At 60.3% G+C, this 57,671-nt stretch carries 46 protein-coding genes (2 of these 46 only partly in view); 32 read left to right on the forward strand and 14 right to left on the reverse strand.

From position 1 onward, the window contains the following. Positions 1-1,273: the 5' portion of an electron transfer flavoprotein-ubiquinone oxidoreductase gene (locus ACYYKW_RS06200; RefSeq protein WP_090285139.1), read on the reverse strand. It extends 392 nt beyond the left edge of the window; the window shows 1,273 of its 1,665 coding nt (coding positions 1-1,273); its start codon is at positions 1,271-1,273; its stop codon lies off the left edge, out of view. Between the two features lie 546 nt (positions 1,274-1,819). On the opposite strand from ACYYKW_RS06200, the gene ACYYKW_RS06205 reads away from it, so the two are divergent. The 10 genes from ACYYKW_RS06205 to ACYYKW_RS06250 all read left to right on the forward strand — a co-directional run bounded on the left by ACYYKW_RS06205 (position 1,820) and on the right by ACYYKW_RS06250 (position 11,772). Beyond that, positions 1,820-2,569, forward strand: coding sequence for an electron transfer flavoprotein subunit beta/FixA family protein (locus ACYYKW_RS06205; protein WP_090285137.1), 750 nt, complete (start codon positions 1,820-1,822; stop codon positions 2,567-2,569). A gap of 2 nt (positions 2,570-2,571) precedes the next feature. Beyond that, the gene (locus tag ACYYKW_RS06210; RefSeq protein WP_090285135.1) at positions 2,572-3,516 is read left to right on the forward strand and encodes an electron transfer flavoprotein subunit alpha/FixB family protein; all 945 of its coding nucleotides are present in this window, start codon (positions 2,572-2,574) and stop codon (positions 3,514-3,516) included. A gap of 79 nt (positions 3,517-3,595) precedes the next feature. Next, positions 3,596-4,417: a substrate-binding periplasmic protein gene (locus tag ACYYKW_RS06215; RefSeq protein ID WP_464989668.1), complete on the forward strand. Its 822-nt coding sequence runs from the start codon at positions 3,596-3,598 to the stop codon at positions 4,415-4,417. Positions 4,418-4,426: 9 nt separating this feature from the next. Then, the gene (locus tag ACYYKW_RS06220) at positions 4,427-4,783 is read left to right on the forward strand and encodes a DUF4398 domain-containing protein (RefSeq protein ID WP_464989669.1); all 357 of its coding nucleotides are present in this window, start codon (positions 4,427-4,429) and stop codon (positions 4,781-4,783) included. Beyond that, complete coding sequence (locus tag ACYYKW_RS06225; protein ID WP_203418963.1) at positions 4,780-5,592, forward strand: OmpA family protein; 813 nt, start codon at positions 4,780-4,782, stop codon at positions 5,590-5,592. The genes ACYYKW_RS06220 and ACYYKW_RS06225 overlap by 4 nt, the downstream gene beginning before the upstream one ends. A gap of 724 nt (positions 5,593-6,316) precedes the next feature. Further along, positions 6,317-7,756 (forward strand): aminotransferase-like domain-containing protein, encoded by a 1,440-nt coding sequence (locus ACYYKW_RS06230; RefSeq protein ID WP_090285127.1) that lies wholly within the window; start codon positions 6,317-6,319, stop codon positions 7,754-7,756. A 77-nt stretch (positions 7,757-7,833) separates the two neighbouring features. Continuing rightward, positions 7,834-8,307 (forward strand): translation initiation factor 2, encoded by a 474-nt coding sequence (locus ACYYKW_RS06235; RefSeq protein WP_093099469.1) that lies wholly within the window; start codon positions 7,834-7,836, stop codon positions 8,305-8,307. A 163-nt stretch (positions 8,308-8,470) separates the two neighbouring features. After that, positions 8,471-8,725, forward strand: a complete 255-nt coding sequence (locus tag ACYYKW_RS06240; RefSeq protein ID WP_090285123.1) for a YkgJ family cysteine cluster protein — start codon at positions 8,471-8,473, stop codon at positions 8,723-8,725. 40 nt (positions 8,726-8,765) lie between these two features. Then, positions 8,766-9,371: an START domain-containing protein gene (locus tag ACYYKW_RS06245; RefSeq protein ID WP_464989670.1), complete on the forward strand. Its 606-nt coding sequence runs from the start codon at positions 8,766-8,768 to the stop codon at positions 9,369-9,371. A gap of 307 nt (positions 9,372-9,678) precedes the next feature. After that, positions 9,679-11,772 carry an LTA synthase family protein gene (locus ACYYKW_RS06250; RefSeq protein WP_093099475.1) on the forward strand — a complete coding sequence of 698 codons (2,094 nt, stop codon included), beginning with the start codon at positions 9,679-9,681 and terminating at the stop codon, positions 11,770-11,772. Positions 11,773-11,842: 70 nt separating this feature from the next. Here the strand turns inward: ACYYKW_RS06250 and ACYYKW_RS06255 are convergent, their stop codons facing one another. Beyond that, positions 11,843-12,001: a DUF3309 family protein gene (locus ACYYKW_RS06255; protein ID WP_172833327.1), complete on the reverse strand. Its 159-nt coding sequence runs from the start codon at positions 11,999-12,001 to the stop codon at positions 11,843-11,845. Between the two features lie 299 nt (positions 12,002-12,300). Here ACYYKW_RS06255 and ACYYKW_RS06260 point away from each other — a divergent pair, with 299 nt between their 5' ends. From ACYYKW_RS06260 to csrA, 3 genes are all read left to right on the forward strand, one after another. Continuing rightward, positions 12,301-13,116 carry an SDR family oxidoreductase gene (locus ACYYKW_RS06260; protein ID WP_090285117.1) on the forward strand — a complete coding sequence of 272 codons (816 nt, stop codon included), beginning with the start codon at positions 12,301-12,303 and terminating at the stop codon, positions 13,114-13,116. Positions 13,117-13,179: 63 nt separating this feature from the next. After that, positions 13,180-13,512 carry a YnfA family protein gene (locus tag ACYYKW_RS06265; protein ID WP_090285115.1) on the forward strand — a complete coding sequence of 111 codons (333 nt, stop codon included), beginning with the start codon at positions 13,180-13,182 and terminating at the stop codon, positions 13,510-13,512. Between the two features lie 135 nt (positions 13,513-13,647). Then, positions 13,648-13,833 carry a carbon storage regulator CsrA gene (csrA, locus tag ACYYKW_RS06270; protein ID WP_090285114.1) on the forward strand — a complete coding sequence of 62 codons (186 nt, stop codon included), beginning with the start codon at positions 13,648-13,650 and terminating at the stop codon, positions 13,831-13,833. A 3-nt stretch (positions 13,834-13,836) separates the two neighbouring features. On the opposite strand, the gene ACYYKW_RS06275 is transcribed toward csrA, so the two are convergent. From ACYYKW_RS06275 to ACYYKW_RS06290, 4 genes are all read right to left on the reverse strand, one after another. Beyond that, positions 13,837-14,064, reverse strand: coding sequence for a YheU family protein (locus ACYYKW_RS06275; protein ID WP_090285112.1), 228 nt, complete (start codon positions 14,062-14,064; stop codon positions 13,837-13,839). Positions 14,065-14,235: 171 nt separating this feature from the next. Next, entirely contained in the window at positions 14,236-15,426 is a 1,191-nt protein-coding gene (locus ACYYKW_RS06280; RefSeq protein WP_090285110.1) for an osmoprotectant NAGGN system M42 family peptidase, read from the reverse strand. Positions 15,427-15,592: 166 nt separating this feature from the next. Next, entirely contained in the window at positions 15,593-17,341 is a 1,749-nt protein-coding gene (ngg, locus tag ACYYKW_RS06285; protein ID WP_093099480.1) for an N-acetylglutaminylglutamine synthetase, read from the reverse strand. A gap of 3 nt (positions 17,342-17,344) precedes the next feature. Further along, positions 17,345-19,117, reverse strand: coding sequence for an N-acetylglutaminylglutamine amidotransferase (locus tag ACYYKW_RS06290; RefSeq protein WP_093099483.1), 1,773 nt, complete (start codon positions 19,115-19,117; stop codon positions 17,345-17,347). 242 nt (positions 19,118-19,359) lie between these two features. On the opposite strand from ACYYKW_RS06290, the gene ACYYKW_RS06295 reads away from it, so the two are divergent. Further along, positions 19,360-24,189 (forward strand): NEL-type E3 ubiquitin ligase domain-containing protein, encoded by a 4,830-nt coding sequence (locus tag ACYYKW_RS06295; RefSeq protein WP_464989671.1) that lies wholly within the window; start codon positions 19,360-19,362, stop codon positions 24,187-24,189. A 3-nt stretch (positions 24,190-24,192) separates the two neighbouring features. Here the strand turns inward: ACYYKW_RS06295 and mnmC are convergent, their stop codons facing one another. Next, positions 24,193-26,172, reverse strand: a complete 1,980-nt coding sequence (gene mnmC / locus ACYYKW_RS06300) for a bifunctional tRNA (5-methylaminomethyl-2-thiouridine)(34)-methyltransferase MnmC2/FAD-dependent 5-carboxymethylaminomethyl-2-thiouridine(34) oxidoreductase MnmC1 (protein ID WP_464989672.1) — start codon at positions 26,170-26,172, stop codon at positions 24,193-24,195. Between the two features lie 173 nt (positions 26,173-26,345). Here mnmC and pap point away from each other — a divergent pair, with 173 nt between their 5' ends. Together pap and ACYYKW_RS06310 are read left to right on the forward strand one after the other, a co-directional pair. After that, positions 26,346-27,860 (forward strand): polyphosphate:AMP phosphotransferase, encoded by a 1,515-nt coding sequence (pap, locus tag ACYYKW_RS06305; RefSeq protein WP_093099489.1) that lies wholly within the window; start codon positions 26,346-26,348, stop codon positions 27,858-27,860. 103 nt (positions 27,861-27,963) lie between these two features. Beyond that, positions 27,964-29,148, forward strand: coding sequence for a thiolase family protein (locus ACYYKW_RS06310; protein ID WP_464989673.1), 1,185 nt, complete (start codon positions 27,964-27,966; stop codon positions 29,146-29,148). 135 nt (positions 29,149-29,283) lie between these two features. On the opposite strand, the gene ACYYKW_RS06315 is transcribed toward ACYYKW_RS06310, so the two are convergent. Beyond that, positions 29,284-29,478 carry a DUF6316 family protein gene (locus tag ACYYKW_RS06315; RefSeq protein ID WP_093099493.1) on the reverse strand — a complete coding sequence of 65 codons (195 nt, stop codon included), beginning with the start codon at positions 29,476-29,478 and terminating at the stop codon, positions 29,284-29,286. Positions 29,479-29,686: 208 nt separating this feature from the next. Between ACYYKW_RS06315 and ACYYKW_RS06320 the strand changes: the two genes are divergently transcribed. After that, on the forward strand, positions 29,687-30,646 hold the full coding sequence (locus ACYYKW_RS06320) for a DMT family transporter (protein WP_093099495.1): 960 nt from the start codon (positions 29,687-29,689) through the stop codon (positions 30,644-30,646). A 104-nt stretch (positions 30,647-30,750) separates the two neighbouring features. Here the strand turns inward: ACYYKW_RS06320 and ACYYKW_RS06325 are convergent, their stop codons facing one another. Further along, positions 30,751-32,145: a class II fumarate hydratase gene (locus ACYYKW_RS06325; RefSeq protein WP_093099498.1), complete on the reverse strand. Its 1,395-nt coding sequence runs from the start codon at positions 32,143-32,145 to the stop codon at positions 30,751-30,753. A 192-nt stretch (positions 32,146-32,337) separates the two neighbouring features. Between ACYYKW_RS06325 and ACYYKW_RS06330 the strand changes: the two genes are divergently transcribed. The 7 genes from ACYYKW_RS06330 to ACYYKW_RS06360 all read left to right on the forward strand — a co-directional run bounded on the left by ACYYKW_RS06330 (position 32,338) and on the right by ACYYKW_RS06360 (position 40,228). After that, entirely contained in the window at positions 32,338-32,853 is a 516-nt protein-coding gene (locus ACYYKW_RS06330; RefSeq protein WP_090285089.1) for a DUF2059 domain-containing protein, read from the forward strand. A 12-nt stretch (positions 32,854-32,865) separates the two neighbouring features. Further along, the gene (locus ACYYKW_RS06335) at positions 32,866-33,165 is read left to right on the forward strand and encodes a BolA family protein (RefSeq protein ID WP_464989674.1); all 300 of its coding nucleotides are present in this window, start codon (positions 32,866-32,868) and stop codon (positions 33,163-33,165) included. Positions 33,166-33,326: 161 nt separating this feature from the next. Beyond that, positions 33,327-34,268, forward strand: coding sequence for an oxygen-dependent tRNA uridine(34) hydroxylase TrhO (gene trhO, locus ACYYKW_RS06340; RefSeq protein ID WP_090285086.1), 942 nt, complete (start codon positions 33,327-33,329; stop codon positions 34,266-34,268). A gap of 35 nt (positions 34,269-34,303) precedes the next feature. After that, on the forward strand, positions 34,304-34,906 hold the full coding sequence (locus tag ACYYKW_RS06345; protein WP_464989685.1) for a DsbA family protein: 603 nt from the start codon (positions 34,304-34,306) through the stop codon (positions 34,904-34,906). Continuing rightward, positions 34,899-36,725 (forward strand): ABC transporter ATP-binding protein, encoded by a 1,827-nt coding sequence (locus tag ACYYKW_RS06350; RefSeq protein WP_464989675.1) that lies wholly within the window; start codon positions 34,899-34,901, stop codon positions 36,723-36,725. Before ACYYKW_RS06345 ends, ACYYKW_RS06350 begins: the two co-directional genes overlap by 8 nt. Before the next feature lie 202 nt (positions 36,726-36,927). Further along, positions 36,928-39,387 carry an EAL domain-containing protein gene (locus ACYYKW_RS06355; protein ID WP_464989676.1) on the forward strand — a complete coding sequence of 820 codons (2,460 nt, stop codon included), beginning with the start codon at positions 36,928-36,930 and terminating at the stop codon, positions 39,385-39,387. A 79-nt stretch (positions 39,388-39,466) separates the two neighbouring features. Next, positions 39,467-40,228 carry a TenA family transcriptional regulator gene (locus tag ACYYKW_RS06360; protein ID WP_418951641.1) on the forward strand — a complete coding sequence of 254 codons (762 nt, stop codon included), beginning with the start codon at positions 39,467-39,469 and terminating at the stop codon, positions 40,226-40,228. Positions 40,229-40,496: 268 nt separating this feature from the next. Here ACYYKW_RS06360 and ACYYKW_RS06365 read toward each other — a convergent pair whose 3' ends face one another. The 5 genes from ACYYKW_RS06365 to ACYYKW_RS06385 all read right to left on the reverse strand — a co-directional run bounded on the left by ACYYKW_RS06365 (position 40,497) and on the right by ACYYKW_RS06385 (position 45,364). Beyond that, complete coding sequence (locus tag ACYYKW_RS06365; RefSeq protein WP_464989677.1) at positions 40,497-41,423, reverse strand: GGDEF domain-containing protein; 927 nt, start codon at positions 41,421-41,423, stop codon at positions 40,497-40,499. Positions 41,424-41,785: 362 nt separating this feature from the next. Continuing rightward, positions 41,786-42,526, reverse strand: a complete 741-nt coding sequence (locus ACYYKW_RS06370) for a YciK family oxidoreductase (RefSeq protein ID WP_090285074.1) — start codon at positions 42,524-42,526, stop codon at positions 41,786-41,788. Between the two features lie 72 nt (positions 42,527-42,598). Next, positions 42,599-43,270 (reverse strand): N-acetylmuramic acid 6-phosphate phosphatase MupP, encoded by a 672-nt coding sequence (mupP, locus tag ACYYKW_RS06375; RefSeq protein WP_093099513.1) that lies wholly within the window; start codon positions 43,268-43,270, stop codon positions 42,599-42,601. Between the two features lie 2 nt (positions 43,271-43,272). Further along, positions 43,273-43,971, reverse strand: coding sequence for a bifunctional 2-polyprenyl-6-hydroxyphenol methylase/3-demethylubiquinol 3-O-methyltransferase UbiG (ubiG, locus tag ACYYKW_RS06380; protein WP_090285070.1), 699 nt, complete (start codon positions 43,969-43,971; stop codon positions 43,273-43,275). A gap of 58 nt (positions 43,972-44,029) precedes the next feature. Next, a complete protein-coding gene (locus tag ACYYKW_RS06385) occupies positions 44,030-45,364 on the reverse strand; it encodes a TRZ/ATZ family hydrolase (protein ID WP_464989678.1) in 1,335 nt (444 codons plus the stop codon). A 108-nt stretch (positions 45,365-45,472) separates the two neighbouring features. Between ACYYKW_RS06385 and mtnA the strand changes: the two genes are divergently transcribed. From mtnA to rpsA, 8 genes are all read left to right on the forward strand, one after another. Then, positions 45,473-46,549, forward strand: coding sequence for an S-methyl-5-thioribose-1-phosphate isomerase (gene mtnA, locus ACYYKW_RS06390; protein WP_206415881.1), 1,077 nt, complete (start codon positions 45,473-45,475; stop codon positions 46,547-46,549). A 425-nt stretch (positions 46,550-46,974) separates the two neighbouring features. Further along, positions 46,975-49,749, forward strand: a complete 2,775-nt coding sequence (gene gyrA / locus ACYYKW_RS06395) for a DNA gyrase subunit A (RefSeq protein WP_464989679.1) — start codon at positions 46,975-46,977, stop codon at positions 49,747-49,749. Between the two features lie 250 nt (positions 49,750-49,999). Beyond that, positions 50,000-51,085, forward strand: a complete 1,086-nt coding sequence (gene serC, locus ACYYKW_RS06400; RefSeq protein WP_090288602.1) for a 3-phosphoserine/phosphohydroxythreonine transaminase — start codon at positions 50,000-50,002, stop codon at positions 51,083-51,085. Beyond that, positions 51,085-52,179 carry a prephenate dehydratase gene (gene pheA / locus ACYYKW_RS06405; RefSeq protein WP_093099529.1) on the forward strand — a complete coding sequence of 365 codons (1,095 nt, stop codon included), beginning with the start codon at positions 51,085-51,087 and terminating at the stop codon, positions 52,177-52,179. The genes serC and pheA overlap by 1 nt, the downstream gene beginning before the upstream one ends. Positions 52,180-52,191: 12 nt before the next feature. Beyond that, positions 52,192-53,304 carry a histidinol-phosphate transaminase gene (hisC, locus tag ACYYKW_RS06410; RefSeq protein ID WP_336356384.1) on the forward strand — a complete coding sequence of 371 codons (1,113 nt, stop codon included), beginning with the start codon at positions 52,192-52,194 and terminating at the stop codon, positions 53,302-53,304. Between the two features lie 28 nt (positions 53,305-53,332). Continuing rightward, positions 53,333-55,540: a bifunctional prephenate dehydrogenase/3-phosphoshikimate 1-carboxyvinyltransferase gene (locus tag ACYYKW_RS06415; RefSeq protein WP_464989680.1), complete on the forward strand. Its 2,208-nt coding sequence runs from the start codon at positions 53,333-53,335 to the stop codon at positions 55,538-55,540. After that, positions 55,537-56,226, forward strand: coding sequence for a (d)CMP kinase (cmk, locus tag ACYYKW_RS06420; RefSeq protein ID WP_024013869.1), 690 nt, complete (start codon positions 55,537-55,539; stop codon positions 56,224-56,226). The genes ACYYKW_RS06415 and cmk overlap by 4 nt, the downstream gene beginning before the upstream one ends. A gap of 119 nt (positions 56,227-56,345) precedes the next feature. After that, positions 56,346-57,671: the 5' portion of a 30S ribosomal protein S1 gene (rpsA, locus tag ACYYKW_RS06425; protein ID WP_093099539.1), read on the forward strand. 357 nt of this gene lie beyond the right edge of the window; 1,326 of the gene's 1,683 nt are visible here — the first part of the coding sequence; its start codon is at positions 56,346-56,348; its stop codon lies off the right edge, out of view.

Here is a 57,671-nt window from a genome sequence, read left to right on the forward strand (position 1 = left end):
GCAGGGTGAATGGCAGTTTGCCGCCGAAGATGTTCTGGTCCAGCCAGTTGAAACCACCGCCGATGATCGCGCCGTATTTGTGAATCGCCGCGCCGAAGTTACGGCTGGCGAAGAGTTCTTCGTAGAGCCAGCTTTTCTTGAAGGCATCGACGTAAGTGGTCAGCTCTTCGGTGCCGTCCTTTTCCGCAAACAGCGCGTCAGCCACCGCTTCGGCCGCTAGCATGCCGGACTTCATCGCGGTGTGGCTGCCCTTGATCTTGGCAAAGTTGAGAGTGCCGAGATCGCAACCGATCAGCGCGCCGCCCTTGAAGACCATTTTCGGCAGCGAGTTCAGGCCACCCTTGGCGATGGCGCGGGCGCCATAGCTGATGCGCTTGCCACCTTCCAGGTACTGCGCCAGCACCGGGTGATGCTTGAGGCGCTGGAACTCGTCGAACGGCGACAGGAACGTGTTGCTGTAGGAAAGATCAACGATCAGACCGACCACCACCTGATTGTTTTCCAGGTGATAGAGGAACGAGCCGCCGGTGTTCTCGGTGCCCATGATGTCCAGCGGCCAGCCGGCGGTGTGCACCACCAGGCCGGGCTGATGTTTGGCCGGGTCGATTTCCCAGATTTCCTTCAGGCCGATGCCGTAATGCTGAACGTCAGCCTCGCTGTCGAGGTTGTAGCGTTTGATCAGTTGCTTGCCGATGTGGCCACGGCAGCCTTCGGCGAACAGCGTGTATTTGCCACGCAGTTCCATGCCCGGGGTGTACAGGCCTTCTTTCGGCTGGCCTTCGCGGTCGACGCCAAGATCACCGGTGATGATCCCGCGCACCACGCCTTGTTCGTCGATCAGCGCTTCCTGGGCAGCGAAGCCAGGATAGATTTCGACGCCGAGGTTTTCCGCCTGCTGGGCCAGCCAGCGGCACAGGTTGCCGAGGGAAATAATGTAGTTGCCTTCGTTGTGCATGGTCTTGGGCACAAAGAAGTCAGGGATTTTCTGCGCGCTTTCGGCGTTTTTCAGCACGAAAATGTCATCGCGGGCCACCGGCGTGTTCAGCGGGGCGCCAAGTTCTTTCCAGTCCGGGAACAGCTCGTTCAGTGCGCGGGGTTCAAACACCGCACCGGAGAGGATGTGTGCGCCGACTTCGGAGCCTTTTTCGACCACGCAGACACTGATTTCCTTACCGGCATCAGCGGCCTTCTGCTTCAGACGGCAGGCGGCGGACAGACCCGCGGGGCCGGCACCGACGATGACCACGTCGAATTCCATGTATTCGCGTTCCACAGGCTATCTCCTACTCAAGGCTCAACAGTTTTTTTCTGATTTGGAGGTTTGATGTCGCATCCCGCCAGCCTTTACGTTAACGTCAAGGGGAATAACGGAAAACCCACCTTTCTCTCTAGGCGGCGCATTATATCTACACCACTCTCAGCGTCCAATACAAACGTTTGTTTGAATTGCCTCCAGCCCAGAGAAATCAAAGAAGCGCGGCTTATGAGTGGTCATTTTGCTGTATTGACCGGAATAGGCGTTCCGGTCAAGATACGGGCGGTTTTGCGCTGGTCGTAAGCAGACTGGCGCTTTCAGGAGCACGTCTAAAGACAGGGCGCGGGCAGTAAAGGGTGAAGCGCAGCGCAATTTTTCGCGCCGCTCGCACGGTTTGGAAATCCACGACTGGTCGGTCACCGCTGACGAACGGTCAGCGGCATTCACAACCCAAGCCAATTGCAGCCACGTCGGCGTTTTTAGAGGTGCCCTTTAGCCTGATGAGCATCAACCGCCAGGTTCGCCTAGGCGACTTTCTTTTCACCGGAGAGTAACGAGGAATCCATGAAGGTTCTTGTAGCTGTCAAACGCGTTGTGGATTACAACGTCAAGGTCCGCGTCAAGGCGGACAATTCCGGCGTCGATCTCGCCAACGTCAAGATGTCGATGAACCCGTTCTGCGAAATCGCAGTGGAAGAAGCCGTACGCCTGAAAGAGAAGGGCGTTGCGACTGAAATCGTCGTCGTCTCCATCGGCCCGACCACTGCTCAGGAACAGCTGCGTACCGCACTGGCTCTGGGTGCCGACCGTGCCATCCTCGTCGAATCCGCTGAAGATCTGACTTCCCTCGCTGTGGCCAAGCTGCTCAAGGCTGTGGTCGACAAGGAACAGCCGCAACTGGTGATCCTCGGCAAACAGGCGATCGACAGCGACAACAACCAGACCGGCCAGATGCTCGCTGCACTGAGCGGCTACGGTCAGGGTACGTTCGCCTCGAAAGTCGAAGTCTCCGGCGACACGGTTGCCGTGACCCGCGAAATCGACGGCGGCGCGCAGACCGTTTCGCTGAAACTGCCGGCCATCGTCACCACCGACCTGCGTTTGAACGAGCCGCGCTACGCGTCCCTGCCAAACATCATGAAAGCCAAGAAGAAGCCTCTCGAGACGCTGACTCCGGACGCTTTGGGCGTTTCCACCGCCTCCACCAACAAGACCCTTAAAGTCGAAGCGCCGGCTGCACGCAGCGCGGGCATCAAGGTCAAGTCGGTGGCTGAACTGGTCGAGAAACTGAAAAACGAAGCGAAGGTAATCTAATCATGACTATCTTGGTAATCGCCGAACACGACAACAAAGTGCTGGCTCCGGCCACGCTGAACACCGTGGCTGCCGCTGCCAAAATCGGCGGCGACATCCACGTCCTGGTGGCCGGTCAGGGCGCAGGCCCGGTGGCCGAAGCCGCTGCGAAGATCGCTGGCGTGAGCAAAGTCCTCAACGCTGACAATGCCGCTTACGCGCATCAGCTGCCGGAAAACGTTGCTCCGCTGGTTGCAGCTCTTGCCCATGAAGGCGGGGGCGCTGGTTACAGCCACATCCTGGCTGCCGCCACCTCCAACGGCAAAAACATCCTGCCGCGCGTTGCTGCTGCGCTGGACGTTGACCAGATCTCCGAGATCATCTCGGTCGAAAGCGCTGACACCTTCAAGCGCCCGATCTACGCCGGTAACGCCATCGCTACCGTGCAATCGACCGCCGCGATCAAAGTGATCACCGTGCGTGCCACCGGTTTCGACCCGGTTGCTGCTGAAGGCGGTTCGGCGGCTGTTGAAGCCGTTGGCGCTGCGCACGATGCGGGCATTTCGAGCTTCGTTGGCGAAGAGCTGGCCAAGTCCGATCGTCCAGAGCTGACTGCTGCCAAGATCGTCGTTTCCGGCGGCCGCGGCATGCAGAACGGCGACAACTTCAAGCACCTGTACGCTCTGGCCGACAAGCTAGGCGCTGCCGTTGGTGCTTCGCGCGCCGCGGTCGACGCAGGTTTCGTACCCAACGACATGCAGGTCGGTCAGACCGGCAAGATCGTTGCGCCACAGCTGTACATCGCCGTCGGTATCTCCGGCGCGATCCAGCACCTGGCCGGCATGAAAGACTCCAAAGTGATCGTTGCGATCAACAAGGACGAAGAAGCGCCGATCTTCCAGGTGGCCGATTACGGCCTCGTGGCTGACCTGTTCGAAGCGGTACCCGAGCTGGAGAAGCTGGTCTAATCCAGCCGCTTCACTTATAAAGAGCCCGACCGTTTGGTCGGGTTTTTTTTGTCTTGAATTTGAGTGGGGGCGTGTTGCCATGGATCTGCGCTGCGGATGGTTGTTGGGTCTGGCCCTGTTGCCCGTGGTGGCATCAGCGGCGGGCAAGTGCGAGCGCCTCGTCGTCACCGGTAGCCCCGATGCGCCACCGTACCTGTGGCAGGACCCGCAAAACCCGAAACGGCTGATCGGTGCCAGTGCCGACCTGTTGCAGCAAGTCGGCAAAGACCTCGGCATCAAAATCGATCTGCTGTATGCCGGCAAACGCGCGCAAGCCCTTGATGAGGTGCGCAGCGGGCGCATGGACCTGCTGGCCGACGCGCCGCTGACCCTCAACGAGCTGGAAACCCTCGATTACATTCATCCACCGCTGCTGGAAAACGACTATCTGGTCTGGACCCGCAAAGGCTCTACGCTGGTTTACAGCGACGCCAGAGATCTGCACGGGCATGCCGGCGCGCTGTCGGAAAAGTCGCGGATGACCCAGGCATTCGGTATTTTCGCTGAGCAGAATCTGACCCTGACCAAGACAGCCAACCTCACTCAGGCCCTGCAGAAATTGCTCCTCGGTGAGGTGGAATATGTACTCGCCGGCCGCTATTCGGGCATGGCGGCCGCGCAGGCGCTGGGTATGACCAACGATCTGCTGGCGTTCGAGCAACCCATTGATCGCCCCGGTCTGTTCCTTGCGGTTTCCCATAATTCGGCATGCAACGATCCGTGGTTGCGCGGACAGCTAGCCAAAAAGATGACAGAATTGCCCGCGTCCGGACTGACGGAAGCCGCGCTGCAACGCAATATCGAGCGCTGGAAGGCGCAGCAGCAACAGCCGCCACAACCCGTCAGTGCCCCCAAACAGTAGGGATTCTTAGTGAGTATTCGACCTCTTTTCGCGGCCGTGGCCGTTCTGGCTCTGGCCGGTTGCGCGACCGATCCGGCACCCATCGAACAAATGCGTCTGACCGAGCAGGCCATCACTCAGGCCAAGGCCGTTGGCGCCACGGCCGACGAAGTGCCGGATATGAAACTGGCAGAAACCAAGTACACCCGCGCCAGAGGCAACATGGCTGACCAGTCTTACCGCAACGCGCGGATGCGCGCCGAGCAGGCTGAACTGGACGCCCGGCTGGCCGAAGCCAAGGTGCTGACCCAGAAAAGTGAAGAGCAATTGAATGTACTGAACACCCGCATCACCCGACTGCGCAAGCAACTGGGGAATGCCCAATGAACCTGTCAGTGAAAATCCTCGGCGGCCTGATCCTTGTCGGTTGCGCCAGCCTTTCTGGCTGCGCCGGACAGCACAGTGAAACGGCGTTGCAGCAGGCTGGCAGCGACTTTCAGAAGGTCAAGGAAGATTCGAACGTGTTGCGTATCGCGCCGAAAGACGTGATTCGTGCCGGTGAGTCTTTGGCCCGCGCCGATCGCCTGTCGACCTATTGGGGCAGCGGTTCGGACGTTGTGCATTACGCTTATCTGAGCCAGCGTTACAGCGAAATTGCTCGTGAGCATACCAATCAGGTGCTCAACGAAGAGCGCGCAGCCAAGCTGGAGCTGGAGCGCCAACGTCTGCAACTGGCCTTGCGCGAATCGAAGTTGTTGAGTGTGCAACAGCAGGGCAAATGGCTTGAGGAGCAGATCGTTGCGTTGGCGACTACGCAGACTGATCGGGGTCTGGTGATGACGCTGGGCGATGTGCTGTTCGATACCGGTGAGGCGGAGCTGAAGAATTCGGCCAATCGTGTGGTGCTGAAGATTGTGCAGTTTCTGCAGTTGAATCCCAAGCGTGTGGTGCGGATCGAGGGTTATACCGACAGTACCGGGGGCAAGCAGGAGAATCTCAAGTTGTCGCGTGACCGGGCGCAGTCCGTGGCGGATGTGTTGATTGACCTGGGCATTGATGACAAGCGGATTCAGGTTGAGGGGTATGGGGATGAGTACCCTGTAGACGCCAACGCTTCCGAGCGTGGGCGGGCGCAGAATCGTCGGGTTGAGATTGTTTTTTCTGATGAAAAGGGGCAGCTCGGGGCGGCTCGTTAGGTTGGCCTTGGCGGCCTCTGGGCCGACCAGGCTCTTGGGTTTTTGAGTGAATATCCGTTTTTTGGGGATGCGGCTGGCGGTTTCGCCCTTACGGCGAGGCACTTTTTCCAGACGCCGAAAAAGTGCCCAAAAAGGCTTGCTCCTGCGTTCGGCCCTCGCAGGCTCGGGTTCCTTCGCTCCGGGACCGATCCGGGCGCAGCGGCTACGGTTTGCTTCGCTGCACCTACTTCCGCTGTGTACGACTGCGTCGTACGGTCGCTGCGCTCCCACGCCCGGATCGATCCCTGCGCTCAGCCTTCCGATGTCGCTGGTTAGGCAAAATCAAGATCAAGAGCACTCGAGCTGGCGCTCATTGTAATGAGTGGTTAGAAGCGGGTGGTTGGCTTGGGGGTTGTGGTGGATTCGCCCCTCACCCCAGCCCTCTCCCGAGGAAGAGGGAGCCGATCTTGGTTGGTTTCGAATATTGCATTCGACTCGGTATCGCATGTTGGCGTATGCCTTCCAATCACCACGATCAGTCCCCTCTCCCTCCGGGAGAGGGCTAGGGTGAGGGGCTTTTGATCTTGAGCCACATTCCTCGACCACTTCTCAAAAAAACAGCACAGTCCCGCAGACACCGCACTGTATCGTCGACTAAAGTGACAACTGTCCCAGTACACTTCTAAACTGTTCCGGTATTGTTTCGCACAAGAATAAAATCGCCCGTGAAATCGAGTGCTGCGTCATGACCAATCTCTTGCTCTACCAACGTATTGCTCAGCAGCTGGCCGAGGATATTCGGCGTGGCGTTTATCAGCCGGGGGAGCGGGTGCCTTCGGTGCGCAAGATGAGTTCGCAGCTCAATGTCAGTCATGCAACGGTGTTGCAGGCTTACGCCAATCTTGAGGATCAGGGCTTGATCCGGGCGCGGCCGCAGTCGGGTTATTACGTGCACCAGACGCCGGCGCTGACGGCGCCGACGCCGGACATTGCGCGGGTTGAGCGGCCGGGGCTGGTGACGCGCAGCAGTATCATTCAGCAGGTTTTGGTTGAGTCGCGTCGTGAAGGGGTGTTTCCGCTGGGTGCGGCGGTGCCGAGTGTCGATTACTTGCCGGTGCGTGCGTTGCACCAGCAATTGGCCAAGGTCACGCGTTTCCATAGTCCGCGCGCTTTCAGTTACATGTTCAGTCCTGGTTTTGAACCGCTGCGTCGGCAGGTGGCGATTCGCATGCGCGACGCTGGGGTGGTGGTCGATCCGTCTGAAGTGGTGATCACTCACGGTTGTGTCGATGCCCTGCAAATGTCGTTGCGGGTGTTGACCCGGCCGGGGGATCTGATCGCTGCTGAATCCCCGACGTATTACGGTCTGCTGCAACTGGCCGATCTGCTCGGTCTCAAAGTCATCGAAATCCCCAGCGATCCCGCCACCGGCATGAGCCTGGAAGCGTTGCAACTGGCGGCCAACCAATGGTCGATCAAGGCATTGGTGCTGACCACTCGCCTGAGCAATCCGCTGGGCGGCACCATGCCCGAAGAGCGGCAGAAACAACTGCTGCGGCTGGCCTCGGATTTCGATATTCAGATTGTCGAGGACGATATCTACGGCGAGCTGATGTTCGAGCAGGGCAAGACCAAAGCGCTCAAGGCCTATGACCGCCTCGATCGGGTGATTTACTGTTCGAGCTTTTCCAAGACCCTGTCGCCGGGTGTGCGCATCGGCTGGATGATCGCTGGCAAGTATCAGCAGGAAATCCAGCGTTTGCAGACCTTCAGCACGCATTCGGCCTGCAGTGTCACGCAGATGGCGATTGCCGCTTATCTGGAAAACGGTGGCTATGACCGGCATTTACGGTACATCCGCCAGGAATACCGGAAAAACCTCAGCGCCTTCCAGTTGGCGGTGCAGCAGCACTTTCCCGAAGGCACGCAAATGACCCGGCCCACGGGCGGTTTCATCCTTTGGGTGAGTTTGCCGGGACGGGTCAACACGCAAGAATTGCATGTGCGTGCGTTGCAGCAGGGCATCAGTATTGCGCCGGGGCTGATCTTCAGTAACACCGAGCAGTTCAACCACTGTATCCGCTTGAACTGCGGCATTCCGTGGAACCGCGAGGCGGAACGGGCGTTGATGACGCTAGGACTGTTGGCGACCCAGCTGTGTCAGGAAACCGCTGGCGGATTCTGAACGAGCGGCAGGTCAGGCTTGTCTTGTCGCGCACAACGAGCGAGCATGTGGCCCTCTGCCGTTAGTTCGTTGGGTCCATGAAAGCGATTGTTCCTGCCGCGTGGGTTTTGCTGGGTTTGTTGATGATCGGTCAGGTGCCGAGTGTCATGGCGGCTGCCACCCAGGAAAAACCGGCCGCGACCAGTACGAGCAAGAAAACCGCGAAAACCGCGGCACCCGCCAAGAAAGCCCAGTCGAAAAAAGCCGCCACGGTGAAGAAGCGCCGCCCGGTAGCCTCGAAATCGAAACCCGCCAGCGAAGTCGCGAAAACCCGATTGCCGAAGGCGAAGCTCGACCTCAGCCTCCCCAGGGATATGGTTGAAGAGTTGAAGCCCAAGGGCACGGTGGAACTGCCCAAACGCGAGGCGATTCTGCCGCAGATGTTTGGCGAAAAAGACAGCGGCTTCCAGCTCAACGGGCGTCTGCTCAGCAACGAAATGCAGCTGCAACTGCGCAATGACGAACGCCGTGAAGTCGAAGGCGCGGCGCTGGACTTTGAATTCAAACAGTAAATGACGCTTGGCTGTGACCCGCAGAACAGACGCTTTGTCGGAGACTGGTCAGTCACTTTCACTTATCGCTGAAAACCCGCCGCAGACAATTTGAAACAGCCGTTCTAGCGGTTACTCTGTTTCCCGTCTCTTTACACATCGCCCGTCGCGAGGATTGTTCGTCATGAAATGCCGTGAAGGCTGTGGCGCTTGCTGCATTGCCCCGTCCATCAGTTCGCCGATTCCCGGCATGCCCGATGGCAAACCTGCCGGCGAACGTTGCGTGCAGCTGTCGGTCGATAACCTGTGCAGCATTTTCGGCCGCCCGGAGCGTCCGCCAGTCTGCGCAGGCTTCGCTGCAGACGTTGAAGTCTGTGGCAGCAGCGCCGAAGAAGCGATCAGGCTGATCGGTTGGTGGGAAGCCATGACCGCGGCGTGATGTGTCAAGGCAACGGAACTTCAACAATAAGGAAAAGACTATGGGTTCGCTGCATCGTATTGCTCTCTTGTGTGGTTTGACCGCTGTGCTGGCCACCTCGGTTGCTCAGGCTGAAGACTGGAAGGTCGCCAAGAACGAGGACGGCATCAAGGTCTCGCTGAGCGAGATACCCGGCTCGGACTACAAGTCCTACCAGGGCGTCGCGCTGATGAAGACCACCATCGCCAAATTGCGCGCGCTGCAGGAAGACGTCGCCGGTGCCTGCACCTGGATTCACGAATGCAAGACCCAGAAACTGCTCAAGCACGAGGGCGACCAGAGCTGGACCTACACCCAGTTCAACACGCCGTGGCCGGTCACTCCGCGTGATTCGGTGTTGCGCATCACCACCGTCGAAGGCGCCGATGGCAGCCTGACCCGCAATCTTGAAGGCGTGCCAACTTATCTCCCGGAAGAAAAAGGCTTCGTCCGGGTTCAGCAAGTCAAGGGGTTCTGGAAGTTCGTGCCCAAAGGCGATCAGGTCGAAGTGACCTATCAAGTGCACACCGAACCGGGCGGCAGCGTGCCGGCCATGGTTGCCAACAAGTTCGTGGTCGATGCGCCATTCAATACCCTCAAAGCCTTGAAACAGCGCGCCGAGAAATAATCCGCGCACTTTGAAATAAACGCCCCGATTGATTCGGGGCGTTTCGTTTCCGGCTTTATTGTGTTTCCAGATATGCGTTGGACGAAATTTTCACAAAGTCTTCCCGACAATTCGCCCGCCCTGTTGCCTCGCTGTCAGGGCTCTAGATGAAAGCATCTGGCAGCGCAGCAGTAATCAATGGCAATGGTGCGGGTGATCGTGCAACATTTGCGCACCGCGCACGCCCCGGGGTCTGGAATGACCAATAGAGGGCTTGGCGCCGCTTTATTCTTTGCAACTTCAACTTTCCAATGGGTCCTAAAACGACATGGCAAACCCGGACGCCCTGAATCAGCAGCGATCTTCCAGTCGCCTGCTGCAACCGACCGTCAAATCGCATCTGGCCTACACGCTGCTTTGTGCGCTGGTCATGATGGTGATGTTTTCCGTGCTGCGCCTCGCGCTGCTGGTCTACAACCGCGAGATGATCCTCGACACCCCGGCCGCGACCTTTCTGGAAGCGTTCGTCAACGGTCTGCGCTTTGATCTGCGTCTGGTGGTGTATCTGTGCATTCCGCTGGTGCTGGCGCTGTTCAGCGCCCGGGCCATGGCCGCGCGCGGCTTCTTCCGTCTGTGGCTGACCATCGCCTCGAGCATCGCGCTGTTCCTCGGCCTGATGGAGATGGACTTCTACCGCGAGTTCCACCAGCGCCTCAACGGTTTGGTTTTCCAGTACGTGAAAGAAGACCCGAAAACCGTGATGAGCATGCTCTGGTACGGTTTCCCGGTGGTTCGCTACCTGCTGGCGTGGGTCATCGGCACAGTCATTCTGACCCTGGCGTTCAAGGGCGCCGACCGCGCCACCCGCCCGCGCGGGCCGTTCAGTGGCGGCAGTGTCAGCTCGCGTCAGGTCGCGCCGTGGTACACCCGTCTGGCGGTGTTCGTGGTCTGCCTGCTGATCTGCGTAGTCGCCGCTCGTGGCACCTTGCGTCAGGGCCCGCCAATGCGTTGGGGCGATGTGTACACCACCGATTCCAACTTCGCCAACCAGCTCGGCCTCAACGGCACGCTGTCGTTGATCGCTGCCGCCAAGGCGCGCATGGGCGAAGACCGCGACAACATCTGGAAAGCCACTCTGCCGCAGGAACAGGCGCAAAAAGTGGTGCGCGACATGTTGCTGATGCCGGACGATAAACTGGTCGACGCCGACATCGCTGCGGTGCGCCGTGACTACATGCCGCCGGCCGACAAGACCCTGCCGATCAAGAACGTCGTCGTGATCCTGATGGAAAGCATGGCCGGCCACTCGGTCGGTGCGCTGGGCGCGCCGGGCAATATCACGCCGTATCTGGACAAACTGTCGAAGGAAGGCCTGCTGTTTGACCGCTTCTTCTCCAACGGCACGCACACCCACCAGGGCATGTTCGCGACCATGGCCTGTTTCCCCAACCTGCCGGGTTTCGAGTACCTGATGCAGACCCCGGAAGGCAGCCACAAGCTGTCCGGCCTGCCGCAGTTGCTCAGTGCGCGTGACTACGACGACGTGTACGTCTACAACGGCGATTTTGCCTGGGACAACCAGTCGGGCTTCTTCAGCAACCAGGGCATGACCAACTTCGTCGGCCGCAACGACTTCGTCAATCCGGTGTTCTCCGACCCGACGTGGGGCGTGTCCGACCAGGACATGTTCGACCGTGGCCTGCAGGAGCTGAAGGCGCGGGAAAACGGCAAGCCGTTCTACGCGCTGCTGCAAACCCTGTCCAACCACACGCCATACGCCTTGCCGACGCCATTGCCGGTCGAGCGCGTGACTGACCGTGGCAGCCTCAACGAACACCTGACTGCCATGCGCTACTCCGACTGGGCGCTGGGCCAGTTCTTCGAGAAGGCGCGCAAGGAGAAGTACTTCAACGAAACCCTGTTCGTCATCGTCGGCGACCACGGCTTTGGCAACGAGCGTCAGATCACCGAAATGGACCTGGGCCGCTTCAACGTGCCAATGTTGATGATCGCCCCGGGCATCCAGCAGAAGTTCGGTACGCGTGACCACACCGTCGGCACGCAGATCGACATCGTGCCGACCATCATGGGCCGTCTCGGTGGGGAAGTGCGCCACCAGTGCTGGGGCCGCGACCTGCTCAATCTGCCGCAGGGCGATACCGGTTTCGGTGTGATCAAGCCATCGGGCAGCGAGCAGACCACGGCGATTGTCACCGCCGACCAGATTCTGGTGTTGCCGCGCGACAAGGACATGGGGCCGAAAATCTGGCAATACCAACTCGGTGCCAATCCGCATGCCGAAGTAGTGCCGAATGCACCGCGTACCGCCGAACTGAAACTCAAGCTGGAAGCGTTCCTGCAAACCGCGACCAAGAGCCTGCTGGATAACACCGCCGGTGTGATTCACGGCAAGCCGGACTGATTGCTGTTAAAAAACGCGCAATAAAAAAGAGGCCCTGAACAGGGCCTCTTTTTTTTTCAGCTTTAAATCGTCATATCTTGCCGAGTAACAACAACACCAACAGCACGACCAGTACGACACCGATGATGCCCGACGGACCATAACCCCAACTTCTGGAGTGCGGGAAGACCGGCAGACCACCGATCAGCAACAGGATCAGGATGATGATAAGAATTGTGCCCATGTCGATTTCCTTGTTGGTAATGTCGAGAAGTCTTGATGTTCAAGGGCGACTGGATACCAAGTAATTCCAGCCGGCTTACAAGTTCCGACTTGTGCCAAGTGGAAAAAATTCCATGTTTTTTTAATGTATTTGGATTGCAGGCTTATTTCTTTTTTTCGCCCGGCTAGTTCAGAACTTACTCGCCCTCATTGAATCCAACGCGCCCCGGTTTGCACTCACCATTCAGCAATCTGATGGAGCGTGGGTGGTGGCCGAACGTTCGCTACACTCGGCGCATCTTTCCCGGAACAACAAGGCTGTCTGCTATGCAAAATCGCATGATGATCACTGGCGCGGGCTCCGGTCTGGGCCGCGAAATCGCACTGCGCTGGGCGCGTGAGGGCTGGCAACTGGCGCTGTCCGACGTCAGCGAACCGGGCCTGCAGGAAACCCTCAAACTAGTCCGCGAGGCCGGCGGTGACGGTTTTGTGCAGCGCTGCGATGTGCGCGATTACAGCCAGCTCACAGCGTTCGCCCAAGCGTGTGAAGAGAAACTCGGCGGCATCGACATCATCGTCAATAATGCCGGCGTGGCCTCTGGCGGTTTCTTCAGCGAGTTGTCGCTGGAAGACTGGGACTGGCAGATCGCAATCAATCTGATGGGCGTGGTCAAGGGCTGCAAGGCGTTCCTGCCGCTGCTCGAACAGAGCAAAGGCAAGATCATCAACATCGCTTCCATGGCGGCGCTGATGCAGGGGCCGGCGATGAGCAACTACAACGTGGCCAAGGCCGGTGTGGTGGCGCTTTCGGAAAGTCTGTTGATTGAGCTGGCGCAACAGGAAGTCGGTGTGCACGTGGTTTGTCCGTCGTTCTTTCAGACCAACCTGCTCGATTCGTTCCGCGGGCCGACTCCGGCGATGAAGGCCCAGGTGGGCAAGTTGCTGGAAAGTTCGCCGATCACCGCCGCGGATATCGCCGACTACATCTACCGGCAAGTGGCCGCCGGTGAATTCATGATCCTGCCCCACGAACAAGGGCGCATGGCCTGGGCGATCAAGCAGAAGAACCCGCAGTTGCTCTATAACGAAATGACCAGCATGGCCGAAAAAATGCGCGCCAAGGCCAAACAGAACAACGGCTGAACTTGCCCGCAGCAGACGGCGTCGTTAGGGTGGCCGCAATGGTCACCCTGTCGAGACGCATCGATGCTCAATTACTTGTGGTTCTTCCTCGCGGCGCTGTTCGAGATCGCCGGTTGTTTCGCCTTCTTCATGTGGCTGCGCCAGGGCAAAAGTGCGCTGTGGGTGATTCCGGCACTGTTGAGTCTGACGCTGTTCGCACTCCTGCTGACCCGCGTCGAAGCCAACTACGCCGGGCGCGCGTATGCCGCTTACGGCGGAATCTACATCGTCGCTTCGATTGGCTGGCTGATGGTGGTCGAGCGAGCGCGCCCGTTGGGCTCTGACTGGATCGGCGTGGCGTTATGCGTGATCGGCGCCAGCGTGATCCTGTTCGGGCCGCGTTTTTCAGCGGCTTGAGGTTGTTTTGCGGGAAACGTCTGACGGCTCTGAGCGCGCAAGGCTGTAAGGCAAAACTGATTTGCCTGCTGCGCATTGTGTAGCCGCCGCAAGCCGCGCATCTTCTGGGTTCGCTAACCCTGAAGGACCTATATCATGCTTGTACTCAGCCGTGTCGTTGGTGAGTTGATTTCAATCGGTGACGACATCTCTTTGCGTGTTCTGTCGGTGAATGGCTCCAGCGTGCGCTTTGGCGTCGAAGCCCCGCAAAACGTGCACGTGCACCGCTCCGAAGTCTACGACCGGATCAAGCGCAAGGAAGGTGTGCAGAAGGTTCGCTGAGCGTCAGTCGAACAAATGCCTGGGCACATCATGCTTGAGCATCAACTGGCACTGTTCGCTTTCCGGATCGAACACGATCAAGGCCTGGCCCTTGGTCAGCGCCTGGCGTACGCGCAGCACGCGGGTTTCCAGCGGCGTGTCATCGCCGTTGTCGGTACCGTCGCGGGTGACAAAATCCTCGATCAGGCGGGTGAGGGTGTCGACTTCAAGCGCGTCGTGGGGAATCAGCATGGGCACCTCGGCTAAATCAATGGCGCGATGCTACGGCGATTGGGGTTGGCCTGCCAGTTTTTGTAGTGCCTCGACCGGCGCCATCGCGAGCAGGCTCACTCCTACAATTGGAATGCGTTCTCCTGTAGGAGTGAGCCTGATCGCGATAGCGGTATCTCAGACAACAATGATCTAACTGTCGGAACGCTGCCCCACCAGACTGTCCACCGGCGGCACGCGGGTTTCGCTCTCCATCTGCGTGTCGTGTTCGATCTGATGACTGAAGCGGTCCAGCGAGGCATTGGCCGGCGCCGCGTCGCTGGCGAACACCGGCGGGCTCAGAATGTAAGCACCGAGCAACCGGCTCAACGCCGCCAGACTGTCGATGTGCGTACGTTCATAACCGTGAGTCGCATCGCAGCCAAAGGCGAGCAGGGCGGTGCGGATGTCGTGCCCGGCAGTCACCGCCGAATGGGCGTCGCTGAAGTAATAGCGAAACATGTCGCGGCGCACCGGCAATTCGTGTTCACCGGCCAGGCGCAACAAGTGCCGCGACAGGTGATAGTCATACGGACCGCCGGAATCCTGCATCGCCACGCTGACAGCATGCTCGCTGGAATGCTGGCCGGGTGCGACCGGGGCGATGTCGATGCCAACGAACTCACTGACGTCCCACGGCAAAGCCGCCGCCGCGCCACTGCCGGTTTCTTCGGTAATGGTGAACAGCGGATGGCAGTCGATCATCAATTCCTGGCCGCTGTCGATGATGGCTTTAAGTGCGGCAAGCAGCGCCGCGACACCGGCCTTGTCATCCAGGTGGCGGGCGCTGATATGGCCGCTTTCGGTGAATTCCGGCAGCGGATCGAACGCCACCACGTCGCCGACGTTGATGCCCAGCGATTCACAATCGGCCTTGGTCGTGCAGTAGGCGTCGAGGCGCAGCTCGACGTGATCCCAACTGATCGGCATTTCATCGACCTGCGTATTGAACGCATGCCCGGACGCCATCAGCGGCAACACACTGCCACGAATCACGCCGCTGTCGGTGAACAGGCTGACGCGGCTGCCCTCGGCGAAGCGGCTCGACCAGCAGCCGACCGGGGCGAGGGTCAGGCGGCCGTTGTCCTTGACCGCGCGGACCGCGGCGCCAATGGTATCCAGGTGCGCCGAGACTGCGCGGTCGGGGCTGTTCTTCTTGCCTTTGAGCGTGGCGCGAATGGTTCCGCGTCGGGTCATTTCGAACGGGATGCCGAGTTCTTCCAGACGCTCGGCGACGTAGCGCACGATGGTGTCGGTGAAGCCGGTGGGGCTGGGAATGGCGAGCATTTCCAGGAGGACTTTTTGCAGGTAGTTCAGATCCGGTTCGGGGATTTGCAGGGTCATGGAAACTCCTGATGGGTTGAGCACATCGATGGTTTCGATGAGAGAGGGATTTGTGGCGCCTGATCGGTCCTCATCGCTGGCAAGCCAGCTCCCACAGTGTTGTGTATACCGCCGGAACTGTGGGAGCTGGCTTGCCAGCGATGGCGTCAGTGCAGCCACCAAGTAATCAAGAGATCGCCGACTGACTATGCGGAAACAGCAGATCGACAAAGCGTTCCGCCGTCGGTTGCGGCTCGTGGTTGGCCAGGCCGGCGCGTTCGTTGGCTTCGATAAAAACGTACTCCGGCTGATCCGCCGCCGGCACCATCAGGTCGAGGCCGACCATCGGAATATCCAGCGCGCGTGCCGCACGCACCGCTGCATCGACCAGCGTCGGATGCAGAATGGCGGTGACGTCTTCCAGGGTGCCGCCGGTGTGCAGATTGGCGGTGCGGCGCACGAACAGATGTTCACCGGCCGGCAGAATGCTGTCGTAGTCGTACCCGGCCGCGTGCAAGGTGCGTTCGGTTTCGTGGTCGACAGGGATCTTGCTTTCGCCACCGGTAGCAGCTTGCCGACGCCGGCTCTGCGCCTCGATCAGCTCGCCGATCGAATGCTGACCGTCACCGACCACTTCGGCAGGTTTGCGGATCGCCGCTGCAACCACTTCGAAACCGATCACCACGATGCGCAGATCGAGACCTTCATGGAAGCTCTCGAGCAGCACGCGACTGTCGAATTGCCGCGCGGCTTCGATAGCCTGCTGCACGTCCTCGATGGTCTGCAGATCGACCGCCACGCCTTGGCCCTGTTCGCCGTCGAGCGGCTTGACCACCACCCGCTGATGCTCGTCGAGAAAGGCCAGATTGTCGTCGGCATTGCCGGCCAGTTGTTGTGCCGGCAGATTCAGCCCGGCCGCCTTCAGCACCTTGTGGGTCAGGCTTTTGTCCTGGCACAGGGTCATGCTGATCGCGCTGGTCAGGTCGCTCAACGATTCACGGCAGCGCACCCGGCGCGCGCCATGAATGAGGGTGAACAGACCGGCGTCGGCGTCATCGACCTGCACGTCGATGCCGCGGCGATGAGCTTCCTCGACAATGATTCGCGCGTACGGGTTGAACTGCGCTTCTGGCCCCGGGCCAAGAAACAGCGGCTGGTTGATGCCGTTCTTGCGCTTGATCGCGAAAGTCGGCAGGTTGCGGAAACCGAGCTTGGCGTAGAGGTTTTTTGCCTGACGGTTATCGTGCAGCACCGACAGGTCCAGATAGCTCAGCCCGCGGCTCATGAAATGCTCGATCAGATGCCGCACCAGCACCTCGCCCACACCCGGACGCGAACACTGCGGGTCCACCGCCAGGCACCACAGGCTGCTGCCGTTTTCCGGATCGTTGAACGCGTTGTGATGATTGAGGCCCATGACGCTGCCGATCACCGCGCCGCTGTCTTCATCCTCGGCCAGCCAGTACACCGGGCCGCCCTGAGGATGCGGGGTGAGCAACTCGGGATCGATCGGCAACATGCCGCGCGCCTGATACAAGCGGTTGATGCCTTGCCAGTCCGCCTCGCTCTGCGCACGTCGAATGCGGAAGCCGCGAAACACGCGAGTGGCCTGGCGGTAATCGCTGAACCACAGGCGCAAGGTGTCGGACGGATCGAGGAACAGCTGCGTCGGTTCCAGACCAAGAATTTGCTGCGGCGCTGCGACGTACAAGGCAATGTCGCGCTCGCCGGGTTGTTCGTTGAGCAGTTCCTGCGCCAGCGATGCCGGGTCGGGGAAGGTATGGCCGATCAGCAACCGGCCCCAGCCGCAATGCACGGCAATCGGGGCGCAGGGCAGGGTGCTGCCGTCTTCGGCCAGACGCGCTTGCAGACGTTCGTACGACGGCGCCTGACCACGCAGCAGGCGTTGGTTGATGGACGTGGCATGGGGTTTCATCAATCAGATTCCTTGTTCACTGAGCCACAGGTTCAGCGCCGCCAGTTGCCACAGTTTCGAACCGCGCAACGGGGTCAGTTGGCCTTGAGGGTCAGTCAGAAGCTTGTCGAGCATGCTCGGGTTGAACAGGCCGCGATCCTGGCTTGGATCAAGCAGCAGTTCGCGCACCCAGTTGAGCGTGTCACCCTGCAAATGTTTGAGGCCAGGCACCGGGAAGTAGCCTTTCTTGCGGTCGATCACTTCACTTGGAATGACCCGACGCGCGGCTTCCTTGAGCACCTGTTTGCCGCCATCGGGCAGCTTGAACTGGCCAGGCACACGGGCCGACAGTTCGACCAGTCGATAGTCGAGAAACGGCGTGCGCGCCTCCAGGCCCCAGGCCATGGTCATGTTGTCGACACGCTTGACCGGGTCGTCGACCAGCATCACCGTGCTGTCCAGGCGCAAGGCCTTGTCCACTGCCGCATCAGCGCCGGGCTGGGCGAAATGTTCCTTGACGAAGTCACCGGCGGCGTCGTTGGCCGTGAGCCATTTCGGTTGCACGGTAGCGGCGTAGTCTTCGTAGCTGCGGTCGAAAAACGCTGCGCGATAAGCTGCGTACGGATCGGCTGCACCGTCGACCTGCGGATACCAGTGGTAGCCGGCAAACAATTCGTCGGCACCCTGACCGCTCTGCACCACTTTGCAATGCTTGGCCACTTCCCGCGACAGCAGATAGAAAGCGATGCAGTCGTGGCTGACCATTGGCTCGCTCATCGCGCGAAACGCCGCGGGCAGCTGCTCGATGATTTCTTTTTCGTCGATACGCAGTTGGTGATGCTGAGTGCCGTAGTGTTTGGCTATCAGGTCGGAATACTGGAACTCGTCACCGCGTTCGCCGCCGGCATCCTGGAAACCGATGGAAAAGGTCGACAGGTTCTCGACGCCGACTTCACGCAACAGGCCGACGAGCATGCTCGAATCGACACCGCCGGAGAGCAACACACCGACGTCCACTGCGGCACGTTGCCGAATTGCCACGGCTTCGCGGGTGCTGTCGAGTACACGGTCGACCCAGTCTTCCAGCTTGAGGTTTTTCTCGTCCTCGTTCGGGCCGTAGGGCAGGGTCCACCAGGTTTTCTGCTCGGTGCTCCCATCGGCTTCGACGCGCATCCAGCTCGCTGGCGGCAGCTTTTCGATACCCGCCAGCAACGTGCGCGGCGCCGGCACTACGGCATGGAAATTCAGATAGTGGTTGAGCGCCACCGGATCGAGAATCGGGTTGATGTCGCCGCCCTTGAGCAGCGCCGGCAGGGCCGATGCGAAACGCAGGCGCTGACCGGTGCGCGACAGGTACAGCGGCTTGACGCCGAGACGGTCGCGGGCGATGAACAGGCGCTGCGCGTCGCGCTCCCAAATGGCGAAGGCGAACATGCCGTTGAGCTTGGGCAGCAGCGCTTCACCCCAGGCGTGATAGCCCTTGAGCAGGACTTCAGTGTCACCGCCGGAATAGAACGCATAACCCAACGCTTCCAGCTCGGCGCGCAGTTCCGGGAAGTTGTAAATGGCGCCGTTGAAGGCCAGCGACAGGCCCAGTTGGCTGTCGATCATCGGCTGCGCCGAGCCGTCCGACAGGTCCATGATTTTCAGGCGCCGATGGCCCAGGGCAATCGGCCCTTGGGCATGGAAGCCCCACGCGTCAGGGCCGCGCGGGGCCAGGTGATGGGTGATGCGCTCGATGGCTGCAAGGTCTGCAGGTTGTTGATCAAAACGTAACTCGCCAGCTAATCCACACATAAAATCCTTACCGGTTTTTCCGTTGGGGAGGGGTCAAACGGGACCTCGCCAAAAGGGCGGGTACTCAGAAACTGACCCGCCACGGTAGGTGGAGTTTTAGAACGATAAGTTATAAGTGGGTGTTCGGGTCGTTCATCAACCGTTGAGTTTCCGGGTTTTATGGCGGCGATAGGTAGATACCACCTGCCATTCCCGCCGTTCGCTATGTTCATCGGTCCGACCCGCAATAAAGGACTATTGCCATGCCCGCCACAGTGAACAAAACCTCGCCATCCGACGACGCCATCCTGGGTACGCTGCTTGAGGCCACCGCCGATCTCGACACCGCGCAAACGCTGCAGAAAACCTTGCCTGCGCACCTGCTCAAAGCCAGCCCCGAAGCATTGTCGGCACTCGATCAGACCGTACGTGACCTGCACGACACGCAAGTGCTGGTCGACAAGGACCTGCTCGCGCTGAAACCTCTGAATAGCTTCTGCATCGACGAATTGCACGCGGCCCTGAGCGGTAAATGGCCGGCAGATACGTTTGATGTCGAGAAAGACTTTCTCAGCCTGCCCGGCGTCGACTGCGGTTGCCCGGCAACTTCCACCGATGAAAACGGCATCCAGACCTTCCCCAACGCGACGCCGACGCTGCTGCAAGCGGCCATGCAGAATTTCAGCGAAGACGAGGCGGCTGATACGTTCCCGAAGGGTAGTTTCATTCGCATCAACAGTGCGGCGCAGGCCGTGAGCGATCTGACGCCGGCCGCTTTCGCCAAACTGTGCCGCGAGCTCGATCTGGGCAAACGCTACCAGGAGCATTTCCAGAAGGTGTTCGGCCTGCTGGACCGTGATGGCAAAGTCGTCGCCACCAGCGCCATGACCCGGGATATCGCCAAGCTGAAAAAACTGCTGTTGCAACTGGACCTGCAGCAGGCCGCCCTCAAGGGGCATATCAGTGCGGCCACCCGGCAGGTGTTGCAGAAACTGATCGACGCCGATGGCGTGCTATCGAGTGGAATCAAGCTCTATGGCAAGCAAGCGATGATCATGCAAGGCGTGAAGATTCTCGACAGTTGTGTCTGGGGCGCGGTGGTGTTTTCCAGCCGATCGGTGGAGTTGTACCCCAGTGAACGGTGTGTGGTGTACATGGCCGGCGAACCGCAACGACCATTGTATGAATACCCGAGCTTCACCGTGTTCAAGCAATACCTGACACAGCAGATGCAAAAGAAAGACTACCGTGAGTATTTCGCCGACAGCCTCGATGAAGACAACAAGGCCGACTTCTTCAAAACCTTCACCGACAGCGTCGAACTCGGGCATATCCAACAGTGGCCGATGACCGTGCCGCTCTTCGAATTCATGGTGCAGAGCCATGTCGGCAAGCTGCAGCTCGACGCGCGCAAGCTGGCTGTGCCGACCGACGATATCGATGAAGAGGTGCGGCAAAAGCGCCTGCTCGATTTTATTCAACGGGGTGTGACCGTCCTCTCGGTCGCCGGGCTGGTAGTACCGGTGCTCGGGCAGTTGATGATGGGCGTTGCGGTCGGGCAAATGCTCGCTGAAGTCTATGAAGGCGTCGAGGACTGGCGTCGTGGCGATCATCAGCAAGCGCTGTCACATCTGCTCAGCGTGGTGGAAAACATTGCCGTGATGGGCGGGTTTGCCGTCGGGCAGAAAGCCGTAGCAACGCTCGGCAAAAAACTCCTGCAAGCGCACCCGCAGTTCTTTGCGCAATTCAGCGTCATCGTTAACGGCGCAGGGCAGCCACGCTTGTGGAAGCCCGATCTGGCGCCCTATGAACATTCCCTGCCGACCGGGTTTACCATCGCTCCGGGCTCGAAGGAGTTTTATCAGATTGGCGACAAGACCCTGAGCCGTATCGATCATCGAATCTTCGCCGGTGATTACGATCCCGCCAGCAAAGTCTGGCGCCTGCAACATGCCCGGCGTGCGTCAGCCTATGTTCCGCAGATTACCCGGCACGTCGAGGGCGGCTGGCGCCTTCCTGCCGAACAGCCTGAGGAGTGGAGCAGCGTCGCCTACGCGCTCAAACGTGTCGATCCGTCGTTGAGCGAGTTCGACGATAGCGATCTGGACATGCTGCGCCGCCTCTGTGATGTCACGCCCGAGGAACTGCATGAGGCTTTTCGCGACAACGTCAGCCTCTCGGTACGCTTGCGTGAAACCATTGAGCGCGTTCGCCTCGCGCGACAGTTGCGCACCTTGAGCAACGAACTGCAACGCGGTGAAGTCCATTCTGGCCAGGCCGTCGAAGACCAACTGCATGCATTGCCAAAGATGCGCGGCTGGCCGACTGACCGCTATATCGAAGTCACCGATCCCGAGGGCACCGTCACGGCGACCTATCCCAGGACCACAGTGTTTGACGAATCCCTGGGGGTGGTGGTCGACACGGACCAATTGGCTCGAGGACAGTTGCTGCAAACCATCATCGATGGCTTGTATCAAAGCGAGGTCGAAGCCCTGCTGGGCAGCAAGGTCGCCGCTAGCGCTCAGCATTCGACGTTGGCTAAAAAACTCGGTGCAGCGCTGAAGACCGATTATCGCGAGGCGTTCGAGCATATGTATCAACGCTACGATCAAGGCGACGTCGATGAGGTTTTGAAATTGCGCAAGGTCTTCGCCGATATCCCGGCACGCCACGTCCAAAGCCTCATCGAGCAGGCGCCAAGCGTGCAGCGCCTGCACCTGCGCACCACCGGGCGAGTGCCGCTGCAATTGGGGCAGCGGGTCAGAATAACGAGCAGTCAGGTGCGCCTGGATCGTTCGCTGGCCGGGTTTCACTGGCCACGGCTGGCCAATGCCGACACTGACAAACTGGCGATTCAACTGCTACCGCGCCTCAGGGGCTGGGATTCGCAGGTGCGTCTGGAAATTCGCGATAAAAAGCTGACCGGACCGATTCTGCAAGCGATAGGCGAGGAGTCGGCGACCGTCAGCAAAAGATGTTCGCTGGTAAAATCCGCCACGGGCTATGAAGCGTTTGACGGCAGTGGTAAATCCCAAGGCAAAGTTGCCGCCGGCCCCAACGCGTTGTTTGACGCCATCCTCAAGGCTGTCCCGACGAAGCCGTCCAAGGACGTGGCCGCTGCTGCCGACACGCTGCCAACCGACGCCGCAGGCTTGCGTAGCCAGTTACTCGAGAAGGCACTGGGCGAGCGCGAGGCCACGGCGCGCCTGCTGAGCGGTGACGAATCCGCACCGCTGGATGCCGAGCCAGCCTGCGTGCAAGGCGATCAGCCAGCCGTGAAGAAGCATCCCTCGGCATTGCTGCGCAAAGTCCGCAAACTCTTTCCGCGCATGACCGAGGCGCAGGCCAGTGAGTTCATCGACGGCCTGGGCGACGATGCGCTGAGCCGGGCAATGCGAGTCAAAGTCTTGCGCGGGGATCTCGACAGTCTGCGTGACGCGCTGTTTACCTGGGGCGAAGACATTGACGCGATGAACACCGCAGGCGGTGATCTGGCTGAGGTTCGACACAGTCGCCGTACCTTCGCCGAGCTGATCGAAAAGGGTTTTCGGCGCTTTCACCAGGTGAACAACGAGAACGGCAAAGCAGTGGGCGTACTGAACCTTGACGGCATGCGCGTCGGCAAGCTGCCGACGTTGCCGCCGGGGATCAGCTTTGACCACATCCAGCAACTGTCCATGCGCGATATGGCACTGGACGACGATGTCGCGTACTTCCTCAAATCATTCAAGCAGCTTGAGTCGCTGGAACTCGATGACAATGCCATCACGCGTCTGCCAGAGGTGCTGTCGCACATGCCCAATCTGAAAGTCCTGAGTCTGGCGGGAAACAAGCTCCAGTTGACTGAGCAGACCCTGAAAAAGCTCAACGGTTTGCACACGTTGAGGCATTTGAATCTCAACAAAAACCCGCTGGGTGCGACGCCGGATGTCTCTCGAATGTTCAATCTGCGTCGGCTGTTGCTGGAAAGCACCGGCATTACCGAAATGCCCAAGGGACTTTCTCGCCTGTTGAATCTGGAATGGGCGGACCTGAGGAAAAACCAGATCAAGCAGCTGCCGGACTGGCTGTTCAAAACCTCCAGGCGCTTCAGTCAAGCGCTCGACCTGGCGGATAATCCGTTGATCGACCCGAGCAAAACCCACCTTCAGACATACCGTAACAATTACGGCGTCGGCATGGGATTCATTGAAAATGACATCGCCCGGCTCGACGAGCAACGTGCCCGTACGCTGTGGTTTCCCGAAAAGGCCGGTGAGACATTTGGCAAACGTGAACGAATCTGGAACGCCTTCAAGGACGATGCGCGTGCCGAGGGGCTGTTTCACTTGCTTGCGGAACTGGGCAATACCGCCGACTCGAAGAAAATCAACAAGGAGCTGCAGCGGCGGGTCTGGGCAGTGCTTGAGGCCGCAGAGAACGACGCCGCGCTGTGTGACCATCTGCTGGGACTGGCTGCCAGCCCGATCAATTGCACTGACACCGCAGCAGTGACATTCAGTCGTCTGGAAGTGGCGGTGCAGGTCAACCGCTTGACCAGACTCGCCGGCAGCAATGGCGTCAGCGCCAGGTCTTTGTTGAAACTGGGGCGTGGCCTGTTCAGGCTTGAACAACTAGACGACATCGCGGCCGAGCACGCGGTCAAGTTTCCCAAGCTTGATCCATTGGAAGTGGGCCTTGCCTATCGTATCGGTCTTGCCGAAACGCTGGAGTTGCCTGGCCAGGCGCGGCACATGCTTTTTAGGGAACAGGCCGGCGTTACCGAGGCCGATCTGGAAGTGGCGCAGAACAGGATCAGCGTCGCCGAGCTTTCGCCCAAGTGGCTGAAATTCATGAGTGAGCGCACGTTCTGGCAAGTCTGGCTGCAACGGACGTTTCCCCGCCGCTTCGTGCCTGTCGAAGAGGAGTATGCGCCGCGAATGACCGCACTGGACGAGAAGGCGAAAACCATGCGCGACGCCGACTATAGGAGCCAGGCAGACATCATCAAGGCCGAACGTGAAGAGGCGTTCAAAGTTGTCTGGACGGAGCTGACCGAGGAGGCATTGCGCATCGAAGAACTGGGCCTGTGCGCCAGGCCCGACGACTGAGCATCACTTGCCGCGAATCAGTTTGCGCAGGGCGAACCGGTTCGGGTGACAGGCTTCGGCGACGCTGCGCGGCAGTGGCAGCGGCTCGTTGTCCAGCCACGCCGCGAGCAGTTCACCGGACAGCGGCGCGGTAATCAGCCCGCGCGAGCCGTGGCCGCTGTTGACGTACAGACCGCCGTGCCACGGGCAGGCGCCATCCGGCACTTGCCGGGCGTCTTTGCTCAGCGCTGCATAGGTTTGATTGAACGCTGGCAGGTCGGCGAGCGGGCCTACAATCGGCAGGTAATCGGGACTGGTGCAGCGAAACGCGGCCCGTCCCTCAAGGCCTTCGACGGGCTGCTGATCGATGTGCAAACGGTCGACCAGATCGCTGGAGATCTCCTCGAGCATGGCAAGATTACCCTGGTGTTCGGCAGCGGTCGGGGTCAGGTCATCGCTGTGAAAATCGAAACTGGCGCCGAGGGTGTGCTCGCCCAGACGCGCCGGCGCGACGTAGCCTTCAGCGCACACCACCGTGTTCAGCGCGGCACTTTGCGCGGTTTGCGCCAGACGCGTGATCTGCCCGCGAATGCGCTTGAGCGGCAACTCGGCGCTCTGCGCAAAGCGTTTGATCTCGGCGGCGCCGGCCAGCACCACCACCGCAGCACTGGCGAGCAGGCGCTCGCCGTCCCACGCTTGCCACTGATCACCGACCTTGCGCAGTTGCAGCACGTCATGGTGGCCGAGCAGTTCGATGTTCGGTTGCGCCGCTTGCGCCTGACACAGCGCGGGCGGATGCACCCAGCCGCCTTCTGGATAGAACAGACCGCCATGGGCTACACCGACCCCGGCACGGGCCTGCGCCGCCGGTTGCTCCAGCCACTGCAACAGATCTGCCGGGAAGGCCTCGGCCAGTTGCGCATGCCGCTCGGCTTCCTTGGCATTGAAGGCCAGTTGCAGCACGCCGCAGTTATCCCAGTCGGTGCCGCGTTGCAGGTTTTCCAGCAGGCGGCGGGTGTAGCCGAAACCGCTGACGATCAGTTGCGACAGCGCCGTGCCGTGAGCGGACAGCTTCAGGTAGAGCACGCCTTGCGGGTTGCCCGAGGCTTCCTGCGCCACGCCAGCGTGGCGCTCAAGCAAGCTGACCTGCCAGCCCCGTGCAGCGAGGCTGAACGCGGTAGCGCAACCGGCCAGTCCGGCGCCGATCACCAGCGCGCTGCGTTCGCCGGTCAACGGGGCAGGGCGGGCGAACCACGGTTTGTACAGCAAGGGTGGCGCCACGTCTGCCGGCCAGCCGAGAAACTCGCCACGCAGGATCTCCCATTTGTGGCCGATACCCGGCGTACGTTTCATCTTGAACCCGGCGGCGTTGAGCAAACGCCGCACCCAACCAGTGCTGGTGAACGTGCTGATGGTCGAGCCCGGCGCCGCCAGTCGGGCCAGTTCGACGAACAGTTCGGCGGTCCACATGTCGGGGTTTTTCGCCGGAGCGAAGCCGTCGAGAAACCACGCGTCGATCTGTGCATCGAGCTGCGGCAGTTGTTCCAGTGCATCGCCGATCAACAGCGTCAGGGTCACCCGACCGTTGTCCAGGGTGATGCGCTGAAAACCTTCGTGGATCGCCACGTACTGCCGCAGCAATTGATCGGCCAGTGGCTTGAGCTGCGGCCACAGCGCCAGGGCGCGTTGCAGATCGGCCGGGCTCAGCGGGTATTTTTCCACGCTGACAAAATGCAACCGCGCACCGGCCACGGCGTGTTGCTCGAACAATTGCCAGGCGCAAAGAAAATTCAGCCCGGTGCCAAACCCGGTTTCGCCGATTACCAGCCGCCCGCTCGCCGGCAGGGCGGCAAAACGCTCGGCCAGACGGTTTTGTTCAAGGAACACATAGCGGGTTTCGTCGAGCCCCGACTGGTCGGAGAAATACACGTCATCGAACACTCGCGAACGCGGGCGTCCGTGGTCATCCCAGTCGAGCTGGGCGTGGGGCAATACAGGTTTCATGGCAGGCTCGGCAACGGCAAGGCCGCCATTCTAGCCGATCGCACCGGCCCTGCTTGATCCATGGCAAGGCATGCGGTCGGCCGCTCACTGACAATCCGCGGCCCGCGGGAATTTCTGCGCCGCGGTTGTGCCCAATCCGCTAGTCTTGCTGAATCCTGGAAGGAGCCGTCCCTATGTTTGAATCCGCTGAAATCGGTCACGCCATCGACGATGACACCTTTGATGCCGCTGTCCCGGCCTTGCGCGAAGCCTTGCTTGAAGCCCAGTTCGAATTGCAGCAGCAGAAGCGCTTCCCGGTGATCATCCTGATCAACGGCATCGAAGGCGCGGGCAAGGGCGAGACGGTCAAGTTGCTCAACGAGTGGATGGACCCGCGCCTGATCGAAGTGCGCACCTTCGATCAGCAGACCGATGAAGAACTGGCGCGGCCGCCGGCGTGGCGCTACTGGCGGATGCTCCCGGCCAAGGGCCGCATGGGGATTTTTTTCGGCAACTGGTACAGCCAGATGTTGCAGGGGCGGGTGCACGGGTTGTTCAAGGATCCGCGTCTGGATCAGGCGATTGCCGGCGCCGAACGCCTGGAAAAAATGCTCTGCGATGAAGGCGCACTGATTTTCAAATTCTGGTTCCACCTCTCGAAGAAACAGATGAAGGCACGGCTCAAGGCGCTGGCCGACGATCCGCTGCACAGCTGGCGGATCAGCCCGCTGGACTGGCAGCAATCGCAAACCTACGACAAGTTCGTCAAATACGGTGAGCGCGTGCTGCGCCGCACCAGCCGCGATTACGCGCCGTGGCACGTGATCGAAGGCGCCGATGCCAACTACCGCAGCCTGGCGGTGGGCAAGATTCTGCTGGAAGGTTTGCAGAGCGCGCTCAAACGCGCCGAGGTCAATCCGCAGGAGGTCAGCGCAGCGCCGTTGGGTACGCCGGTCGATCAGTTGAACCTGCTCGACAGCCTCGACCTCAGCCAGCGGCTGGACAAGAAAGACTACGAAGAACAACTGATAACCGAACAGGCGCGGCTGTCCGGGCTGATGCGCGACAAACGCATGCGCCGCCATGCGCTGATCGCGGTGTTCGAAGGCAACGACGCCGCCGGCAAGGGCGGGGCGATCCGCCGGGTTGCGGCGGCGCTCGATCCGCGTCAGTACAACATCGTGCCGATTGCCGCACCGACTGAAGAGGAGCGGGCGCAACCGTACCTGTGGCGCTTCTGGCGGCACATCCCGGCACGTGGCAAGTTCACCGTGTTCGACCGTTCCTGGTACGGCCGCGTGCTGGTCGAGCGGATCGAGGGTTTCTGCAAGCCGGCCGACTGGTTGCGCGCCTACGGCGAGATCAACGATTTCGAGGAGCAACTGGCCGACTCCGGGGTGATCGTCGTCAAGTTCTGGCTGGCCATCGACAAGGACACGCAAATGGCGCGGTTTCAGGAGCGCGAAGAGATTCCGTTCAAGCGCTTCAAGATCACCGAAGACGACTGGCGCAATCGCGACAAGTGGGATGCCTATCGTGCCGCCGTCGGCGATATGGTCGATCGCACCAGCACCGAAATCGCCCCGTGGACCCTGGTGGAGGCCAACGACAAGCGCTGGGCGCGGGTCAAGGTGCTGCGCACGATCAACCGCGCCCTGGAAGAGGCGTTCGAAAAATCCGACAAGCAGGCCAAAAAACGCAAAGACTGAAGCGATGGCCGCGCATACGCCGGGTGAATGATCCTCGCGGTCGGCAAGAAGGTGGACTTATGCTCAGGTCCACTTTCAACCGACAACAACAATGAGGTATGCCATGCGTGAAGTGGTGATCGTCGACAGCGTGCGGACCGGCCTGGCCAAATCCTTTCGCGGCAAGTTCAACCAGACCCGCCCCGATGACATGGCGGCCCATTGCGTCAACGCCCTGTTGACGCGCAACGACATCGACCCGGCCAGCGTCGAGGATTGCATCGTCGGCGCCGGCTCCAACGAAGGTGCGCAGGGCTATAACATTGGTCGCAACGTGGCGGTGCTGTCGCGCCTCGGCACGGGCACGGCGGGCATGACCCTCAACCGCTTCTGCTCGTCGGGCTTGCAGGCGATTGCGATCGCCGCCAACCAGATCGCTTCCGGTTGCAGCGATATCATTGTTGCCGGCGGCGTCGAATCGATCAGCCTGACCCTGAAAAGCGTCAACACCGATCACCTGATCAACCCGCTGCTGAAAGAGCAGACGCCCGGCATCTATTACACGATGGGCCAGACTGCCGAGGTGGTGGCGCGGCGTTATGGCGTGAGCCGCGAAGCGCAGGATCATTACGCACTGCAAAGCCAGATCCGCACCGCGCAGGCTCAGGCCGCCGGGCTGTTCGATGATGAGATCGTGCCGATGTCGGTCAAGTATCGGGTCGAGGACAAGAACAGCGGCGAGGTGAAGATTGTGGACGGCGTGGTCGATCACGACGATTGCAATCGCCCCGACACCACTTATGAAAGCCTCGCCGGGCTGAAACCGGTGTTCGCTGATGACGGCTCGGTCACCGCCGGCAACTCCTCGCAACTGTCCGACGGCGCGTCGATGACATTGGTGATGAGTCTGGAGAAGGCGCTTGAGCTGGGGCTCAAACCGAAGGCGTTCTTCCGCGGCTTTACCGTCGCTGGCTGTGAGCCGGACGAAATGGGCATCGGCCCGGTGTTCTCGGTGCCGAAACTGCTCAAGGCCAAGGGCTTGCAGGTGGCGGATATCGATCTGTGGGAATTGAACGAGGCGTTTGCGTCGCAGTGCCTGTACAGCCGTGATCGGCTGGAGATCGATAATGAGAAATACAACGTCAACGGCGGCTCGATTTCCATCGGCCACCCGTTCGGCATGACCGGCTCACGCCAGGTCGGGCATCTGGTGCGCGAGTTGCAGCGGCGTGATCTGCGTTACGGCATCGTGACCATGTGCGTCGGTGGCGGGATGGGGGCCAGTGGGTTGTTTGAGGCAGTTCGCTAAGCCATAGCATTTTTGTTGCCTGTTCGATTGCTATCGCTGGCAAGCCAGCTCCCACAGGTCTCGTAGCGTTTGCAAAATCTGTGTACGCCACCAATCCTGTGGGAGCTGGCTTGCCAGCGATGGGATCACCACCGCTCAGCGGTTGGAATCCAGAAGCTGCATCCGCGCGATATAAGCGCGGATTTCCTGCTCTGCCTTCTCATGACTGTCAAACGGCCCCTCAAGGGTATTTTCCCGGGTGCTGAAAAACAGTTGGCCATTGATCCGGCACACCCGGTCGCTGCGAAAACGGGTGGCGGGGGCGCTGTCCTCGGCGCGCATGGCTAACATGATCGGTCTCCCCAGCGGTTGATTTGAATGTCAACTGAGCTTATCCCTGAAGCACTTGGCCTGCGCGGCGAGTCGATCAACGGCAACGCGTCAACATAATGCTGCGACCTGCACAGTTGCATTCGCGGCCTGAGTGCAACTGTCCCTGTGTCACAACGCAATGCGCGCCTAGAATGGCGATTCTTGTCAGCAGGCTTTTGGGGTTCGCATGCACATTTCGTCCGGTCGCTGGGTCTATGGATTGTTCCTCGCGCTGCTGACCGCGTTGCTCTGGGGCATTCTGCCGATCAAACTGAAACAGGTGCTGCTGGTGATGGACCCGGTCACCGTGACCTGGTTTCGCCTGCTGGTGTCCGGCGGCTGTCTGTTCCTTTATCTGGCGTCGGTCAAACGTCTACCCAGTCGCAAAGTGCTCGGGCCCAAGGGCGGCTGGCTAGTGCTGATGGCCGTGCTCGGATTGGTCGGCAACTACGTGCTGTACCTGATGGGTCTGAACCTGCTCAGCCCCGGCACCGCGCAACTGGTGGTACAGATGGGCCCGATCATGCTGCTGATCGCCAGTCTGTTTGTGTTCAAGGAGCGCTTCAGCATTGGCCAGGGCATCGGTTTGCTGGTGTTGCTGATCGGCTTCGGGCTGTTTTTCAATCAGCGTCTGGCAGAGCTGTTGACCTCGCTGTCGGATTACACCGCGGGGGTCTTGCTGGTGCTGCTGGCGTCGACGGTGTGGACCTTTTACGCGCTGGGCCAGAAGCAATTGCTGACGGTGTGGAATTCGCTGCAAGTGATGATGGTGATCTATCTGTTCTGTGCCTTGTTACTGACGCCGTGGGTGCATCCGCTCGAAGCGCTGAACCTGAGCCCGCTGCAAGGCTGGTTGCTGCTGGCCTGCTGCCTGAACACGCTGATCGCCTACGGCGCGTTCGCTGAAGCGCTGGCGCATTGGGAAGCGTCGCGGGTCAGTGCAACCCTGGCGATCACACCGCTGGTGACGTTCGCGGCGGTGGCGATGGCCGCGCGGGTCTGGCCGGAGTATGTGCACGCCGAGCAGATCAATGCGCTGGGCTATGGCGGGGCAGTGCTGGTGGTGTTGGGGTCGGCGCTGGTGGCGTTGGGGCCTTCGTTGATTGCCGGGCTCAAGGCGCGGCGGATCAAGATGGCAGCCAGTTAGACCGAGTCGGGGCCATCGCGAGCAGGCTCACTCCTACAGGGGACCGCATTCGCCCTGTAGGAGTGAGCCTGCTCGCGATGACTGACTAAGAAACGCTACAAATCTCAGCCCTTGGCCCCGGCCTCGATCATGTTCTCCGGCCGCACCCACGCATCAAACTCTTCATCGGTCAGATACCCCAATTGCAACGCCGCTTCGCGCAAGGTCAGCCCTTCGCTGTAGGCCTTCTTGGCGATCTCCGCCGATTTGTCATAACCGATGTGCGGGTTCAGCGCCGTCACCAGCATCAGCCCACGCTCCAGGTGGCGGGCCATGGCCTCGGCGTCAGGTTCCAGCCCGGCGATGCAATGCTGCTGGAAGTTGCTGCAGCCATCGGCGAGTAGACGGATCGATTGCAGCAGGTTGTGGATGATCACCGGTTTGTACACGTTCAACTGCAAGTGACCTTGACTGGCGGCAATGCCGATCGTCACGTCGTTGCCCAAGACCTGACAGGCGAGCATCGACAGCGCTTCGCACTGAGTCGGGTTGACCTTGCCGGGCATGATCGAACTACCCGGCTCGTTGGCCGGTAGTTTCACCTCGGCAAACCCCGCGCGGGGACCGGAGCCGAGCAGACGCAGGTCGTTGGCGATTTTCATCAGCGCCACGGCGAGGGTTTTCAGCGCGCCGGAGAGGCTCGTCAGCGGTTCGTGGCCGGCGAGGGCGGCGAACTTGTTCGGTGCGGTCACGAACGGCAGGCCGGACAACGCTGCCAGTTCTGCAGCAATCGCCTCACCAAAACCATGCGGCGAGTTCAACCCGGTGCCGACTGCGGTGCCGCCCTGGGCCAGTTCACACACCGCCGGCAATGCGGCGCGAATTGCCCGTTCGGCGTAATCCAGTTGCGCTATGAAGCCCGACAACTCTTGCCCGAAGGTGATCGGCGTCGCGTCCATCATGTGCGTGCGCCCGGTTTTCACCAGTTTCATGTGGCGCGCCGCGAGTTCGGCGAGGCCACCGGACAGTTCGCTGATGGCTGGCAGCAATTGCTCCTGCACGGCTTGTGCAGTGGCGATGCTCATCGCGGTGGGGAAGCAGTCGTTGGAGCTTTGCGAGCGGTTGACGTGATCGTTCGGGTGCACCGGCGTCTTGCCGCCGCGCGGGTTGCCGGCCAGTTCGTTGGCGCGACCGGCGATCACTTCGTTGACGTTCATGTTGCTCTGGGTGCCGCTGCCGGTCTGCCAGACCACCAGCGGGAACTGGTCGTCGTGCTGGCCGTCGAGCACTTCGTCGGCGGCCTGTTCGATCAGCCGGGCGATGTCGGCAGGCAAATCGCCGTTGCGGTCATTGACCCGTGCGGCGGCTTTCTTGATCAGGGCCAGGGCGTGCAATACCGGTAGCGGCATGCGTTCCTGACCAATGGCGAAGTTGATCAGCGAGCGTTGCGTCTGAGCACCCCAGTAAGCGTCGTCCGGGACTTCGATCTGGCCCAGGCTGTCGGTTTCGATACGGCTCATCGTGCACACTCCTGTTGGTCTGTTTGCGCAGTTTAGGCCGGCATCGGCCGTGGTGGTTCCATCGACTCGATTGTTGACCGGCCGACCCGGTCAATCAAGCGCGGCAAGGCTTGGGGGTTGAGCCGCGGCAATCGTTAGGCGCAGAATGGTCGCCCTTGGGGTTTGACCTCGCTTTGCTTAAAAGGAAACTCGATGACTCGTCTTCGTGCCATCTGTACCGCGGTTGCACTGGTTTGCGCCAGCGGCCAGGTGCTTGCCGATACCGCCAGCCACAACGCCAGTGCCGAAGCCTTCCTGACCCTGGCTCACGCTGACAAACTGGGCACTCCGGTGTACATGCAAGTGCAGCAAATGTTTGCCCAGCGTTTTGAGCAGACCAAAGCCCCCGAGGCCAAGAAAGCCGTCCTCGAAACCTACCAGGCCAAGGCCAACGCCGCGCTGGACCAGGCCATTGGCTGGAACAAGCTCAAGCCCGACATGGTCAAGCTCTATACCAGCAACTTCAGCGAATCCGAGCTCAAGGACCTGGTCGCGTTCTACCAGTCGCCACTGGGTAAAAAGGTCCTGGAAAAAATGCCGCAGCTGACCCAGCAATCGGCGCAGATGACCCAGGGCAAGCTGGAAAGCGCTGTGCCAGTGGTCAACAAGCTGCTCGACGACATGACCAAAGAGCTGACCCCGGCCGCTGCACCGGCCAAGAAGAAGTAAGCGGAGTTCGTGATGACCATGCAACAACGCATCGAATCGACGCTGGGCCTGCTGCAGCCTGAGCATCTGCAAGTGCTGGATGAAAGCCACATGCACAGTCGCGGGTTACAGACGCACTACAAGGCCGTGGTGGTCAGCGCGCAGTTCGAAGGCCTGAACCGGGTCAAGCGCCACCAGAAAGTCTACGGCACGCTCGGCGAGCTGATGGGCGAGTTCCATGCGTTGGCGCTGCACACCTACACCCCGCAGGAATGGGCAGAAGTGGGCGCTGCACCGGCGTCGCCATCTTGTGCCGGAGGAGATCAGCGATAAGCGGCAAGCTGCAAGTTGAAGGCGGATGAGTTTTGGCTTGCCGCTTTAAGCTTGGAGCTTGTAGCTGCTTTTTTGCTAAAATCCCGACGCGCCGCTTAGCCGGCGCGTTTTTTTTGAATCCGGTTCACCCTTTGCGAGGGTAGCCACCTGGAGAAATACCCATGACACAACCGATTGTCGTGGCGGCACTGTATAAGTTCGTCACCCTCGAAGATTACGTTGACCTGCGCGAGCCACTGCTGCAGGCGATGGTCGACAACGGCATCAAAGGCACTCTGCTGATTGCCGAAGAAGGCATCAACGGTACTGTTTCCGGCACCCGCGAAGGCATTGACGGCCTGCTCGCCTGGCTGAAAAACGATCCACGCATGATCGACATCGATCACAAGGAATCGTACTGCGACGAACAACCGTTCTACCGCACCAAGGTCAAGCTGAAGAAAGAAATCGTCACCCTCGGCGTCGAAGGCGTGGACCCGAACAAGAAGGTCGGCACCTACGTCGAACCGCAGGACTGGAACGCGCTGATCAGCGACCCAGAAGTCCTGCTGATCGACACGCGCAACGATTACGAAGTGGCGATCGGCACTTTTGAAGGCGCCATCGATCCGAAAACCACCAGTTTTCGCGAATTCCCCGAATACATCAAAGAGCACTTCGATCCGGCCGTGCACAAGAAGGTCGCGATGTTCTGCACCGGCGGCATTCGCTGTGAAAAAGCCTCGAGCTACATGCTCGGCGAAGGGTTCGAAGAGGTTTATCACCTCAAGGGCGGCATTCTGAAGTACCTCGAAGAGGTGCCGCAGGAAGAAACCAGGTGGCAGGGCGACTGCTTCGTGTTCGACAACCGCGTCACCGTGCGCCACGACCTCAGCGAAGGCGACTACGATCAATGTCATGCCTGCCGCACTCCGGTCAGCGTTGAAGATCGCGCCTCCGAGCATTACGTGGCCGGCATCAGTTGCCCGCATTGCTGGGACAAGCTCAGCGAGAAAACCCGCCGCAGCGCCATCGACCGGCAGAAGCAGATCGAACTGGCCAAGGCGCGTAACCAGCCGCACCCGATCGGCTACAACTACAAGCAAGCATCCACCGAGGCCTAATCATGTCTGCGCGCCTGCTCTATGTGATGGATCCGATGTGTTCGTGGTGCTGGGGTTTTGCTCCGGTGGCCAAGGCCTTGGTCGAGCAGGCGCAGGCAGCCGGGGTCGAGCTGCATCTGGTGGTCGGCGGCTTGCGCACCGGCAGCGGCGCGGCGCTGGAACCGACCACGCGTCGCTACATCCTTGAACACTGGCAGGCGGTCACCGAGGCCACCGGCCAGCCGTTCAAGCTCGACGGGGCGTTGCCGGACGGTTTTGTCTACGACACTGAACCGGCCTGCCGCGCCATCGTCACCGCGCGCAGTCTGGCGCCGGATTGCGCCTGGACGCTGGTCGGCCTGATCCAGCAGGCGTTCTACGTTGAAGGTCGCGACGTCACCCAGGCCAGCGTGCTGGTCGAGCTCGCCGAGCAGGCAGGTGTGCCGCGCATCGAGTTCGCCGCGTTGTTTGATCATGCCGACCAATACAAAGCCACCCAGGCCGATTTCACCTGGGTCCAGGATCTGGGCATCGCCGGTTTCCCGACCCTGCTGGCCGAGCGCAACGGTCAACTGGCGCTGCTGACCAATGGCTATCAACCGCTCAACGAGCTGGCGCCGTTGCTCGGCCGCTGGCTGGAGCGCGCCGCCTGTGCCTGACCTTGGCGATGACACGGCAGCTGGCAAGCAAGGCGACCGGCTGAGCTGGGCAGAAGTCCGGCGCCTGGCGCTCACACACAAGAAATCTCTGTGGATCGCCAACGGCGTGGCCGTGCTGGCGACGCTGTGCAGCGTGCCGATTCCGCTGTTGCTGCCGTTACTGGTCGATGAAGTGCTGCTAGGCCACGGCGATGCGGCGCTGAAAGTCATGAACCATTTCCTGCCGAGCATGTGGCAACAGGCGGCGGGCTATATCGGCCTGATGCTGGTGGTTACGTTGACTTTGCGTTGCAGCGCGTTGTGCTTTGGCGTGTTGCAGTCGCGGTTGTTTGCGCGGTTGGCCAAGGACATCGTCTACCGCATCCGCGTGCGCCTGATCGAGCGGCTGAAACGCATCTCTCTCGGTGAATACGAAAGCCTGGGCAGTGGCACGGTCACTACGCATCTGGTCACCGATCTGGACACCCTCGACAAATTTGTCGGGGAAACCCTCAGCCGCTTTCTGGTGGCGATGCTCACGCTGGTCGGCACCGCCAGCATTCTCATGTGGATGCACTGGAAACTGGCGCTGCTGATTCTGCTGTTCAACCCGCTGGTGATCTACGCCACGGTGCAGTTGGGCAAACGCGTGAAGCACCTGAAGAAACTCGAGAACGACAGCACCGCGCGCTTCACCCAGGCTCTGAGCGAAACCCTCGATGCGATTCAGGAAGTGCGCGCCGGCAACCGCCAGGGTTTTTTCCTTGGGCGCCTCGGCCTGCGCGCGCAGGAAGTGCGCAACTATGCGGTCAATTCGCAGTGGAAAACCGACGCCTCGAACCGTGCCAGTGGTTTGCTGTTCCAGTTCGGCATCGATATTTTCCGCGCAGCGGCAATGCTCACTGTGCTGTTTTCCGACCTGTCGATCGGGCAGATGCTCGCGGTGTTCAGTTACCTGTGGTTCATGATCGGCCCGGTCGAACAACTGCTTAACCTGCAATACGCCTATTACGCGGCGGGTGGGGCGCTGGCGCGGATCAACGAACTGCTGGCGCGCGCCGATGAGCCGCAATACCCGGGCGGCGTCGACCCGTTCAAGGGCCGCGACACCGTCGGCATTCAGGTGCAAGGTCTGAGTTTCGGCTATGGCGATGAGTTGGTGCTGGATCAGATGAACCTGTCGATTGCGCCGGGCGAGAAAGTCGCCATCGTCGGTGCCAGCGGTGGCGGTAAAAGTACCTTGGTGCAGTTGCTTCTCGGGCTGTATACGCCGCTGGCCGGGACCATCCGTTTCGGCGGCTCGACCCAGCAGGACATCGGCCTGGAAACCGTGCGGGAAAACGTTGCGGTGGTTTTGCAGCATCCGGCGCTGTTCAACGACACAGTGCGCGCCAACCTCACCATGGGCCGCACCCGCAGCGACGAAGCCTGCTGGCAGGCGCTGCAAATCGCCCAGCTTGAAGCCACTGTGCGCGCCTTGCCGAGCGGCCTCGACAGCATCGTCGGGCGCTCCGGCGTGCGTCTGTCCGGCGGTCAGCGCCAGCGTCTGGCGATTGCACGCATGATCCTCGCCGAGCCGAAAGTGGTGATCCTCGACGAAGCCACTTCGGCCCTCGACGCCGCTACCGAATACAACCTGCATCAGGCCATGGCGCGCTTTCTCAGTGGCCGCACCACGCTGATCATCGCCCACCGCTTGTCGGCAGTGAAGCAAGCCGATCGCGTGCTGGTGTTCGACGGTGGTCAGATTGCCGAAGACGGTGATCATCAGCAATTGATTGCCGATGGCGGGCTGTATGCCAAGCTCTACGGTCATCTGCAGCAGATCCAGCGGCCTTGAAATTCAGTGCGGTTTCTGTGCTTAGTGCTTGAATTGCATCGAGTAAAACCCCTTCAAACGCTGCTTCGGGCCGGCGGCTTGCACAATCGACGTAGAGGACGGCAGAGCTGTCCCTTTGACAGGTCGAAAATTAGCCTAGGCTGAGCTGTCAGGAGCGGGATTTTTCCGGTGTCCATCTGGCAGTGCTTGCGCAAGGGATCTCATGAAGCAAAAGCGGACTCTCGGAACGCCACGGTTGTTGGGCATCGTCTGGCCATTTATTGCCGTTGTGTTATTTCAAGCGTTGTTGGGTGGCGTCAGCCTGTATGTGCTTTCGGCCGTTCGCGGCTACGTTGCCGGTGAAAGTCTCTGGTCCAAGGGCCAGAAAGACGCGATCTATTACCTCAATCTGTATGCCGACAGCCGCGACGAGGCGATCTTTCTCAAGTATCGGGAGGCGATCGGCGTGCCGCAGGGCGGGCATCAGTTGCGGCTGGCGCTGGACCGCCAGCCGCCGGACCTGGCTGCCGCGCGCGAAGGCATTCTCAAGGGCGGCAACCACCCCGATGATGTTTCAAGCCTGATCTGGCTGTACCTCAATTTCCGTCATTTCAGTTATCTGGAAACCGCCATCGATCGATGGACGGTCGGTGATGCCTATCTGGACCAACTCGATGACGTCGCCCAGGAAATGCGTCGCGGCATTTCGCAGAGTTCAGCGAGCGACGCCGATATCCAGCACTGGAAGACGCGGATCTTCAACATCAACGATGCCGTGACCCCAGCCGCCAAGGCCTTCAGCGATGCTTTGGGCGAAGGCTCGCGGATGATCATGCGCCTGTTGCTGTTCACCAATCTGGCCACGGCGCTTGGGCTGATCGTCCTGGCGCTGTGGCGCACGCACAAATTGCTCAAGCAACGTCACGCCTTCGCCGAGGCGCTGCAACTGGAGAAAGACCGCGCGCACGTCACCCTGCATTCGATCGGTGATGGCGTCATCACTACCGACGTCAGCGGCGCCATCGACTACATGAACCCCGCCGCCGAAGCGATGACCCACTGGAAGGCCGAGCAGGCCGCCGGGCTGCCACTCTCTGCGCTGTTCAATTTGCTCGATGACAACGCCCAGGCCGAAGGGTTGACGCTGATCGAGCACATTCTCAGCGGCAAGCTCAGCGGCGGCAGCGAGCATTCGAAACTGATTCAGCGCCTGGACGGCAGCACCTTGTCGGTGACCCTGGTCGGTGCGCCGATCCGCAATGCCGGCAAGGTCAGCGGCACGGTACTGGTGCTGCACGACATGACGCAGGAGCGCCAGTACATCGCCAATCTGTCGTGGCAGGCCACCCACGATGCGTTGACCGGGCTGGCCAACCGCCGCGAGTTCGAATACCGCCTCGAGCAGGCGCTGCACAACCTCACGCGTCAGGCCGGGCGGCATGCGTTGTTGTTTCTCGATCTGGATCAATTCAAGCTGGTCAACGACACCTGCGGTCACGCCGCCGGCGATGAGCTGTTGCGACACATCTGTACGCTGCTGCAATCGGGCCTGCGCGAGGGCGATACGCTCGCGCGTTTGGGCGGTGACGAATTCGGCATTCTGTTGGAGAACTGCGCTCCCGAAGCGGCGGAAAAGATCGCCGATTCGCTGCGTCAGACCGTGCAAAACCTGCACTTTGTCTGGAAGGGCCGGCCATTTCTGACCACGGTAAGCATCGGCCTGGTGCATGTCGCGCAGACTCCGACCACCCTTGAAGCCTCGCTGCGCGCTGCCGATATGGCCTGTTACATGGCCAAGGAAAAGGGCCGCAATCGCGTGCAGGTCTACCATGCCGATGACTCCGAGCTGTCGCTGCGCTTTGGGGAAATGGCCTGGGTGCAGCGGCTGCACATGGCGCTGGAAGAAAACCGGTTTTGTCTGTACGCCCAGGAAATCGCCCCGCTCAAGCCGACTCACGGCGAGGCTGGGCACATCGAGATTCTGCTGCGTCTGCACGATGAGTCCGGACGGATGATCTTGCCTGACAGTTTCATTCCCGCCGCCGAGCGTTATGGTTTGATGACTCAACTAGACCGTTGGGTAGTTCAGAACGTATTTAAAGTTATTGCCCAATGTATTGCCCAGGAACATCAGCGCCCATTAGCAATGTGTGCGATTAATCTGTCAGGCATTACTATAGGAGATGACGCGTTCTTGCACTTTCTGCGCGAACAGTTTGTTAACTACAACATACCGCCTGAAATGATTTGTTTTGAAATTACTGAGACCAGTGCAATTGCAAATCTCGGCAGTGCAATCAGATTCATTAATGAACTCAAGGGCTTAGGTTGCTATTTTTCACTGGATGATTTTTGTGCCGGAATGTCTTCGTTCGCTTATTTGAAACATTTGCCTGTAGACTTCCTGAAGATCGACGGAAGTTTCGTAAAGGACATGCTGGACGACCCGATTAACCGGGCGATGGTCGAAGTGATCAATCACATCGGGCATGTCATGGGCAAGCAGACGATTGCCGAGTTTGTTGAAACAGCCCAGATCGAGCAGGCATTGCTTGAAATCGGAGTCGACTACGCTCAGGGTTATGTCATCGAACGCCCGCAGTTGTTTACCTGTGACAGTTTGCAAAGTAGATCCGCCAGACCGCAGCCGCTGTTATTCAAAGCGCCTGGCACGTTCCGTTGAAGTTTTCTGCCGATCCTTACAATCACAACTCAAAAGGAGCCGAACAGTGATCGACACATTCAACCGAACCGGACCCCTCATGGAAGCTGCAAGTTATCCTGGCTGGGCACAACAGCTGATTCAGGATTGCAGCGAGAGCAAGCGCCGGGTTGTCGAACATGAACTTTACCTGCGCATGCGTGATAACAAGCTCAGCGCCAGAACCATGCGTCAGTACCTGATTGGTGGCTGGCCGGTGGTTGAGCAATTTGCCTTGTACATGGCGCAGAACCTTACCAAGACCCGTTTTGCTCGCCATCCGGGTGAGGACATGGCGCGACGCTGGCTGATGCGCAACATTCGCGTCGAACTCAATCACGCCGATTACTGGGTGCACTGGAGCAGGGCCCACGGCGTTAGCCTGGAAGACCTTCAGGCCCAGCACGTGCCGCCGGAATTGCATGCCTTGAGTCATTGGTGCTGGCACACCAGTTCAGCCGATTCGCTGATCGTCGCCATTGCCGCGACCAACTACGCCATCGAAGGCGCTACCGGGGAGTGGTCGGCGGTGGTCTGCTCCACCGGCGTCTACGCTGCCGCGTTTCCCGAAGAGGAACGCAAGCGTGCGATGAAGTGGCTGAAGATGCATGCGCAGTACGACGACGCGCATCCGTGGGAAGCCCTGGAAATCATCTGCACCCTGGCCGGCATGAACCCAGGCAAGGCCTTGCAGGCCGAACTGCGCCAGGCAATCTGCAAAAGCTACGACTACATGTACCTGTTCCTTGAACGCTGCATGCAGCTAGAGACGTCGGAGCGCGCAGTGCACAACCGCGAGCGCAGGGCGGTAGTCGAGAATTGATCGGTCGCTAACCCGGGTAAAACTGAGCGAGCCTGCTCGCGATAGCGGTGTGTCATTCAATGATTGCCTTGGCTGACTCACCGCATCGCGAGCAGGCTCACTCCTACAGTTGTTTTGTGGTATTCCGCAGATTCGCTGCTTCACGCAAACCCCCTGTAGGAGTGAGCCTGCTCGCGATAGCGGTGTGTCATTCAATGATTGCCTTGGCTGACTCACCGCATCGCGAGCAGGCTCGCTCCTACAGTTGTTTTGTGGTGGCTGGGGAAACTCAGCCGGCCATCGCCAGGCGGTTACGACCTTCACGCTTGGCCACGTACAGCGCGCTGTCGGCCCGTCGCAGCAGGCTGTCGGCTGATTCGCCGGGCAGCAATGTCGAACAACCAAGGCTGACCGTCAGTTCGATCAACTGGCCATCGGCGTAATACTCGGCGGTCTGCGTCGCGTAACGCAGCCGTTCGCCGACCATCGCTGCGGCCTCGCGGCTGGTGTTGGACAGCAGGATCAGGAACTCTTCCCCGCCATATCGAAACACCATGTCGACATTGCGTAACTGCGCTTTCAGCGTCGCAGCAATCGCTTTCAGCACGTTATCGCCGGCGCTGTGACCATGACTGTCATTGACCCGTTTGAAATGGTCGATGTCGATCATCAGCAGTGACAATGGTTGTTGATGACGCCGCGCCATGTCGATTTCGCGTTGCAGGGTCTGCTCCATGGCGATGCGGTTGCCGGCGCCGGTCAGCGGATCGCGCAGCGCGCTCTGCGTTGCTTCGCGATAGAGCAGGGCGTTGCGCATCGGGTACAGCAAGGACGACAGCAACGATTCCAGTTGGCCTTGTTCAAGCTCGTTGAAACGCTGGTTGCGGCGGAACACCACTTCGCCCAGATGCTCGCCTTCATGACTCAGGCTATAGCTGATCGAGTGATGGCCACGGCTACCGAACTCCAGGCGCAGATCGCTTCCCTGATGCGCATAAACCAAGGCGTCCAGCGGCACCAGGCGCTGAACTTCGCGGAAAAACAGACCGAGGATGCGTTGCGGTTCGAGGCTGGTCTGCAGTTGCAGGCTCATCTGCTGGCGCAGTTGCGCCAGACTGGCCGGACGCTCCTGCAGGGGAGGCAGTTGACCAAAGCCCAGGCGCTGCAATTTGGCACTGTCGAAGTCAATCGCATTGGTCTGGGTGGGTGATTTCATATGGCGTGAGCCCCTAAGCAGTAAGTCTGTCTTACAGGCTGGGTGAGGGCGGCGATGGGCTGCGCGTCATACTGGTCCGTCAGTCCCGTAGGACATCTGGCGTAAGTCTAGTCTGCCGGATGACGATAAGTCAGCTATCGAAATCGGTCTCGCCCCATTGCCTTCACACGGCATGCTTTGAGGAACGTTAGAGCGAAAGTCATGCCAATCGGTTCGCTTTAATTTAAAGCGATTAAAATCAACAGGTTGAATAAAGGCTGAGCGGGTCGCTGCCGGGAATTTGGCTGATTTATGACGGTTACAGGCGGCAAAGGTCTGCCGCGACAGCAATCTGCCGCGGCAACAAAAGCGACGTGTGGCAGTTACTGCGCGTTGAACGCCTGACCGTTGATCCCGGCACTGTCCGGGCCCATCAGGTACAGGTACACCGGCATGATCTCTTCCGGGGTCGGGTTGTTCAGCGGGTTTTCTCCTGGATAGGCTTGCGCACGCATGCTGGTGCGGGTGCCACCCGGGTTGATGCTGTTGGAACGCACCGGCGCCACGCCGTCGACTTCATCGGCCAGGGTTTGCATCAGGCCTTCGGTGGCGAACTTCGACACGCCGTACGCGCCCCAATAGGCGCGACCCTTGCGGCCCACGCTGCTGGAGGTGAACACCACCGAGGCGTCCTGCGACAGCTTGAGCAGCGGCAGCAGGGTGCTGGTCAGCATGAACATGGCGTTGACGTTGACCTGCATCACGCGCATGAAATTCTCGCCGGACAACTGTTCGATCGGCGTGCGCGGGCCGATGATCGAGGCGTTGTGCAGCAGACCGTCGAGATGGCCGAACTCGGTTTCGATCATTGCTGCCAGTTCATCGTATTGATGGGGCAGGGCGGTTTCGAGGTTGAACGGGATCACCGCCGGTTGCGGATGGCCTGCCGCTTCGATTGCGTCGTAGACCTCGGTCAGATTGGCTTCGGTCTTGCCCAGCAGCAGCACCGTGGCGCCATGGGCGGCGTAGGTTTTCGCCGCCGCTGCACCGATGCCGCGACCGGCACCGGTGACCAGAATGACCCGATCCTTGAGCAATTCGGGACGAGCGGTGTAATCAAACATAAACAACCTCTTCAAGAGTCAGAGCGTACGCGCTTTGCACGGCAATCCAGCCTGTGCCCCTTCGCGTCAGGTTCAGCAGCTGCACAGCGCGTTATCGAGCACCTTGCGCAACTCCAGCGGATGATCGACTACCACGTCCGCACCCCAGTGACGTGGGTGATCGTCCGGGTGAATGTAGCCGTAGGTCACCGCGCAGGTCCTGGTCCCGGCGGCGCGGCCGGATTCGATGTCGCGCAGATCATCGCCGATAAACAGTACCGTCGACGGATCCAGATCAAGCATGCTGCATGCGAGGGTTAGCGGCTCTGGATCGGGCTTGCTGTTTTTCACGTGATCCGGGCAGATCAGCAGCGCCGAGCGCTCGGCCAGCCCCAGTCGCTGCATGATCGGCTCGGCGAAACGCACCGGCTTGTTGGTGACCACGCCCCAGATCAGGTTGGCTTTTTCGATGTCGACCAACAGTTCGGCCATGCCGTCGAACAGCTTGCTGTGCACTGCGCAGCCGACCAGATAACGCTCGAGAAATTCCTGACGCAACTCCTCGAAGCCCGGCGATTCCGGGTCCATCGAAAAGGTCACCGCGACCATGGCTTTGGCGCCACCGGAAATCTCGTCGCGGATGTGCTTGTCGTTGATCGGCGGCAAGCCGCGATCGGCGCGCATGGCCTGGCAGATGGCGATGAAGTCCGGCGCCGTGTCGAGCAGGGTACCGTCCATGTCGAAGAGAACCGCTCTGATAGCCATGCTTATTCCTCGCGCAGGGTCTGGATCATGTAGTTGACGTCAACGTCGTTGGACAGCTTGTAGTGCTTGGTCAGCGGGTTGTACGTCAGGCCGATGATGTCCTTGACGGTCAGGCCAGCCATGCGGCTCCACGCGCCCAGTTCGGAGGGGCGAATGAATTTCTTGAAGTCGTGGGTGCCGCGCGGCAGCAGCTTCATGATGTATTCGGCGCCGATGATCGCGAACAGGTACGCCTTCGGATTGCGGTTGATGGTCGAGAAGAACACCTGGCCGCCGGGTTTGACCATGCGGAAACAGGCGCGGATTACCGACGATGGGTCCGGAACGTGCTCAAGCATTTCCAGGCAGGTGACCACGTCGAACTGCTCGGGCATTTCTTCGGCCAGCGCTTCGGCCGTGATCTGCCGATATTCGACGCTGACGCCGGACTCCAGTTGATGCAGTTGCGCGACCGCCAGCGGCGCTTCGCCCATGTCGATGCCCATCACGGTCGCGCCGCGCTGGGCCATGGCTTCACTGAGGATGCCGCCGCCGCAACCGACGTCGAGGACTTTCTTGCCGGCCAGATTGACCCGCTCGTCGATCCAGTTTACGCGCAGCGGGTTGATGTCGTGCAGCGGTTTGAATTCGCTTTCACGATCCCACCAGCGATGGGCCAGGGCCTCGAATTTGGCGATTTCGGCGTGGTCGACGTTGCTCATGTTCAAATCCTCGAAAAACTTCAAAAAGGCTGTAGCCGCGGAGTCTGCTCCACGGTGTTTACGATTCGGTGTGGCCGCTGATGCGCTGGCCCCAATGGCGCGCGGTCGCGCCCAGTTGCTGTTCGTCCATGCGGGTCAGGCGCCGGTCGTCGAGCAGTGGCTTGCCGGCGACCCACAGGTGTTTCACGCAATCGCGGCCGGTGGCATAAATAAGCTGCGAAACCGGGTCATACACCGGCTGCTGCGCCAGACCGGACAGATCGAAAGCCACGATGTCTGCGGCTTTGCCTATTTCCAGCGAGCCGACTTGCGCGTCGATCCCCAGTGCCCGCGCGCCGTTGAGCGTGGCCATGCGCAGCGCACGGTGGGCGTCCAGCGCGGTGGCCGAACCGGCAACGGCTTTGGCCAGCAAGGCCGCAGTGCGGGTTTCACCGAGCAGGTCGAGATCGTTGTTGCTGGCGGCGCCATCGGTGCCGACCGCGACATTCACTCCAGCCTGCCACAAACGCTCGACCGGGCAAAAACCGCTGGCCAGTTTGAGGTTCGACTCTGGGCAGTGGATCACGCTGGTGTTGCTTTCTACCAGCAGCGCGAGGTCGTCATCGCTGATCTGGGTCATGTGCACGGCCTGGAAACGCGGGCCGAGCAGGCCGAGGCGGCCCAGACGCGCCAGTGGCCGCTCGCCGGATTGCTCGACGGCCTGCTGCACCTCAAAGGCAGTTTCGTGGACGTGCATGTGGATCGCCGCGTCCAGCTCCTCGGCAATCACGCGGATTTTCTCGAGGTTCTCGTCGCCGACGGTGTACGGTGCGTGAGGGCCGAAAGTAATCTTGATGCGATCGTGATGTTTCAGATCGCCGAACAGCTCGACGCCCTGACGGATGGCTTCATCGGCGCTGCTGGCACCCGGGATCGGGAAATCGAGGATCGGAATGGCGATCTGCGCGCGAATGCCGCTGTTGTGCACACGCTCGCTGGCGACCTTGGGGTAGAAATACATGTCGGAAAAACAGCTGATGCCGCCCTTGATCTGCTCGGCAATGGCCAGATCGGTGCCGTCACGGACGAAATCTTCATCGACCCATTTGGCCTCGGCCGGCCAGATGTGATTTTCCAGCCAGGTCATCAGCGGCAGATCGTCCGCCAGGCCGCGGAACAATGTCATTGCAGCGTGACCGTGAGCATTGATCAGGCCGGGGGCGAGCAGTACATCCGGTAATTCGCGGGTTTCAGTGGCGTTACACTTCAACGCTTCGGCGCGCGGGCCGATAAACACGATGCAACCGTCGCGGATGCCCAGGCCGTGCTCCTTGAGCACGACGCCAGCGGGTTCGACGGGGACCAGCCAGGTCGGCAGCAATAACAGGTCGAGCGCAATGGCAGGTTTGGGCATCGGGAGTCGGTTCCAGTGCTTTTGTAAAGGATGGCGAAGTATACCCGAGCGTCTTCGCGGGGGGATCGCTATAATCGGCGGCTTTTGTTCATGAGTGCGGGGTGTGGGATGCGCGATCGACTGTTGGCTGCGGAGAAAGTGAAGGCCATCGATTGGCGAGACGGCGCGCTGCACCTGCTGGATCAGCGTATTTTGCCGTTTGAAGAAACCTGGATCGCCTACACCAGCGCCGCCGGCGTGGCTGAGGCGATTCGCTCGATGGTCGTGCGTGGCGCACCGGCCATCGGCATCAGCGCGGCCTATGGCATCGTGCTCGCCGCCCGTGCGCGGATTGCCGAGGGTGGCGACTGGTACGCGGCGCTGGAGGAAGACTTCGCGCTGTTGGCCGATTCCCGTCCGACCGCGGTCAACCTGTTCTGGGCGCTGGGGCGCATGCATGATCGCCTCGATCGCCTCAAAGGCAACGCCGATCCACTGGTGGCGCTGGAGGCGGAAGCCATCGCCATTCACGAGAGCGATCGCGAAGCCAATCTGACCATGGCGCAGTTGGGCGTCGACCTGATCCGCAAACATCAGGGCAATGCTCAAGCAATTCTCACTCATTGCAACACCGGCGCCCTGGCAACCGGCGGTTTCGGCACGGCGCTGGGGGTGATTCGCGCGGCTTATATTGAAGGTATGGTCGAACGCGTTTACGCCGACGAAACCCGTCCATGGCTGCAAGGCTCGCGCCTGACCGCATGGGAACTGGCCAACGAAGGTATTCCGGTGACCCTCAACGCTGACTCCGCCGCCGCGCACATCATGAAAACCAAAGGCGTGACCTGGGTCATCGTTGGCGCCGACCGCATCACCGCCAATGGCGATGTGGCGAACAAGATCGGCACCTATCAACTGGCGGTCAACGCCATGCACCACGGCGTGCGCTTCATGGTCGTGGCGCCGAGCTCGACCATCGACATGAACCTGGCCAGCGGTGACGACATCCCGATCGAAGAGCGCGCCGGCGCCGAATTGCTCGAAGTCGGCGGCAAGCGCGTCGGTGCGGATGTTGAGGCGTTCAACCCGGTGTTTGACGTCACCCCGGCGGACCTGATCGACGCGATCGTCACCGAAAAAGGCATCGTTGAACGCCCGGACACCGCCAAGATGGCCCAGTTGATGTGCCGCAAGCGCCTGCATTGACAGGCTGTGGCGTCTGAGCGGGCCCTCATCGCTGGCAAGCCAGCTCCCACAGGTTTTGTGCCTGGCACTGAACCTGTGGGAGCTGGCTTGCCAGCGATGAGGGCCTGAATGTCAATAAACAACTGTAAACCTGCCCCGGATTTCACATTCAAAGAAGCTCTGAGCCTCTCTCGTCCCCCTCAAGCCTGTCACCGGTCAACTAACTATGCTCCATGCGCATCTGGGGGATAGGTGCGTGGCGGCTCTTGTGATAACATCCGGCGTTTTCCGAGGCAGCTCCACGGAGCTGTCTTCACTGCGCAAATCCGCGATCCGAATGTTGATTTGTCGTAAGTCGGCGCATGGCCCCCGGCCTGCCCCGACGAGCTTCGTTGCTCCCACATGGATATGACGAAGTTTCACCAGAAAAAGGAATCAGGCTTCTCATGGGCGAACTGGCCAAAGAAATCCTCCCGGTCAATATCGAAGACGAGCTGAAACAGTCCTACCTCGACTACGCAATGAGCGTAATCGTCGGCCGAGCACTGCCGGACGCGCGCGATGGCCTCAAGCCCGTGCACCGTCGCGTGCTGTTCGCGATGAGCGAGCTGGGCAACGACTTCAACAAGCCGTACAAGAAATCTGCCCGTGTCGTCGGCGACGTGATCGGTAAGTATCACCCGCACGGTGACACCGCCGTGTACGACACCATCGTTCGTATGGCCCAGCCGTTCTCCCTGCGTTACCTGCTGGTCGACGGCCAGGGCAACTTCGGTTCTGTCGACGGCGACAATGCCGCGGCCATGCGATACACCGAAGTGCGCATGACCAAGCTGGCGCACGAGCTGCTGGCCGACCTGCACAAGGAAACCGTGGACTGGGTGCCGAACTACGACGGCACCGAACTGATCCCGGCGGTCATGCCGACCCGCGTACCGAACCTGCTGGTCAACGGTTCCAGCGGTATCGCCGTGGGCATGGCGACCAACATCCCGCCGCACAACCTCGGTGAAGTCATCGACGGTTGCCTGGCGCTCATCGACAATCCCGAGCTGACCGTCGACGAGCTGATGCAATACATTCCCGGTCCGGACTTCCCGACCGCGGCGATCATCAACGGTCGCGCCGGCATCATCGAAGCCTACCGTACCGGTCGCGGGCGCATTTACATGCGCGCCCGCTCGATCATCGAAGACATCGACAAGGTCGGTGGCCGTCAGCAGATCGTCATCACCGAACTCCCTTACCAGCTGAACAAGGCGCGCTTGATCGAGAAGATCGCCGAGCTGGTCAAAGAGAAGAAACTCGAAGGCATCACCGAACTGCGCGACGAGTCCGACAAGGACGGTATGCGCGTGGTAATCGAGCTGCGTCGCGGTGAAGTGCCTGAGGTGATCCTCAACAACCTCTACGCCCAGACCCAGCTGCAATCGGTATTCGGCATCAACATCGTGGCGCTGATCGACGGCCGCCCGCGCATCCTTAATCTCAAGGATCTGCTCGAAGCGTTCGTTCGTCATCGTCGCGAAGTCGTCACCCGCCGTACGGTGTTCGAACTGCGCAAGGCGCGCGAGCGTGGTCACATTCTCGAAGGCCAGGCCGTTGCCCTGTCGAACATCGACCCGGTCATCGCCCTGATCAAGGCTTCGCCGACGCCGTCGGAAGCCAAGGAAGCGCTGGTCAGCACGCCGTGGGAATCCTCGGCGGTGGTGGCCATGGTCGAGCGTGCCGGCGCCGATTCGTGCCGTCCGGAAAACCTCGATCCGCAATACGGTCTGCGCGAAGGCAAGTACTTCCTGTCGCCGGAACAGGCGCAAGCCATTCTCGAACTGCGCCTGCACCGTCTGACCGGTCTGGAGCACGAAAAGCTGCTGGCCGAGTATCAAGAGATCCTCAACCAGATCGGCGAGCTGATCCGTATCCTCAACAGCGCCGTGCGCCTGATGGAAGTGATCCGCGAAGAGCTGGAAGTGATCCGCGCCGAATACGGCGATCAGCGCCGCACCGAAATCCTCGATGCGCGTCTCGACCTGACCCTGGGCGACATGATCCCGGAAGAAGAGCGCGTGGTGACCATTTCCCACGGCGGCTACGCCAAGACCCAGCCATTGGCGGCGTATCAGGCGCAGCGTCGTGGCGGCAAAGGCAAATCGGCCACCGGCGTCAAGGATGAGGACTACATCGCTCACCTGCTGGTTGCCAACAGCCACACCACGCTGCTGCTGTTCTCCAGCAAGGGCAAGGTGTACTGGCTCAAGACCTACGAGATCCCGGAAGCGTCCCGCGCCGCCCGTGGTCGTCCGCTGGTCAACCTGCTGCCGCTGAGCGAAGGCGAGTACATCACCACCATGCTGCCGGTCGATCTCGAAGCCATGAAGCGTCAGGCTGATGAAGAAGAAGCCGAAGGCGTCGAGGCTGATGTAGAAGAGATCGAAAACAACAACGAAACCGACGAAGAGCGCCGCGCACGCATCAAGGCTGCCGATCGCAAGAAAGCGCCGTTCATCTTCATGTCGACTGCCAACGGCACCGTGAAAAAGACCCCGCTGGTGGCCTTCAGCCGTCAGCGCAGCGTCGGTCTGATCGCGCTGGAGCTGGACGAAGGCGACATCCTGATCTCCGCCGCCATTACCGATGGCGAGCAGGAAATCATGCTGTTCTCCGACGGCGGCAAGGTCACCCGCTTCAAGGAATCCGAAGTCCGCGCCATGGGCCGTACCGCTCGCGGTGTTCGCGGCATGCGTCTGCCGGAAGGGCAAAAGCTGATTTCCATGCTGATTCCGGAAGAAGGCAGCCAGATTCTCACCGCTTCCGAGCGCGGTTATGGCAAGCGCACGGCGATCACCGAGTTCCCTGAGTACAAGCGTGGCGGTCAGGGCGTTATCGCCATGGTCAGCAACGAGCGTAACGGCCGACTGGTCGGCGCGGTGCAGGTGCAGGACGGTGAAGAAATCATGCTGATCTCCGATCAGGGCACCCTGGTGCGCACCCGTGTCGACGAAGTGTCGAGCCTGGGTCGTAACACTCAAGGTGTAACGCTGATCAAACTGGCCAAGGATGAAACCCTGGTCGGCCTTGAGCGGGTTCAGGAGCCTTCGGAAATCGAAGGTGAAGAGCTTGAAGGTGAAGAGGGCGAGGAATTCGAGGGCACCGTCGGTATCGACGAGGCCGCAGATGACCAGCAACTCGACGCCGCAGCTGACGAAGAGCCGCAAGAATAAGCGGACAAACGAGGGGGCGGATGAAAATTCGCCCCCTTGTTATTTGTCCGGTATGAAATATCGTCAGGCAAGGAGATCCCCTGTAGGAGTGAGCCTGCTCGCGATAGCGGTGTGTCAGATAGCATTCGTTGACTGACGCACCGCTATCGCGAGCAGGCTCACTCCTGCACTGGAAAGCGTTTCATCGCCATTCCAGTGTCGACGATCGATACGATTTAATGCGTGATATCAAATCAGAGCGAGATTGGATGTGAGCAAGCGAGCCTATAACTTCTGCGCCGGTCCTGCGGCGTTGCCTGAAGCTGTTCTGCAGCGCGCCCAGGGTGAACTCCTTGATTGGCACGGCAAGGGTCTGTCGGTCATGGAAATGAGCCATCGCAGCGATGAGTTCGTGTCCATCGCGACCCAGGCCGAGCAGGATCTGCGTGACCTGCTGAATATCCCGTCGAACTACAAAGTGCTGTTCCTGCAAGGCGGCGCCAGCCAGCAATTCGCGCAAATTCCGCTGAATCTGCTGCCTGAAGGCGGCTCGGCCGACTACATCGACACCGGTATCTGGTCGCAGAAAGCCATCGAAGAAGCTTCGCGCTACGGTCACGTCAATGTGGCTGCCACCGCCAAGCCTTACGACTATTTCGCCATTCCCGGCCAGAACGAGTGGAACCTGTCGAAAGACGCCGCTTACGTTCACTACGCGCCGAACGAAACCATCGGCGGTCTGGAATTCCAGTGGATCCCGGAAACCGGCGACGTGCCGCTGGTGGCCGACATGTCTTCGGACATCCTCTCGCGGCCGGTCGACATCTCGCGTTTCGGCATGATCTACGCCGGCGCGCAAAAGAACATCGGCCCGAGCGGCATCGTCGTCAACATCATCCGCGAAGACCTGCTTGGCAAGGCCCGCGCGCTGTGCCCGACCATGCTCAACTACAAGGTCGCGGCCGATAACGGCTCGATGTACAACACTCCGCCGACCCTGGCCTGGTACCTCTCCGGTCTGGTGTTCCAGTGGCTGAAGGAGCAGGGCGGCGTCGACGCGATCGCTAAACTGAACGACGTCAAGCAGCGCACCTTGTACGATTTCATCGACGCCAGCGGCCTCTACAGCAACCCGATCAACAAGTCGGATCGCTCGTGGATGAACGTGCCGTTCCGTCTGGCCGATGATCGTCTGGACAAGCCGTTCCTCGCCGGCGCCGACGAGCGCGGTCTGCTCAACCTCAAGGGTCACCGCTCGGTGGGCGGCATGCGCGCCTCCATCTACAACGCCGTCGACCTCAACGCGGTCAACGCGCTGGTGGCCTACATGGCTGAATTCGAGAAGGAACACGGCTGATGTCCGAGCAAGAACTCAAGGCACTGCGCGTTCGCATCGACGCTCTGGACACCAAAGTCCTCGAGCTGATCAGTGAGCGTGCGCGTTGCGCCCAGGAAGTTGCGCGCGTGAAGATGGCCTCGCTGGCCGAAGGCGAAGTGCCGGTGTTCTATCGTCCCGAGCGTGAGGCTCAGGTGCTCAAGCGGGTGATGGAACGCAATCAGGGGCCGCTGGGCAACGAAGAGATGGCACGGCTGTTCCGCGAAATCATGTCGTCGTGCCTGGCGCTGGAGCAGCCACTTAAAGTGGCGTACCTCGGCCCTGAAGGCACCTTCACCCAAGCGGCGGCGATGAAGCATTTCGGCCACGCGGTGATCAGCAAACCGATGGCGGCAATCGATGAAGTGTTCCGCGAAGTGGCGGCCGGTGCGGTGAATTTTGGCGTGGTCCCGGTGGAAAACTCTACCGAAGGTGCGGTCAACCACACCCTCGACAGTTTCCTCGAGCACGACATGGTGATCTGCGGCGAAGTCGAGCTGCGCATTCACCATCATCTGTTGGTCGGCGAGAACACCAAGACCGATAGCATCAGCCGTATCTATTCCCACGCGCAATCACTGGCGCAGTGCCGCAAGTGGCTGGACGCGCATTACCCGAATGTCGAGCGCGTCGCGGTGGCGAGCAACGCCGAAGCGGCCAAGCGGGTCAAGGGCGAATGGAATTCGGCGGCGATTGCCGGTGACATGGCGGCGGGCCTGTATGGCCTGACGCGTCTGGCCGAGAAGATCGAGGATCGCCCGGACAACTCCACGCGCTTCCTGATGATCGGTAACCAGGAAGTGCCGCCGACCGGCGACGACAAGACGTCGATCATTGTGTCCATGAGCAACAAGCCCGGCGCGCTGCACGAGCTGCTGGTGCCGTTCCATGACAACGGGATCGACCTGACCCGCATCGAAACCCGTCCGTCGCGCAGCGGCAAATGGACGTACGTGTTCTTCATCGACTTCGTCGGCCATCACCGCGATCCGTTGATCAAGGGTGTGCTGGAAAAGATCAGTCAGGAAGCGGTAGCACTCAAAGTGCTGGGTTCCTACCCGAAAGCAGTTCTCTAAGGGCGGTAGCAAATGAGTGGCAACTTCCTCGCTCTGGCACAGCCGGGCGTGCAACAACTTTCGCCGTACGTTCCGGGCAAGCCTGTGGACGAACTGGCGCGCGAGCTGGATCTGGATCCGGCAAAAATCGTCAAACTGGCGAGCAACGAAAACCCGCTGGGCGCCAGCCCGAAAGCTCTGGCGGCAATTCGCGAAGAGCTGACGGAGCTGACCCGTTACCCGGACGGCAACGGTTTCGCGCTGAAATCCCTGCTGGCCGAGCAATGCCGCGTCGAGCTGAATCAGGTCACCCTGGGCAACGGCTCCAACGACATTCTCGAGCTGGTTGCCCGCGCCTATCTGGCGCCGGGCCTGAATGCCGTGTTCAGCGAGCACGCTTTCGCTGTATATCCGATTGCTACCCAAGCCGTCGGTGCGCAAGCCAAAGTAGTACCCGCGAAGGATTGGGGGCATGACCTGCCCGCCATGCTCGCGGCCATCGACGCCAATACCCGCGTGGTGTTCATCGCCAATCCGAACAACCCGACCGGTACCTGGTTCGGTGCCGAGGCGCTGGACGAGTTTCTGCAGGACGTGCCGGAACATGTGCTGGTGGTGCTCGACGAGGCTTACATCGAATATGCCGAAGGCAGCGATCTGCCGGACGGCCTCGATTTCCTGGCGGCCTATCCGAATCTGCTGGTGTCGCGCACGTTCTCCAAGGCCTACGGTCTGGCGGCGCTGCGCGTCGGCTACGCACTGTCCACCCCGGTGGTGGCTGACGTGCTGAATCGTGTGCGCCAGCCGTTCAACGTCAACAGCCTCGCCCTGGCGGCCGCCTGTGCCGCGTTGAAGGACGAGGAATATCTGGCGCAAAGCCGTCAGCTCAACGAGGCAGGCATGCAGCAGTTGCAAGCCGGTTTGCGTGAGCTGGGGCTGGGCTGGATCGAATCCAAAGGCAACTTCATCTGCGTCGATCTCGCTCAGGTTGCGGCCCCGGTGTTTCAGGGCTTGCTGCGCGAAGGCGTGATCGTGCGTCCGGTGGCCAACTACGGCATGCCGAACCACCTGCGGGTGACCATCGGTCTGCCGGCAGAAAACAGCCGCTTCCTCGAAGCGCTGCGCAAGGTTCTGGCTCGTGGTTGATGTCACCGCACTGCAATCTGCTGCACCTATGATCGGGCGCCTTGTGGTGGTCGGTCTGGGGTTGATCGGTGGTTCGTTTGCCAAAGGCTTGCGTGAAAGCGGTGTCTGCGGCGAAGTGGTCGGGGTCGATCTCGACCCTCAATCGCGCAAGCTGGCGGTCGAGTTGGGTGTGGTTGACCGCTGCGAAGACGACTTGGCCGCTGCCTGCCAAGGTGCTGACGTGATTCAGTTGGCAGTGCCAATACTGGCCATGGAAAAACTGCTCGCGCGGTTGGCGGGCATGGATCTGGGGCAGGCGATTCTGACCGATGTCGGCAGCGCCAAGGGCAATGTGGTGCGTGCGGCAACCGAAGCGTTCGGCGGCATGCCGGTGCGTTTCGTGCCGGGGCATCCGATTGCCGGGTCCGAGCAGAGCGGGGTAGAGGCGTCCAATGGCGAGTTGTTCCGTCGTCATAAGGTGATCCTCACGCCGCTTGAGCAGACGGATCCGGCCGCATTGGCTGTGGTCGATCGTCTGTGGCGCGAATTGGGTGCCGACGTCGAGCACATGCAGGTCGAACGGCACGATGAAGTGCTGGCGGCGACCAGCCATCTGCCGCACCTGCTGGCCTTCGGTCTGGTCGATTCGTTGGCCAAGCGCAATGAAAATCTGGAGATCTTCCGTTACGCTGCCGGTGGTTTTCGCGATTTCACAAGAATCGCCGGAAGCGACCCGGTGATGTGGCACGACATCTTTCTCGCCAATCGCGAGGCTGTCCTGCGCACACTCGATACATTTCGCAGCGACCTCGACGCCTTGCGCGACGCGGTCGATGCAGGGGATGGGCACCAATTGTTGGGCGTTTTCACGCGCGCCCGGGTTGCCCGCGAGCATTTCAGTAAAATCCTGGCCCGCAGGGCCTATGTGGACGCTATGAATTCCAACGATCTGATCTTCCTGGCTCAACCTGGTGGCCGCCTGTCCGGTCGGATTCGCGTACCGGGTGACAAATCGATTTCCCACCGTTCGATCATGCTCGGCTCGCTGGCCGAAGGCGTCACCGAAGTCGAAGGTTTTCTCGAGGGCGAAGACGCCCTGGCAACCTTGCAGGCGTTCCGCGACATGGGCGTGGTCATCGAAGGCCCGCACCACGGCCGCGTGACCATTCACGGTGTCGGCCTGCACGGCCTGAAACCTGCGCCGGGGCCGATCTATCTGGGCAACTCCGGTACCTCGATGCGTCTGCTGTCCGGCCTGCTGGCGGCGCAGAACTTCGACAGCACCCTGACCGGCGATGCGTCGCTGTCCAAGCGCCCGATGAATCGGGTGGCCAATCCGCTGCGTGAAATGGGTGCGGTGATTGAAACCGCAGCAGAAGGTCGTCCACCGATGACCATTCGCGGCGGCAACAAGCTTAAAGGTCTGACGTACACCATGCCGATGGCCAGCGCCCAGGTGAAATCCTGCCTGCTGCTTGCCGGTCTGTACGCCGAAGGCAAAACCACTGTGACCGAGCCGGCGCCAACCCGTGACCACACCGAGCGCATGTTGCGCGGTTTCGGTTACCCGGTGAGCGTCGAAGGTGCTACGGCTTCGGTTGAATCCGGTGGCAAGCTGACCGCGACTCATATCGAAGTACCGGGCGATATTTCTTCGTCGGCGTTCTTCCTGGTGGCGGCGTCGATTGCCGAAGGTTCCGAGCTGGTACTTGAACACGTCGGCATCAACCCGACCCGCACCGGCGTCATCGACATCCTGCGTCTGATGGGAGCGGACATCACCCTGGAAAACCAGCGTGAAGTCGGCGGCGAGCCAGTGGCTGACCTGCGCGTGCGCGCGGCGAAACTCAAAGGCATCGAGATTCCTGAAGAGCTGGTGCCGTTGGCCATCGATGAGTTCCCGGTGCTGTTCGTGGCGGCTGCATGCGCTGAAGGGCGTACCGTGCTGACCGGTGCCGAAGAGTTGCGGGTCAAGGAATCGGATCGCATTCAGGTGATGGCTGACGGGCTGTTGGCGCTGGGCGTAAAATGCCAGCCAACCCCGGACGGCATCATCATCGATGGCGGCCAGATCGGCGGCGGTGAGGTGCATGGTCACGGCGATCACCGTATCGCCATGGCCTTCAGCGTTGCCTCCTTGCGCGCCACTGCACCGATCCGCATCCATGATTGCGCCAACGTCGCGACGTCGTTCCCCAACTTCCTCGCGCTGTGCGGACAAGTCGGTATTCGTGTGGCACAAGAGGCTCAGTCGTGAAAAACATTGCACCGGTCATCACTATCGATGGGCCAAGCGGCTCGGGCAAAGGCACCGTCGCCGGGATTCTGGCCAAGCGTCTGGGCTGGAACCTGCTGGATTCCGGTGCGCTTTATCGTTTGCTTGCATTCGCTGCACACAACCATGGCGTCGACCTGACCAATGAAGAGCTGCTGAAAACATTGGCCGCTCATCTGGATGTGCAGTTCATCGCCGCGACCGAAGGTCAGTTGCAGCGGATCATTCTGGAAGGCGACGAAGTCAGCGATGTCATTCGCACTGAAAGCGTCGGCTCCGGCGCTTCGCAAGTGGCTGCGCTGCCTGCCGTGCGTGAGGCGCTGCTGCAGCGCCAGCGCGCATTCCAGGAAGCGCCGGGGCTGGTGGCCGATGGTCGCGACATGGGCACAGTGGTTTTTCCTGATGCGCCGCTGAAGATTTTCCTCACCGCCAGCGCCGAGGAGCGGGCGCGCCGTCGATATTTGCAGTTGAAGGGCAAAGTCGAGGGTGTTAGTCTGTCGAGTCTGCTAGATGAGATCCGTGCACGCGATGAGCGTGACACCCAGCGCGCAGTAGCCCCGCTCAAGCCGGCGGCCGACGCGATTCAGCTGGATTCCACGGAGCTTTCCATCGATCAGGTGCTTGAACGCATCATGAGCGAGATCGCCATTCGCGATATCGCCGGGTGACCAAGAAGGTCGCAGGGGACCAGTCATAGTCCTGCGGTGCTTCTTTTAAATGAAACTAACCCACACCGTCTGGGGTGTGGAGATGGGCGTTTACTTCGCCCTCATCTACAGGAATTAAAATGAGCGAAAGCTTTGCGGAACTCTTTGAAGAAAGCCTGAAAACCCTGAACCTTCAGGCAGGCTCCATCATCACCGGTGTTATCGTTGATATCGATTACCAGGCTCGCTGGGTAACCGTTCACGCTGGTCTGAAGTCTGAAGCACTCATCCCGCTTGAGCAGTTCTACAACGATGCTGGCGAACTGAACATCAACGTTGGTGATGAAGTTCACGTTGCTCTGGATTCGGTTGAAGACGGCTTTGGCGAAACCAAGCTGTCCCGTGAAAAAGCCAAGCGCGCTGAATGCTGGATCGTTCTGGAAGCAGCCTTCGCAGCCGAGGAAGTGGTCAAGGGCGTTATCAACGGTAAGGTTAAAGGCGGCTTCACTGTCGACGTTAACGGCATCCGTGCGTTCCTGCCAGGTTCCCTGGTTGACGTCCGTCCAGTGCGCGACACTACGCACCTGGAAGGCAAAGAGCTGGAATTCAAGGTCATCAAGCTGGACCAGAAGCGCAACAACGTTGTCGTTTCCCGTCGCAGCGTCCTCGAAGCCGAGAACTCCGCCGAGCGTGAAGCTCTGCTGGAATCCCTGCAGGAAGGCCAGCAAGTCAAAGGTATCGTCAAAAACCTCACCGATTACGGCGCATTCGTCGATCTGGGTGGCGTGGACGGCCTGCTGCACATCACCGACATGGCGTGGAAGCGCATCAAGCATCCTTCCGAGATCGTCAACGTTGGTGACGAGATCGACGTCAAGGTTCTGAAGTACGATCGCGAGCGCAATCGTGTTTCCCTGGGCCTGAAGCAACTGGGCGAAGATCCATGGGTTGCTATCAAAGCCCGTTACCCAGAAGGCACTCGCGTTACCGCTCGTGTAACCAACCTGACCGACTACGGCTGCTTCGCAGAGCTGGAAGAAGGCGTTGAAGGTCTGGTACACGTTTCGGAAATGGACTGGACCAACAAGAACATCCACCCTTCGAAAGTCGTACAAGTCGGCGACGAAGTGGAAGTCATGGTTCTGGACATCGACGAAGAGCGTCGTCGTATCTCCCTGGGCATCAAGCAGTGCAAGTCGAACCCGTGGGAAGACTTCTCTGGCCAGTTCAACAAGGGCGACAAGATCTCCGGCACCATCAAGTCGATCACCGATTTCGGTATCTTCATTGGTCTGGACGGCGGCATCGACGGTCTGGTTCACCTGTCCGACATCTCCTGGAACGAAGTGGGCGAAGAAGCCGTACGTCGTTTCAAGAAGGGCGACGAGCTGGACACCGTCATCCTGTCGGTTGACCCAGAGCGCGAGCGCATCTCCCTGGGCATCAAGCAACTGGAAAGCGATCCG

This window comes from Pseudomonas sp. 15C (assembly GCF_055484735.1).

Excerpts from the sequence above, each read along its gene's own strand:
- ACYYKW_RS06205 (WP_090285137.1), top strand. The coding sequence starts at position 1,820 with ATGAAGGTTCTTGTAGCTGTCAAACGCGTTGTGGATTACAACGTCAAG.
- ACYYKW_RS06210 (WP_090285135.1), top strand. The coding sequence starts at position 2,572 with ATGACTATCTTGGTAATCGCCGAACACGACAACAAAGTGCTGGCTCCG.
- ACYYKW_RS06215 (WP_464989668.1), top strand. The coding sequence starts at position 3,596 with ATGGATCTGCGCTGCGGATGGTTGTTGGGTCTGGCCCTGTTGCCCGTG.
- ACYYKW_RS06225 (WP_203418963.1), top strand. The coding sequence starts at position 4,780 with ATGAACCTGTCAGTGAAAATCCTCGGCGGCCTGATCCTTGTCGGTTGC.
- ACYYKW_RS06230 (WP_090285127.1), top strand. The coding sequence starts at position 6,317 with ATGACCAATCTCTTGCTCTACCAACGTATTGCTCAGCAGCTGGCCGAG.
- ACYYKW_RS06235 (WP_093099469.1), top strand. The coding sequence starts at position 7,834 with ATGAAAGCGATTGTTCCTGCCGCGTGGGTTTTGCTGGGTTTGTTGATG.
- ACYYKW_RS06240 (WP_090285123.1), top strand. The coding sequence starts at position 8,471 with ATGAAATGCCGTGAAGGCTGTGGCGCTTGCTGCATTGCCCCGTCCATC.
- ACYYKW_RS06245 (WP_464989670.1), top strand. The coding sequence starts at position 8,766 with ATGGGTTCGCTGCATCGTATTGCTCTCTTGTGTGGTTTGACCGCTGTG.
- ACYYKW_RS06250 (WP_093099475.1), top strand. The coding sequence starts at position 9,679 with ATGGCAAACCCGGACGCCCTGAATCAGCAGCGATCTTCCAGTCGCCTG.
- ACYYKW_RS06260 (WP_090285117.1), top strand. The coding sequence starts at position 12,301 with ATGCAAAATCGCATGATGATCACTGGCGCGGGCTCCGGTCTGGGCCGC.
- ACYYKW_RS06265 (WP_090285115.1), top strand. The coding sequence starts at position 13,180 with ATGCTCAATTACTTGTGGTTCTTCCTCGCGGCGCTGTTCGAGATCGCC.
- csrA (WP_090285114.1), top strand. The coding sequence starts at position 13,648 with ATGCTTGTACTCAGCCGTGTCGTTGGTGAGTTGATTTCAATCGGTGAC.
- ACYYKW_RS06275 (WP_090285112.1), bottom strand. The coding sequence starts at position 14,064 with ATGCTGATTCCCCACGACGCGCTTGAAGTCGACACCCTCACCCGCCTG.
- ACYYKW_RS06280 (WP_090285110.1), bottom strand. The coding sequence starts at position 15,426 with ATGACCCTGCAAATCCCCGAACCGGATCTGAACTACCTGCAAAAAGTC.
- ngg (WP_093099480.1), bottom strand. The coding sequence starts at position 17,341 with ATGAAACCCCATGCCACGTCCATCAACCAACGCCTGCTGCGTGGTCAG.
- ACYYKW_RS06290 (WP_093099483.1), bottom strand. The coding sequence starts at position 19,117 with ATGTGTGGATTAGCTGGCGAGTTACGTTTTGATCAACAACCTGCAGAC.
- ACYYKW_RS06295 (WP_464989671.1), top strand. The coding sequence starts at position 19,360 with ATGCCCGCCACAGTGAACAAAACCTCGCCATCCGACGACGCCATCCTG.
- mnmC (WP_464989672.1), bottom strand. The coding sequence starts at position 26,172 with ATGAAACCTGTATTGCCCCACGCCCAGCTCGACTGGGATGACCACGGA.
- pap (WP_093099489.1), top strand. The coding sequence starts at position 26,346 with ATGTTTGAATCCGCTGAAATCGGTCACGCCATCGACGATGACACCTTT.
- ACYYKW_RS06310 (WP_464989673.1), top strand. The coding sequence starts at position 27,964 with ATGCGTGAAGTGGTGATCGTCGACAGCGTGCGGACCGGCCTGGCCAAA.
- ACYYKW_RS06315 (WP_093099493.1), bottom strand. The coding sequence starts at position 29,478 with ATGTTAGCCATGCGCGCCGAGGACAGCGCCCCCGCCACCCGTTTTCGC.
- ACYYKW_RS06320 (WP_093099495.1), top strand. The coding sequence starts at position 29,687 with ATGCACATTTCGTCCGGTCGCTGGGTCTATGGATTGTTCCTCGCGCTG.
- ACYYKW_RS06325 (WP_093099498.1), bottom strand. The coding sequence starts at position 32,145 with ATGAGCCGTATCGAAACCGACAGCCTGGGCCAGATCGAAGTCCCGGAC.
- ACYYKW_RS06330 (WP_090285089.1), top strand. The coding sequence starts at position 32,338 with ATGACTCGTCTTCGTGCCATCTGTACCGCGGTTGCACTGGTTTGCGCC.
- ACYYKW_RS06335 (WP_464989674.1), top strand. The coding sequence starts at position 32,866 with ATGACCATGCAACAACGCATCGAATCGACGCTGGGCCTGCTGCAGCCT.
- trhO (WP_090285086.1), top strand. The coding sequence starts at position 33,327 with ATGACACAACCGATTGTCGTGGCGGCACTGTATAAGTTCGTCACCCTC.
- ACYYKW_RS06345 (WP_464989685.1), top strand. The coding sequence starts at position 34,304 with ATGTGTTCGTGGTGCTGGGGTTTTGCTCCGGTGGCCAAGGCCTTGGTC.
- ACYYKW_RS06355 (WP_464989676.1), top strand. The coding sequence starts at position 36,928 with ATGAAGCAAAAGCGGACTCTCGGAACGCCACGGTTGTTGGGCATCGTC.
- ACYYKW_RS06360 (WP_418951641.1), top strand. The coding sequence starts at position 39,467 with ATGGAAGCTGCAAGTTATCCTGGCTGGGCACAACAGCTGATTCAGGAT.
- ACYYKW_RS06365 (WP_464989677.1), bottom strand. The coding sequence starts at position 41,423 with ATGAAATCACCCACCCAGACCAATGCGATTGACTTCGACAGTGCCAAA.
- ACYYKW_RS06370 (WP_090285074.1), bottom strand. The coding sequence starts at position 42,526 with ATGTTTGATTACACCGCTCGTCCCGAATTGCTCAAGGATCGGGTCATT.
- mupP (WP_093099513.1), bottom strand. The coding sequence starts at position 43,270 with ATGGCTATCAGAGCGGTTCTCTTCGACATGGACGGTACCCTGCTCGAC.
- ubiG (WP_090285070.1), bottom strand. The coding sequence starts at position 43,971 with ATGAGCAACGTCGACCACGCCGAAATCGCCAAATTCGAGGCCCTGGCC.
- ACYYKW_RS06385 (WP_464989678.1), bottom strand. The coding sequence starts at position 45,364 with ATGCCCAAACCTGCCATTGCGCTCGACCTGTTATTGCTGCCGACCTGG.
- mtnA (WP_206415881.1), top strand. The coding sequence starts at position 45,473 with ATGCGCGATCGACTGTTGGCTGCGGAGAAAGTGAAGGCCATCGATTGG.
- gyrA (WP_464989679.1), top strand. The coding sequence starts at position 46,975 with ATGGGCGAACTGGCCAAAGAAATCCTCCCGGTCAATATCGAAGACGAG.
- pheA (WP_093099529.1), top strand. The coding sequence starts at position 51,085 with ATGTCCGAGCAAGAACTCAAGGCACTGCGCGTTCGCATCGACGCTCTG.
- hisC (WP_336356384.1), top strand. The coding sequence starts at position 52,192 with ATGAGTGGCAACTTCCTCGCTCTGGCACAGCCGGGCGTGCAACAACTT.
- ACYYKW_RS06415 (WP_464989680.1), top strand. The coding sequence starts at position 53,333 with ATGATCGGGCGCCTTGTGGTGGTCGGTCTGGGGTTGATCGGTGGTTCG.